At 30.6% G+C, this 57,671-nt stretch carries 55 protein-coding genes and 1 pseudogene (1 of these 56 running past the window's edge); 33 read left to right on the top strand and 23 right to left on the bottom strand.

Features of this window, described 5'->3' with window-relative positions:
* The 3 genes from Q0998_RS05470 to Q0998_RS05460 form a co-directional block, all read left to right on the top strand.
* A protein-coding gene (locus tag Q0998_RS05470; protein ID WP_299667315.1) for a redoxin domain-containing protein crosses the window boundary here: on the top strand, positions 1–128 show its end. The gene continues 382 nt to the left of window position 1, outside the view; only the last 128 of its 510 coding nucleotides appear in the window; its start codon lies off the left edge, out of view; its stop codon occupies positions 126–128.
* Between the two features lie 139 nt (positions 129–267).
* On the top strand, positions 268–1,149 hold the full coding sequence (locus Q0998_RS05465) for a YihY/virulence factor BrkB family protein (RefSeq protein WP_299667312.1): 882 nt from the start codon (positions 268–270) through the stop codon (positions 1,147–1,149).
* A 181-nt stretch (positions 1,150–1,330) separates the two neighbouring features.
* Entirely contained in the window at positions 1,331–1,522 is a 192-nt protein-coding gene (locus Q0998_RS05460; protein WP_046490224.1) for a cold shock domain-containing protein, read from the top strand.
* 86 nt (positions 1,523–1,608) lie between these two features.
* Here the strand turns inward: Q0998_RS05460 and Q0998_RS05455 are convergent, their stop codons facing one another.
* Positions 1,609–2,976 carry an NAD-dependent succinate-semialdehyde dehydrogenase gene (locus Q0998_RS05455; RefSeq protein WP_299667306.1) on the bottom strand — a complete coding sequence of 456 codons (1,368 nt, stop codon included), beginning with the start codon at positions 2,974–2,976 and terminating at the stop codon, positions 1,609–1,611.
* Positions 2,977–2,982: 6 nt separating this feature from the next.
* Entirely contained in the window at positions 2,983–4,632 is a 1,650-nt protein-coding gene (locus Q0998_RS05450; protein WP_299667304.1) for an acetolactate synthase large subunit, read from the bottom strand.
* 215 nt (positions 4,633–4,847) lie between these two features.
* Here Q0998_RS05450 and Q0998_RS05445 point away from each other — a divergent pair, with 215 nt between their 5' ends.
* The 6 genes from Q0998_RS05445 (at position 4,848) to Q0998_RS05420 (ending at position 12,067) form a co-directional block, all read left to right on the top strand.
* Positions 4,848–5,903 (top strand): NAD(P)-dependent alcohol dehydrogenase, encoded by a 1,056-nt coding sequence (locus Q0998_RS05445; protein ID WP_299667302.1) that lies wholly within the window; start codon positions 4,848–4,850, stop codon positions 5,901–5,903.
* Between the two features lie 395 nt (positions 5,904–6,298).
* Positions 6,299–7,642: a DEAD/DEAH box helicase gene (locus Q0998_RS05440; RefSeq protein WP_299667299.1), complete on the top strand. Its 1,344-nt coding sequence runs from the start codon at positions 6,299–6,301 to the stop codon at positions 7,640–7,642.
* Between the two features lie 262 nt (positions 7,643–7,904).
* The gene (locus tag Q0998_RS05435) at positions 7,905–9,443 is read left to right on the top strand and encodes an SDR family oxidoreductase (protein WP_299667296.1); all 1,539 of its coding nucleotides are present in this window, start codon (positions 7,905–7,907) and stop codon (positions 9,441–9,443) included.
* Positions 9,444–9,535: 92 nt separating this feature from the next.
* A complete protein-coding gene (locus tag Q0998_RS05430; RefSeq protein ID WP_299667293.1) occupies positions 9,536–10,849 on the top strand; it encodes a DEAD/DEAH box helicase in 1,314 nt (437 codons plus the stop codon).
* Positions 10,850–11,063: 214 nt separating this feature from the next.
* A complete protein-coding gene (locus Q0998_RS05425) occupies positions 11,064–11,606 on the top strand; it encodes an antitoxin Xre-like helix-turn-helix domain-containing protein (protein WP_299667290.1) in 543 nt (180 codons plus the stop codon).
* Positions 11,606–12,067: an RES family NAD+ phosphorylase gene (locus Q0998_RS05420; protein ID WP_299667288.1), complete on the top strand. Its 462-nt coding sequence runs from the start codon at positions 11,606–11,608 to the stop codon at positions 12,065–12,067. Before Q0998_RS05425 ends, Q0998_RS05420 begins: the two co-directional genes overlap by 1 nt.
* A 295-nt stretch (positions 12,068–12,362) precedes the next feature.
* On the opposite strand, the gene Q0998_RS05415 is transcribed toward Q0998_RS05420, so the two are convergent.
* The 14 genes and pseudogenes from Q0998_RS05415 to Q0998_RS05350 all read right to left on the bottom strand — a co-directional run bounded on the left by Q0998_RS05415 (position 12,363) and on the right by Q0998_RS05350 (position 24,032).
* Entirely contained in the window at positions 12,363–13,043 is a 681-nt protein-coding gene (locus Q0998_RS05415; RefSeq protein ID WP_299667285.1) for a type 1 glutamine amidotransferase domain-containing protein, read from the bottom strand.
* A gap of 33 nt (positions 13,044–13,076) precedes the next feature.
* On the bottom strand, positions 13,077–13,709 hold the full coding sequence (locus tag Q0998_RS05410) for a nitroreductase family protein (RefSeq protein ID WP_299667282.1): 633 nt from the start codon (positions 13,707–13,709) through the stop codon (positions 13,077–13,079).
* Between the two features lie 24 nt (positions 13,710–13,733).
* On the bottom strand, positions 13,734–14,312 hold the full coding sequence (locus Q0998_RS05405) for a TetR/AcrR family transcriptional regulator (protein WP_299667279.1): 579 nt from the start codon (positions 14,310–14,312) through the stop codon (positions 13,734–13,736).
* 196 nt (positions 14,313–14,508) lie between these two features.
* Complete coding sequence (locus Q0998_RS05400) at positions 14,509–15,252, bottom strand: acyl-CoA desaturase (protein ID WP_299667276.1); 744 nt, start codon at positions 15,250–15,252, stop codon at positions 14,509–14,511.
* 73 nt (positions 15,253–15,325) lie between these two features.
* Positions 15,326–15,898: a Crp/Fnr family transcriptional regulator gene (locus Q0998_RS05395; protein ID WP_299667629.1), complete on the bottom strand. Its 573-nt coding sequence runs from the start codon at positions 15,896–15,898 to the stop codon at positions 15,326–15,328.
* Between the two features lie 176 nt (positions 15,899–16,074).
* A pseudogene (locus Q0998_RS05390) lies at positions 16,075–16,975 on the bottom strand (EamA family transporter).
* A 359-nt stretch (positions 16,976–17,334) separates the two neighbouring features.
* Positions 17,335–18,156 (bottom strand): SDR family oxidoreductase, encoded by an 822-nt coding sequence (locus tag Q0998_RS05385; RefSeq protein WP_299667273.1) that lies wholly within the window; start codon positions 18,154–18,156, stop codon positions 17,335–17,337.
* 423 nt (positions 18,157–18,579) lie between these two features.
* Positions 18,580–19,218 (bottom strand): thiamine phosphate synthase, encoded by a 639-nt coding sequence (locus Q0998_RS05380; protein ID WP_299667270.1) that lies wholly within the window; start codon positions 19,216–19,218, stop codon positions 18,580–18,582.
* A 64-nt stretch (positions 19,219–19,282) separates the two neighbouring features.
* A complete protein-coding gene (locus Q0998_RS05375; RefSeq protein WP_299667267.1) occupies positions 19,283–19,894 on the bottom strand; it encodes a DEAD/DEAH box helicase in 612 nt (203 codons plus the stop codon).
* A gap of 220 nt (positions 19,895–20,114) precedes the next feature.
* Positions 20,115–20,618 carry a hypothetical protein gene (locus Q0998_RS05370; protein WP_299667265.1) on the bottom strand — a complete coding sequence of 168 codons (504 nt, stop codon included), beginning with the start codon at positions 20,616–20,618 and terminating at the stop codon, positions 20,115–20,117.
* 218 nt (positions 20,619–20,836) lie between these two features.
* Complete coding sequence (locus Q0998_RS05365) at positions 20,837–20,989, bottom strand: lmo0937 family membrane protein (protein ID WP_299667262.1); 153 nt, start codon at positions 20,987–20,989, stop codon at positions 20,837–20,839.
* A 227-nt stretch (positions 20,990–21,216) separates the two neighbouring features.
* On the bottom strand, positions 21,217–23,004 hold the full coding sequence (locus tag Q0998_RS05360; RefSeq protein ID WP_299667259.1) for a CHASE3 domain-containing protein: 1,788 nt from the start codon (positions 23,002–23,004) through the stop codon (positions 21,217–21,219).
* A complete protein-coding gene (locus Q0998_RS05355; RefSeq protein ID WP_299667256.1) occupies positions 23,005–23,451 on the bottom strand; it encodes a response regulator in 447 nt (148 codons plus the stop codon).
* 14 nt (positions 23,452–23,465) lie between these two features.
* A complete protein-coding gene (locus Q0998_RS05350) occupies positions 23,466–24,032 on the bottom strand; it encodes an AraC family transcriptional regulator (protein ID WP_299667253.1) in 567 nt (188 codons plus the stop codon).
* Between the two features lie 578 nt (positions 24,033–24,610).
* On the opposite strand from Q0998_RS05350, the gene Q0998_RS05345 reads away from it, so the two are divergent.
* Entirely contained in the window at positions 24,611–26,359 is a 1,749-nt protein-coding gene (locus Q0998_RS05345; protein ID WP_299667250.1) for an ice-binding family protein, read from the top strand.
* A 68-nt stretch (positions 26,360–26,427) separates the two neighbouring features.
* A complete protein-coding gene (locus Q0998_RS05340; protein WP_299667247.1) occupies positions 26,428–28,467 on the top strand; it encodes an OmpA family protein in 2,040 nt (679 codons plus the stop codon).
* Between the two features lie 135 nt (positions 28,468–28,602).
* Here Q0998_RS05340 and Q0998_RS05335 read toward each other — a convergent pair whose 3' ends face one another.
* Entirely contained in the window at positions 28,603–29,457 is an 855-nt protein-coding gene (locus tag Q0998_RS05335) for a DUF5694 domain-containing protein (RefSeq protein WP_299667245.1), read from the bottom strand.
* A gap of 207 nt (positions 29,458–29,664) precedes the next feature.
* Between Q0998_RS05335 and Q0998_RS05330 the strand changes: the two genes are divergently transcribed.
* The 5 genes from Q0998_RS05330 (at position 29,665) to Q0998_RS05310 (ending at position 33,282) form a co-directional block, all read left to right on the top strand.
* Positions 29,665–30,690 (top strand): sensor histidine kinase, encoded by a 1,026-nt coding sequence (locus tag Q0998_RS05330; RefSeq protein WP_299667242.1) that lies wholly within the window; start codon positions 29,665–29,667, stop codon positions 30,688–30,690.
* Positions 30,675–31,388, top strand: coding sequence for a LytTR family DNA-binding domain-containing protein (locus Q0998_RS05325; RefSeq protein WP_299667240.1), 714 nt, complete (start codon positions 30,675–30,677; stop codon positions 31,386–31,388). The genes Q0998_RS05330 and Q0998_RS05325 overlap by 16 nt, the downstream gene beginning before the upstream one ends.
* A gap of 212 nt (positions 31,389–31,600) precedes the next feature.
* Positions 31,601–31,774 carry a hypothetical protein gene (locus Q0998_RS05320; protein ID WP_299667238.1) on the top strand — a complete coding sequence of 58 codons (174 nt, stop codon included), beginning with the start codon at positions 31,601–31,603 and terminating at the stop codon, positions 31,772–31,774.
* 102 nt (positions 31,775–31,876) lie between these two features.
* Positions 31,877–32,065 (top strand): hypothetical protein, encoded by a 189-nt coding sequence (locus Q0998_RS05315; RefSeq protein ID WP_299667236.1) that lies wholly within the window; start codon positions 31,877–31,879, stop codon positions 32,063–32,065.
* 617 nt (positions 32,066–32,682) lie between these two features.
* Positions 32,683–33,282, top strand: coding sequence for a DUF6642 family protein (locus tag Q0998_RS05310; protein ID WP_299667234.1), 600 nt, complete (start codon positions 32,683–32,685; stop codon positions 33,280–33,282).
* Between the two features lie 713 nt (positions 33,283–33,995).
* On the opposite strand, the gene Q0998_RS05305 is transcribed toward Q0998_RS05310, so the two are convergent.
* Both Q0998_RS05305 and Q0998_RS05300 read right to left on the bottom strand, forming a co-directional pair.
* Positions 33,996–34,697: a LytTR family DNA-binding domain-containing protein gene (locus tag Q0998_RS05305; protein WP_299667232.1), complete on the bottom strand. Its 702-nt coding sequence runs from the start codon at positions 34,695–34,697 to the stop codon at positions 33,996–33,998.
* Entirely contained in the window at positions 34,694–35,425 is a 732-nt protein-coding gene (locus Q0998_RS05300; protein ID WP_299667229.1) for a sensor histidine kinase, read from the bottom strand. The genes Q0998_RS05305 and Q0998_RS05300 overlap by 4 nt, the downstream gene beginning before the upstream one ends.
* Before the next feature lie 618 nt (positions 35,426–36,043).
* Here Q0998_RS05300 and Q0998_RS05295 point away from each other — a divergent pair.
* Genes Q0998_RS05295 through Q0998_RS05285 form a run of 3 tightly spaced genes read left to right on the top strand, consistent with a single transcriptional unit; the run spans position 36,044 to position 38,325 of the window.
* The gene (locus tag Q0998_RS05295; protein WP_299667227.1) at positions 36,044–36,721 is read left to right on the top strand and encodes a CPBP family intramembrane glutamic endopeptidase; all 678 of its coding nucleotides are present in this window, start codon (positions 36,044–36,046) and stop codon (positions 36,719–36,721) included.
* A 54-nt stretch (positions 36,722–36,775) separates the two neighbouring features.
* Positions 36,776–37,240, top strand: a complete 465-nt coding sequence (locus Q0998_RS05290; protein WP_299667224.1) for a hypothetical protein — start codon at positions 36,776–36,778, stop codon at positions 37,238–37,240.
* Between the two features lie 23 nt (positions 37,241–37,263).
* On the top strand, positions 37,264–38,325 hold the full coding sequence (locus Q0998_RS05285; RefSeq protein ID WP_299667221.1) for a serine hydrolase: 1,062 nt from the start codon (positions 37,264–37,266) through the stop codon (positions 38,323–38,325).
* A 434-nt stretch (positions 38,326–38,759) separates the two neighbouring features.
* On the opposite strand, the gene Q0998_RS05280 is transcribed toward Q0998_RS05285, so the two are convergent.
* Complete coding sequence (locus Q0998_RS05280; protein ID WP_299667218.1) at positions 38,760–39,719, bottom strand: mechanosensitive ion channel domain-containing protein; 960 nt, start codon at positions 39,717–39,719, stop codon at positions 38,760–38,762.
* Between the two features lie 941 nt (positions 39,720–40,660).
* Between Q0998_RS05280 and Q0998_RS05275 the strand changes: the two genes are divergently transcribed.
* The 7 genes from Q0998_RS05275 (at position 40,661) to Q0998_RS05245 (ending at position 48,372) form a co-directional block, all read left to right on the top strand.
* The gene (locus Q0998_RS05275; RefSeq protein WP_299667215.1) at positions 40,661–42,139 is read left to right on the top strand and encodes a Fic family protein; all 1,479 of its coding nucleotides are present in this window, start codon (positions 40,661–40,663) and stop codon (positions 42,137–42,139) included.
* A gap of 553 nt (positions 42,140–42,692) precedes the next feature.
* The gene (locus Q0998_RS05270) at positions 42,693–43,613 is read left to right on the top strand and encodes a hypothetical protein (protein ID WP_299667212.1); all 921 of its coding nucleotides are present in this window, start codon (positions 42,693–42,695) and stop codon (positions 43,611–43,613) included.
* 1 nt (position 43,614) lies between these two features.
* Positions 43,615–44,064 (top strand): hypothetical protein, encoded by a 450-nt coding sequence (locus tag Q0998_RS05265; RefSeq protein ID WP_299667210.1) that lies wholly within the window; start codon positions 43,615–43,617, stop codon positions 44,062–44,064.
* Entirely contained in the window at positions 44,061–46,154 is a 2,094-nt protein-coding gene (locus Q0998_RS05260; protein WP_299667208.1) for a hypothetical protein, read from the top strand. The genes Q0998_RS05265 and Q0998_RS05260 overlap by 4 nt, the downstream gene beginning before the upstream one ends.
* Positions 46,155–46,156: 2 nt before the next feature.
* Positions 46,157–46,534 carry a hypothetical protein gene (locus Q0998_RS05255; RefSeq protein ID WP_299667206.1) on the top strand — a complete coding sequence of 126 codons (378 nt, stop codon included), beginning with the start codon at positions 46,157–46,159 and terminating at the stop codon, positions 46,532–46,534.
* 53 nt (positions 46,535–46,587) lie between these two features.
* Positions 46,588–47,757 carry a HEPN-associated N-terminal domain-containing protein gene (locus Q0998_RS05250; RefSeq protein ID WP_299667203.1) on the top strand — a complete coding sequence of 390 codons (1,170 nt, stop codon included), beginning with the start codon at positions 46,588–46,590 and terminating at the stop codon, positions 47,755–47,757.
* Positions 47,758–48,054: 297 nt separating this feature from the next.
* The gene (locus Q0998_RS05245) at positions 48,055–48,372 is read left to right on the top strand and encodes a hypothetical protein (RefSeq protein ID WP_299667201.1); all 318 of its coding nucleotides are present in this window, start codon (positions 48,055–48,057) and stop codon (positions 48,370–48,372) included.
* On the opposite strand, the gene Q0998_RS05240 is transcribed toward Q0998_RS05245, so the two are convergent.
* A complete protein-coding gene (locus Q0998_RS05240; protein ID WP_299667199.1) occupies positions 48,363–48,641 on the bottom strand; it encodes a type II toxin-antitoxin system RelE/ParE family toxin in 279 nt (92 codons plus the stop codon). The two genes, Q0998_RS05245 and Q0998_RS05240, sit on opposite strands and share 10 nt — an antisense overlap.
* Positions 48,642–48,791: 150 nt before the next feature.
* The gene (locus tag Q0998_RS05235) at positions 48,792–49,604 is read right to left on the bottom strand and encodes an RDD family protein (protein ID WP_299667197.1); all 813 of its coding nucleotides are present in this window, start codon (positions 49,602–49,604) and stop codon (positions 48,792–48,794) included.
* Positions 49,605–49,626: 22 nt separating this feature from the next.
* Here Q0998_RS05235 and Q0998_RS05230 point away from each other — a divergent pair, with 22 nt between their 5' ends.
* The 6 genes from Q0998_RS05230 (at position 49,627) to Q0998_RS05205 (ending at position 55,824) form a co-directional block, all read left to right on the top strand.
* Positions 49,627–50,592 (top strand): stage II sporulation protein M, encoded by a 966-nt coding sequence (locus tag Q0998_RS05230; RefSeq protein WP_299667195.1) that lies wholly within the window; start codon positions 49,627–49,629, stop codon positions 50,590–50,592.
* Positions 50,592–51,308: a hypothetical protein gene (locus Q0998_RS05225; RefSeq protein WP_299667193.1), complete on the top strand. Its 717-nt coding sequence runs from the start codon at positions 50,592–50,594 to the stop codon at positions 51,306–51,308. Before Q0998_RS05230 ends, Q0998_RS05225 begins: the two co-directional genes overlap by 1 nt.
* Positions 51,305–52,516 carry a DUF4350 domain-containing protein gene (locus Q0998_RS05220; RefSeq protein ID WP_299667191.1) on the top strand — a complete coding sequence of 404 codons (1,212 nt, stop codon included), beginning with the start codon at positions 51,305–51,307 and terminating at the stop codon, positions 52,514–52,516. The genes Q0998_RS05225 and Q0998_RS05220 overlap by 4 nt, the downstream gene beginning before the upstream one ends.
* A gap of 2 nt (positions 52,517–52,518) precedes the next feature.
* Positions 52,519–53,538: a MoxR family ATPase gene (locus Q0998_RS05215; RefSeq protein WP_299667189.1), complete on the top strand. Its 1,020-nt coding sequence runs from the start codon at positions 52,519–52,521 to the stop codon at positions 53,536–53,538.
* 75 nt (positions 53,539–53,613) lie between these two features.
* The gene (locus Q0998_RS05210) at positions 53,614–54,948 is read left to right on the top strand and encodes a DUF58 domain-containing protein (protein ID WP_299667187.1); all 1,335 of its coding nucleotides are present in this window, start codon (positions 53,614–53,616) and stop codon (positions 54,946–54,948) included.
* 441 nt (positions 54,949–55,389) lie between these two features.
* Positions 55,390–55,824 carry a DUF805 domain-containing protein gene (locus Q0998_RS05205; RefSeq protein ID WP_299667185.1) on the top strand — a complete coding sequence of 145 codons (435 nt, stop codon included), beginning with the start codon at positions 55,390–55,392 and terminating at the stop codon, positions 55,822–55,824.
* A 1-nt stretch (position 55,825) separates the two neighbouring features.
* Here the strand turns inward: Q0998_RS05205 and Q0998_RS05200 are convergent, their stop codons facing one another.
* On the bottom strand, positions 55,826–56,371 hold the full coding sequence (locus tag Q0998_RS05200) for a DUF4251 domain-containing protein (RefSeq protein WP_299667182.1): 546 nt from the start codon (positions 56,369–56,371) through the stop codon (positions 55,826–55,828).
* A gap of 106 nt (positions 56,372–56,477) precedes the next feature.
* On the opposite strand from Q0998_RS05200, the gene Q0998_RS05195 reads away from it, so the two are divergent.
* Positions 56,478–57,182 (top strand): pseudouridine synthase, encoded by a 705-nt coding sequence (locus Q0998_RS05195; RefSeq protein ID WP_299667179.1) that lies wholly within the window; start codon positions 56,478–56,480, stop codon positions 57,180–57,182.
* Positions 57,183–57,671 lie beyond the last annotated feature (489 nt).

The following is a 57,671-nucleotide window of genomic DNA, read 5'->3' as shown; positions in this document are numbered from 1 at the left end:
ATAAAGAACATAAAGTGTATTGGGAATCAATTCAATCGATGCCCTTTGGAAGACCTAACTTTAAAGATGTTCTAAACGGAATAGATTATATACTAAAAGAAGGCTATCCTGCAAGGGGAGAAGCATAGAGTAGTATTTTACTTCCAATTTCAAACGTATGAAATTGGAAGTTTTTTTTTAAATAATCATTTTTGAAGTTTGTAACTGTATTCAAATACATTATTTTTGATTGATAGAAAAAGATTCCATACTTAAGAAACTATAACTTTGCATATTAAAACATTCTTTAAAGATATTCCTAAATTACTTCAAAAAACTGCTAACAATTGGTTGGCAAGTGAACCTTTTGAGCTGAGTGCTATTGTTGCCTATTATGCAATTTTATCATTGCCTGCATTAATGGTTATCATCTTAAATCTTGTTGGAAATATTTGGGGAAGAGAAATTGTACAGGGAGAATTATTAGATGAAATTACAAAAGCGGTAGGTGTGCAAACCGCAGAATCTATTCGAGTAATGATGCTAGATAGAGGAGATGAATCTGTCTCAATATTCACAACTATTATTGGTGTAAGTACCTTATTATATGGTGCTACAGGAGTCTTTTATCAATTGCAAGCTGCTTTTGATAAAATATGGAAAGTAAAAACTGATCTAAAGAAAAATGGTTTTCTACAGATGATTTTTAGTCGACTAAAAAGTTTTGGTTTCATATTAATCATTGGTTTCTTACTACTAATTAGTTTTGTATTAACTGCCTTAATTAGTACATTTAGTAAGCGAATAGAGAAATTAGTTCCAGACAATTTATTTGAATATGTATATATCGTAGATTTTTTAATGTCTGTACTTTTTATCTATTTCTTGTTTTCAGCAATGTTTAAATATTTGCCTAGTAAAACTGTTCGTTGGAGAGCCGTAAAAGTAGGCGCGGCGTTAACTGCCGTCTTATTTGTAATTGGTAAATACTTATTAGCTTGGTATTTTAACGAAATGGATCCTGGATCTACTTATGGTGCAGCAGGTTCAGTAATACTAATAATGCTGTGGGTATCATACTCTAGTCTCATTTTATTTTTTGGCGCGCATTTTACCAAAGTATATGCAGATACTTATTTAATAGAAGAACAGCTATCAGACGCTGATTAAACACTTGTAAAATCACTCTTTTATTTTATAGAGTTATCATTGATGATTCCCTGATAAAAAAAAGCAATTGTTATAAAATGTCGGATGCTCATTAGCAGAAAAAGAGATAAAAGTATTGAATGTCAGAAAAATATAAGCATCTTTGTACTTTAATAAGTAGTATAAATTTAATAACAATACCATGAGTAAAGGAACCGTAAAATTTTTCAATGAATCTAAAGGATTTGGATTTATCACTGAAGAAGGAGTTGAAAAAGATCATTTTGTACACATTTCAGGTTTGATCGATGAAATTAATGAAGGCGACAACGTTGAATTTGATTTACAAGAAGGAAACAAAGGACTAAATGCAGTTAACGTAAAAGTTATCTAATCATATATTTCAAGTTTTTAAAAAGTCCATCAATTATTTGATGGACTTTTTTTATGTTTATAATTTTGAGAGTATTTATTTTGGAACTAGTGAATCCAAATGGATTTTGTGTTTACAAATTCTCGAATTCCGTATGTAGAAAGTTCTCTACCATAACCACTGTTTTTAATTCCTCCAAAAGGCATTCTCGGGTCGGAAACTACTAATTTATTTACAAAACTATTACCAGCTTCTAATTGTAATGCAACTTTTTCACCCCTTTTGATATTTTTAGTAAATACTCCAGAACCCAAACCAAAACTAGAGTTATTGGCCAACTCAATGGCTTCATTTTCATCTTTTGCTTTGATTACAGAAGCTACTGGTCCAAAAAGTTCTTCGTCAAAGCCAGTCATACCAGGTTTTAGATCAGCTATTATGGTTGCAGGATAATAGGCGCCTTTTCTTTTAGGAATTTCACCTCCTAAAACTAATTTTCCGCCTTCTTTAACTGTTTTTTCTACTTGCTCATGCAGTTCATCACGCAAATCTACGCGCGCCATTGGCCCATAATAAACGTCTTCATCTGTAGGCACTCCCATTTTAGCATCTTTCATTTTCTGTGTGAATAGTTTTAGAAAATCATCATAAATTTCTTCTAAAACTATAAAACGCTTTGCAGCAATACAAGTTTGTCCGTTATTTTGCATACGTCCATAGGTGGATAAATCAGTTGCTTTTTCTAAATCTGCATCTTCTAAAATGATATAGGCATCACTTCCTCCTAACTCTAAAACCGTTTTCTTTAAATTTTCACCTGCAATTTTTGCAACAGAACGTCCTGCGGGTTCGCTACCTGTTAAAGTAACTGCGATAATATTTTTATCTTCAATAATAGCTTTAATCTCGTCAGATGCTACATTTAGATTTGTAAAAACCCCTTCAGGAAACCCAGCTTTGGTAAATGCATCTTCTAAGGCAAAAGCACAACCCTGTACATTAGAAGCATGTTTTAATACTCCTGTATTACCCGTCATTACCGCAGGAGCAGCAAAACGAATTACTTGGTAAAAAGGAAAATTCCAAGGCATTACAGCCAAGGTAACTCCTAAAGGTTGAAAAGTAACATAACTTTTTTTAGCTTCTGTTATTATAACTTCATCCGCTAATAATTCTTGGATGTTATCTGCATAATACTTACAAATTTTAGCACATTTTTCTATTTCTGAACGAGATTGCTCAATAATTTTACCCATTTCTTGGGTGGCTAATTGTGCGTAGGCTTCTTTATTTTCTTCAAAAATCGTAGCAAGCTTGTTCATGAGCTTAGAACGCTCTTCAAAACTCGTTTTTTTCCAAGATTTGTAGGCTTTATTTGCATTCGCAACTTTTTCTTTTGCTTCTTTGGAAGAAATTCTAGTATAGCTAGCAACTTCTTCTTCTGTAGCAGGATTTATGGTAATTGCTTTATTCATAATTTTTTATTTTTTAGCATTTTCTTTTAATAATATATTTAAAATTTCATGATTTAGAGAATAATCTACCGCCAAATCAATTACATGAATACCTGATTCATCTAAAGCTTCTGTTAGTATTTTTTCAAAGTCAGTAACAGATGTTGGTCTATACCCAAAAGCACCAAAACTTTCGGCATATTTTACAAAATCTGGATTGTTATATTCCAATCCATACTTAGGGAAACCTTCTCCTTCTTGTTTCCATTCTATCATTCCATAGGCATTATCATTTAAAATAATAATTACCAAATCTAGTTTCATTCTCATAGCAGTTTCTAATTCTTGCGAATTCATCATAAAACCACCATCGCCATTTACAGAAATTACTTTTTTATTTGGATACAGCTCTTTTGCCATCATTGCTGAAGGAAACCCAGCACCCATTGTTGCCAACGCATTGTCTAAAATTAGGGTATTTTGAGCATATGCAGGAAAGTTTCGAGCAAACCAAATTTTGTAAATTCCATTATCTAAAGTTACAATACCGTCTTCCGGTAGAATATTTCGAGTAATTTTCACCAAACGTTGTGGTAAGATAGGAAAACGATTGTCTTCTTCATATTTTGCCAAATGAGAAGATACGTTCTCTTTCACTTTTAAAAAGAAATCGATATTCCATTTTTTTGCCTGATTTTCTAATTGACGAGTTAACAAATCAATGCTTGTTGCAATGTCTCCAATAACATTTAATTGAGGATAATAGACCTCAGTAATTTCAGCTGCAAAAAAGTTGACATGAATTACTTTTCGTTTATCAGCAACATTCATAATGAATGGTGGTTTTTCGATTGAATCATGACCAACATTAATAATTAAATCAGCGTGTTGAATGGCCTCATGCAAAAAATCATTTGAGGAAAGCGCAGCAGTTCCTAAATAAAGAGGATTTCTTTCGTCTACAATTCCTTTGCCCATTTGTGTATTAAAAAAAGGAATTCCTAAATTGTTCACAAAATTGGTAAGCGCATGACTAGCCCTTTTTCTATTTGCACTTGCACCAATTAATAACAAAGGTTTTTTTGCAGAAGAAATCATTTTAGAAGCTTCTAAAATGGAGTCTTTATTAGCAGAAGGAATTTTTATATTTTCCACGTTAAAGAAATGCGGGTTTTCTACCTTTTCTTGCGCAACATCTTCTGGAATTTCAATATGAACAGCACCAGGTCTTTCCTCTTGAGAAAGTCTAAAGGCTTCTCTAATAAGAGCAGTAGCATTTTTTCCGTAGGTAATTTGTTTGGTAAACTTGGTGAGCGGTTGCATCATTTCTACAATATCCAAAATTTGAAATTTACCCTGTTTACTCTCTTTAATTGGTTTTTGACCGGTTAAGATCACCATGGGCATTGCACCTAGTTGTGCATATGCGGTGGGTGTCATTAAATTTGTTGCTCCAGGTCCTAAGGTAGACATACAAACTCCTGGTTTTCCTGTAAGTCTGCCATAAGTTGCTGCCATAAAACCCGCACCTTGCTCATGTCTTGTAAGAATAAGTTGAATTTTATCTGACTTTCTAATAGCTTCTAAAACATCTAAATTTTCTTCTCCTGGCAAACCAAAAATATATTCAACACCTTCATTTTCTAAAGATTGAATAATAATATCTGAAGTTTTCATTTTTATAGCTTTTTATAACAAAAGGAATTTTGTTATTATTCTCAAATTTAAGGATTCTATCAGTTTATAATAGATTGATTCATTTAAAAGATTGTTAATTCTAAAGATTTTATAGGGTTGGATTTTTAATTCTTGAATGAGTCCAAAATGATCTCAAAGGAGCAATCAAAATCTTGTGTAAACCTTTATTTTTGTAGAAATAAAAATACAGAAAAATGACAGAGACCATAAAAGCATACGGAACAAAAGCTGCTGATGCAGATTTAAAACAAATAGAAATAGAAAGAAGAGACCTTTTAAAGAATGATGTAAAAATTGATATTTTATATTGTGGTGTTTGTCATAGTGACATTCATGCGGCAAAAAACGATTGGGGAAACGCAAAATATCCTTTAGTACCTGGACATGAAATTGTTGGAAAAGTATTAGAAGTTGGTGATGCTGTAAAAAATTACAAAAAAGGTGATTTAGTTGGAGTAGGCTGTATGGTAGATTCTTGTAAAGAATGTAGTGCTTGTGAAGACGATCTAGAACAATTCTGTGAAAAAGGAATGACTGCCACCTATAATAGCAAAGACAAACATTTAAATACTACCACATTTGGAGGGTATTCAACAAGTATCGTAGTACGAGAAGATTTTGTATTGAAAGTTCCAGAAAACTTAGATACAAAAGCAGTTGCACCTTTATTATGCGCAGGAATTACCACATTTTCTCCACTAAATCATTGGAAAATTAAAAAAGGAGATAAAGTAGGAATTATTGGTTTAGGAGGTCTTGGTCACATGGGAATCAAAATAGCGAGTGCCATGGGCGCAGAAACGTTTATGATTACAACTTCTGAAGGCAAAGCAAGTGATGCTAAAAAATTAGGGGCAGATGCAGTAATTATTTCTAAAAACGATGATGAAATGAACAAGCACGCCGGAAGTTTTGATTTCTTATTAAATACAGTTCCCGTAAAACACGATATAAATCCGTATTTACAACTCTTAAAAAGAGATTCCACTATGGTAATGGTTGGCGCAATTGAGCCATTAGAACCTATGAATGGTGCTAATTTAATTATGGGAAGAAAAAGAGTTGCAGGTTCTTTAATTGGCGGAATTAAAGAAACGCAAGAAATGTTAGATTTTTGTGGAGAACATAATATTGTTTCAGAAATTGAAATGATTGATATGAAAGACATTAACAATGCTTTTGAGAGAGTCACTAAAAATGATGTAAAATATCGATTTGTAATTGATATGAAAAGTTTAAAAGAAGCATAAAAGTTATTTATTGTCCGTTCGAGATTCGAGAAAAAAAATTTTCAAGCGATTGAATGACGCGAGATAAATGCTTGTAAGCATGTCTGTTCGAGCATTGCCAAAATCAAAATGTATTTTGATTGAAGGTAGCTTGCGAAGCAAATCGAGAACTATTAAGTGTTTAATAATCAATAACTTAAAAAAAGCACATCAATGGTAGTACTTTTGAAATTTCAAGTGAGAACTTATTAATTTAAGCGGCAATTTCAATACATTTCTCCAAAGTTTTGGAGGCAATTTCAAACTTTTAATTCTTTTTTTACTAACGCCAAATGGTTTTCTATAATAAATAGAATTATAAACCATTTGGCGTTATTCTTTTAAAAGTGTGGTTATCTTTGCCCAAAATAATTTTCATGTTAAAAAGTTTTTCCGATTTAGGAATTCACCAACAATTGCAACAAAGTTTAACGGAGCTTCAAATTTCTGTACCTACAGCTATTCAAGAAAAAGTAATTCCGGTTATTTTAAATCAGAAAGAAGATGTAGTTGCTTTGGCAAAAACAGGAACAGGGAAAACAGCTGCTTTCGGATTGCCTTTACTACAATTAATTGACGCAGAGAAAGACATAATTCAAGCAGTTATTTTAGCACCAACAAGAGAATTAGGGCAACAAATTCATAGTAATTTAGAGTCATTTGCAAAACACAATGCAGAAATATCTATCGCAGTTGTTTGTGGCGGAATTCCTATAAAACCTCAAATAGAACGCTTACAAGAAACCACGCATATTGTGGTAGCAACTCCAGGACGGTTGGCAGATTTGGTAAAACGTGAAGCGATTGCTATTAAAACAATTTCTTACTTTATTTTAGATGAAGCAGATGAAATGGTAAGCGCTTTAAGGGAGGGTTTGGACGCTATTATTACTGAAATTCCGAAGAATAGAAGAACTTTATTGTTTACAGCTACCATGCCAGGTGCTATTAAGCAAATGATCAATAACTACATGTCTAATGCTATTGTTACCATTGAAGCTGATATGAAAACTGTTGGTCATCAAGGAATTGAGCATCAATATGTAGTAGTAGAACCGATTGAAAAATTAGAGGTTTTATTACATTTTTTAAACACTAAAGAAGGTCAAAGAGGAATCATATTTTGTAAAACAAAAGCTGCAGTAAATAAATTAGCAAAAAATTTAGCGATTCATAAATTTTCTTCAGGTGCGATTCATGGAAGTTTAACCCAAGGAATTCGTGATCGAATTATGGGGCAATTTCGTGAAGGGCACATAGACATTTTAGTTGCTACAGATTTAGCCGCAAGAGGAATTGATGTAAAAGAAATCTCTTATGTTGTAAATTACCATTTGCCAGATACCTATGATGCCTATGTGCACAGAAGTGGAAGAACAGCCAGAGCCGGAGCAAAGGGGTTTTCGTTAACCATTTTACAACAAGAAGAAGTGGTAGATATCGCAAATTTCGAAAAAGAGTTGGGGATTTCATTTGCAAGATATAAAAAAGCAGATCGCCAAAGTATCGAAGAGAATAACGGATTGTTATGGGCGAAAAAAATATTTAAAACAAAGCCTAATAAAACAGTTTCTGAAGATTTTAAAAGAAGAATAAGAACGGTTTTTCATCATTTAACTAAAGAAGAATTAATAGAAAAGGTTTTGGCAAATTATTTGGAGCAATCCAATTCTCATATTACAAAAGAAAACAGTTCTAAAAAGAAAAAGAAGAAAAAATAGTTTTAAGTAAAAGGTCTTCGACTGGCTCAGACTGACATTTTGATTTTAAATTGATTTAAGGAAGTTATTATTTTAGTTTTCAAAAATTTAATTAATATTAGAAATTAGATATACACGATAGGTTTTAACTTAAAATTAGAAAAAATAATTTTTTTAATTAATAGAAGAAATTAATAGTAACAATGTCACACTGAACTTGTCGAAGTGATTTCAAGCAAACTATTATTGTTAGAATTTATAAAAAAATAGTTTCATCATTATTATGAGTGAGCATAAAAATAACAATCTAGAAATAGAGGCTTGTATCAAAACAATACAAGATTTATTAGCAGATACAAACCAATTGTTTGAAATTCCTGAAGCGCAAAGAGTCGCGCTTTTTAAGGTTGCTGGCGAATTGTCTAGACCAAACCGTGATGAATTTCAACGCAGAAGAAAAGACGCTAAAAAAGCGGCAAAACGTAAAATGATTGCCAAAGATACGCATGCTAGAAAATCGACCGGAATTCGATCTGCGAGAGAAGCTGCATTATTTGTCGCTCCGAAATTATTAGCTGCAGGTACAATTTCAGAAGATACTCCAGAATTAGAATCCCCAAGAAACTGTTATGTTTGTAAAACGCTTTTTACCAAACTGCACCATTTTTATGATACGATGTGTTCAGATTGTGGCGATTTAAATTATGCGAAACGTTTTCAAACAACAGATTTAAAAGACCAAGTTGCTGTTATTACAGGATCTCGTTTAAAAATTGGCTATCACATCACCTTAATGTTATTGCGATCTGGAGCAACGGTTGTGGCAACAACTAGATTTCCTGCAGATGCTGCCATTCGTTTTTCAAAAGAAGAAGATTATAAAGATTGGAACGATCGTTTACACATTCATGGATTGGATTTAAGACACATACCAAGTGTAGAGATTTTTTGTAATTATATAGAGCAAAAATACGATCGATTGGATATTTTAATAAATAATGCAGCGCAAACAGTAAGAAGGCCTTCCGGTTTTTATACACACATGATTGAGAACGAAAAGCTACCTACTTCAGAGCTTCCGAAGTTGGCGCAAAGATTGTTAGAAAATCATTTAGAATGCTTACAAGAAATTTCAGATTTAAGTATCGGAACTTCTAAAACAAGTAAAAATAATGTGTTGCCAGTCACTTGGCACGGTCCAGAACCAGGAATTGGATTGAGAAATTCAGCAGAATTATCTCAAATACCCTATAGTTTTGATAATTCTTTACAAACTGAAGAAGTTTTTCCAGAAGGAAAATTAGACGTTGATTTGCAACAGGTAGATTTAAGAAAAACCAATAGCTGGCGTTTAAGACTAGGTGAAATTGAAACCACAGAAATGGTAGAAGTTCAATTGGTAAATGCGGTGGCACCTTTTGTGTTGTGTAATCGTTTGTCTAATTTAATGATGAAAGAAAACACGGGTAAAAAACACATCATTAACGTTTCTGCGATGGAAGGAAAATTTCACCGATTTAAAAAAGTAGACAGACATCCGCATACAAATATGGCAAAAGCAGCTTTAAATATGTTAACGCATACATCTTCTGCAACTTTTGCGAAAAAAGGAATTTATATGAATGCAGTAGATACAGGTTGGGTTACAGATGAAGATCCTGCAGAATTGTCTAAAAAGAAAGTGGAAGTGCACGATTTTCAGCCACCGCTAGACATTGTAGATGGTGCAGCACGCGTAATGGATCCTTTAATTGACGGAATTAATACGGGAAAACATTGGTCTGGGAAGTTTTTAAAAGATTATTTTCCAATTGATTGGTAATTCCAGTTGGCAGTACGCAGTCGCAGTTTACAGTTTGATAAGAGAAAAAGATAAAAGAATAGAGAACATAAGAGTAGCGTAAAAATAAAATTATGGCAAATAATAAAAAAGATCAGCAAGATATTTTAGATAAATTGAATATCAAACAGTTAAATCCTATGCAAATAGAAGCTACAGCTGTCATTGAAAAAACAAATAACACTATTTTGCTTTCTCCAACTGGAACTGGAAAAACATTGGCTTTTTTATTGCCAATTATCAATAATTTAGATTCTGAAAATCCAGACATACAAGTGCTTATTTTAGTGCCTTCAAGAGAATTAGCGATTCAAATTGAACAAGTGGTTCGTGGAATGGGTTCTGGATACAAGGTAAATGCCGTTTATGGTGGAAGACCCATGTCTAAAGATAAAATAGAATTGAAACATGTTCCGGCTATTTTAATAGGAACTCCCGGGAGAATTTCGGACCATTTTAGCAACGAACGTTTTTCAAGAGAAAGTATTAAAACTTTAGTTTTAGACGAATTTGACAAGTCTTTAGAAGTTGGTTTTGAGTATGAAATGAGACAAATCATAAGGCAATTACCAGCTTTAAGTAAGCGTATTTTAACTTCTGCAACACAAGGTGTTAGCATTCCTGATTTTGTTGGTTTGGAAGAACCAAGAGTAATTAATTACTTAAAAGGTAAAAAGGTTTCTAAATTAGAAATTAAAACGGTTATTTCTCCAGCAAAAAATAAATTAAATACCTTGTTACACTTGTTGAATCATTTAGGAAATCAACAAGGAATTATCTTTTGTAATTTAAAAGATAGCATTCATAATGTGAGTACTTTTTTAGAAAACAAAAATATTAGACACGGTTGTTTTAGTGGCGGAATGGAGCAAAAAGACAGAGAACGTTCTTTGATAAAGTTCAGTAATGGAACCAATCAAATTTTAATTGCGACAGATTTGGCTGCAAGAGGAATTGATGTGCCTGAAATGAATTTTATCATTCATTATGAATTGCCACAAGCATTAGAGGAATTTACGCATAGAAATGGACGTACAGCGAGGGTTTCAGCAGAAGGAACAGCCTATGTTTTAAAATGGAAAGACCAATTGTTGCCAGAATTTATAAAAAATGCTGAAATTGTAGATATTTCGAAACAAGCAGAAAGAAAAGAACCTTATTGGGAAACTGTCTTTATTTCTGGTGGAAGAAAAGATAAAATTTCTAAAGGAGATATCGCTGGTTTATTTATCAAACAAGGGAAGTTAAATAAAGATCAATTAGGAGCGATTGATTTAAAGCAAGATTGTGCTTTTGTTGCTGTTCCTTTGACTTTAGCAGAAGGCTTAGTCGAAAAATTGAACAATTCTCGCTTAAAGAAAAAGAAAGTTAGAATTTATACGGTGTAGTTTTTTTTCTTAATCGTAAAGTTTATAATACTTCTAAATTTATTTATAAGTTAAATAGCTCAAAGTATTATTTTTAAATTAGTGAATATTTTAGCTTTCATTATTTACAATTGAGAAGTATTTTATAAATTAATGTTAAACAAAATGTCTTTTGTCGTTTTTTTTAAGACATATTTCGTATATTTATTTTGAGAAAGATAAATTTCTAGCAATCATGGAAGATTATAAAATTTCAAAATCAGATAAAAAACCAATTAATCAAGGTTTAATAATCTCTAAAATTTTATTTCCAGAGCAAGTTTCGAACGTCGAAGAAAGTTCTAAAATTTATGCTTTGGCAAATGATACCTCTAGAGCTTTTCCTAAGATTTTAGATGATGATAAAAATTTCTATCAATTAATTCACGCAACTAGAAAAGGGCTTCCTTACAAGAGTTTATTGAATGCGCAAGTGCTAATGCCATTTTCTATTCAAGAATGGGCAACTATTTTACACATTTCAGTGCGTTCTATTGACAGATTAAAAAAGGAAAGAAAAAAGCTAAATATTTCACAGTCTGAAAAATTAATTGAAATTACATTACTATACGATTATGGTGTTGATGTTTTTGGCGCTGCTGATAAATTTTCTAAATGGTTAGAGAGAGCTAATATTGGCTTGGGAGGTGTTGCTCCAAAATCTTTATTGGATACAAATCAAGGAATGAAAGCAATTAAAAGTCAGTTGTCTAGAATAGAATATGGAGTTCTTGCCTAATGAAAATTTATAGATTATCAAGAGAAAAATATGCTAGTGATTTGCTAGGAACAGGAGCAAGGTTGAATGGAGGCAGATGGAACTCTAGAGGTAAAAATGCATTGTATTGTGCAGAAAACATTTCTTTAGCCAAGCTAGAAGTCGCTGTTCATTTAGACTTCGATTTAATTCCTAATGATTATTGTTTAGTTGAAATTGAAATACCAAAAAAAGCGACACTTTTAACCTTAAAAAAATCTGAGTTATCACAAGATTGGGATTCTATTCCACATTCTGAAAGTACTCAATTATTAGGAGATTATTTTTTAGATGAAAATAAATATTTGATTTTAAAAGTACCATCAGCGGTTGTAAACAAAGAACATAATTTCATTATCAATCCTAATCATCCTACATTTTCAAAGATAAAAATCACAAATATTGAACTGTTCACCTTTGACAATAGATTATTTAGAATGTAATTTTATCGTTAATAAATAATTTTTAAAACCAAATATCCTCGAGTTAGCCCCATAGAGGTATTTCGCTGGTTTCATACCCAGTCAAGCTGGGCACATGCTTTGACCTGAAAAAAGGTCAAAAACCAAAATTCTATATTTAGATTCCCGTTACCCAATCAAGTTGAGCACATGCTTCACGGGAATGACAGTTTCAGCGGAAACCCCGAGGCAGAGCCTCGAGGAATTCTTTTCGATTAAATTATATAAAAAAAGCCTGTAAGGAATTACAGGCTTTTAAATAAAACAAAATTTTAAATTATTTATTTAGAACATTCAATAACGTTTCAGCTACTAACTTTGAAGAAGCAGGATTTTGTCCCGTAATTAACCGTCCATCTGTAACTACATATTCAGACCAATCTTCTCCTTTAGAATAATTTCCTCCATTTGCTTTTAACATGTCTTCTACTAGAAAAGGAACCACATCTGCCAAATCAACACCTTCTTCTTCAGTATTGGTAAATCCTGTAACTCTTTTCCCTTTTACAATAGGTTCACCATCTTTTCCTCTTACCGCTCTCAAAGCAGCAGGTGCATGACAAACAAAAGAAATAGGTTTGTCTAATTCATTGAATGTTTCAATTAAAGCAATCGAATGCTCATCATTTGCTAAATCCCATAAAGGACCATGACCACCAGGATAAAAAACAGCATCAAAATCTTTAGGATTCATATTTGCAATTTTATGTGTGTTGTTTATTAATTCTTGTGCTTTTGCATCACTTTTAAAACGCTTTGTGTCTTCTGTACTTGTATCTTCAGTATCACTACTAGGATCTATCGGAGCTTTTCCTCCTTTTGGAGTTGCTAAAGTAATTGTTACCCCTTTGTCTAATAATTTGTAATAAGGAGCTGCAAATTCTTCAATCCAAAATCCTGTTTTTTTTCCAGTATCTCCTAATTTATCATGTGATGTTAATACGAATAATATGTTCATTTTTTTTGTTTTTAATTTTTATTTAATTCTCAATTAGCTTATTACGGTTACTAGGTCTGATGTTGGTTTTCTTACTTTTTCTAAATCTACCAACCAATCATCAGAAGCATCTCTATATCCAACAGGTAATAGCACAGCGCTTCTTAACCCTTTTTCTTTTAAATTTAAAATTCCGTCTACCTTCTCAGCATCAAAACCTTCCATAGGTGTTGTATCTACTTTCTCAAAGGCCGCAGCAGTTAAGGCAGTAGCAAAGGCAATGTATGCTTGTTTAGATGCATGTTGAAAGTTTTCTTCAGCATCTTTTTGAGGATAAGAATTTAATAATTGCTGTCTGTAATTTTCCCAACCTTCATTTTTAAAACCTCGAATTTCATTGGTCAAGTCAAACATATAGTTAATTCTTTCTGCTGTATAGGTATCCCAAGCTGCAAAGATAAAAAGGTGCGAACACTCAGTAACTACAGATTGATTCCAGGCTACTTTTTGTATTTCTTTTTTGATTTCGTTATTGGTAACAACAATAATTTCGAAAGGTTGTAAACCACTAGAAGTAGGTGCAAGTCTTGCTGCTTCTAATATTCTATCAATTTTATCTTCTGATACTTTTTTACCATTCATGGCTTTGGTTGCATATCGCCATTTTAATTTTTCTAATAATTCCATAGGTATTTTTGTTTTATTAATATTCTATTTTTTAATACTATTCCAAGCAGCTTCATAAGCTTCTAAGACATTTTTTTCATCTAATTGAAACACTCCACGCTTTTGATTCACCACTAAAAATGATAATGGATTGATAGCATAAGCATATAATAAATAGTCAGAAATTGGTTTGATAATTCCTTCTTTTTTACCACGTTCCCAAAGATCTAATAAGGGTTGTAAATGCTTTATACCTTCTTGTTTGCTATGTTCATCAATCATAGGTGTATTGTCACATTGTGCTAAAAACATAGCATTTTCACCTTCTTTCAATTTAAAATCTGCAATTCGTTTCCAAATAATTTCAAAACCTTCTTCAACAGACATTTCTTCATGATAAGTAGCAAAAGCGTGTTTTGTATATGCTGCTTTTACATCTAAATAGGTCTTATTTACCAGGTCTTGTTTATTATCAAAATATAAATAGATTGTTGCAGGAGAAACGTTCGCCATTTTAGCAATCTTACTCATGGGTGTTGCATGAAAACCACTGTTGTTTACGAGCTCAATAGTCGCTTTTATCAACGCGTTTCTTTTTTCTATGCTTTTTTGAAGTTTCACCATAATTTGAATACGAATACAAAGATATATAAAAATGAACGTTCATTCTTTTTTAATAAATCATTGTATTTATCGACCTATAATAAAAATTGATGCTAAAGAATAGAGGATATTAGTTTAATCTATAAAGAGGATTCATAAAAAATGAAAAATCTGATAGAATTACTTCTATCAGATTTAAAATACTATTTAATAATCATTATGAGTTACTATCTAAATTTGTTTTTAAATGAATAATACCAAAGGCATTCAGTACTTTTATGATAACATACGTCATGTCAATTTCATGCCATTTTACTCCAAAATTGGCTCTGCTAGCATGTTTGTGGTGGTTGTTATGATAGCCTTCACCCATCATTAAAAAATCGAAATGAAAAAGATTTTTACTGGTGTTTTTCATTTGATAATTTACATATCCATAAATATGACCAAACCAGTTGATAATTACCCCATGAATCGGTGCCATTAGAAAAGTAATGGGTAATAAAATCCATTGCCACCAAGAGGTTGCAAAGAATACGAAGAATAAAATATAGAAACTAATCCATAAAATTCTTGAAAATTTAGATCCTGCAAAAGTGTCAAAAGCTTTCCACTGAGGTACGTTTTTAGTAAAGCGCGGATCGATAGCTACCTTCTGATCATTAATATCTTGATAAATGGTTTTTGTTTTCCACATCATTGCAAATAAATTATCATCATAAGACGGAGAATGTGGGTCTTTTTCTGTATCTGTATATGCGTGATGCATGCGATGCATAATACCATAACCGTAAGCACTTAAATAACTTGCGCCTTGAAAAAACCAAGTTAAAACAAAGGTAATGCGCTCCATGGTTTTAGACATGGTGAATACTTGATGCGCGGCATATCTATGTAAAAAGAAAGATTGAAAAAACAAACCTCCATACCAAAGCACTAAAACAAAAATAACGATTGTCATATTTTTTTTTTGCAAAGATACTTTGTTGTTCTAATTGAAACAATGAACCTAAATCAATAAAATATTTAGATACTTATAGCAAACGTTTTCTAATTCTGCTCAAAGCTTGTGCAGTAACACCAATATAGGAGCTAATAAATTTTAATGGAATTACCTTTATAAGTTCTGGACGCTCTTTAAACACTTTTAAATAGCGTTCTTCAGCAGACAGGTTTAACAAGTATTGTTCTCGCTTAGATTTTAACAAAAAGAGGCGTTCTGCTGTTAACCTGCCAATCAAATTTCCTATTTGAGTTGTTTTATACACTGCTTGCAGATCAGCATACGTAATGCTTAAAAGCGTAGTTTCCGTTAATGCTTGAAGTTCGTAGACAGAAGGTTGCTGTGTTAAGAAAGAATCATAAGCACTAATAAATTGATCTTTAAAACTAAAACCAAAAGTAGTTTCTTTTTCAGGATTTTCTTTAGGAATGTATAAACGAACAACACCAGATTCTACAAAAGAAATATGATTTTCTATCTCATTTAGCTTTAAAAAAATAGTTTTCTTTGGAATAACACGACGCTGTAATTTTGAAGTGAAGAACTCCCAATCTGAATTGGAAATGGTGGCTATTTGTTCTAAGTATGCTTTTATCTGTTGCAAATCTTTCAATAGTAGTTATTTGAATACAAAGATAAGAATTCCTACAAGGTTGCCATTTTAAATAAGGTGAAACTATTTAAATGATAAAAGATTAAAATCTGTTTCCTTCTACAGTAAAATTAAAGGACGTTTATTCTTACGAAATGAGGAACAATTGAAAAATCTCAACAAGTCGCTTATGAATATAAAATCAAAAACACACCCAACATAATACCTACTAATGGAATCAATTTTTTGCGTTTATTTTTTTCTTTAAAAATAAGACCTCCAGCAACAACAGCAATCAATATCTGACTACGTTTTATAGCAGAAAGCAACATAATTAACGCCTCAGTATCTTGTAGGGCTTTAAAATAAAAATAATCTGCAGTTTGTAATAAAATTCCAACGGCAATAATGGTCCAACGAAATTTAAAAGCTTTTCTTTTTTCTTTAAACGGAAACCAAGTAACAGATAAAATAACCAATAAAATGAGGATTGTATAAAAACAAAACCAAAATTGTAATGTCTGCGGATTCAAGACCAAACTCTGAATTAAAAACTTATCATACAAACCACTTGTAGCTCCTAAAAAAGTGGCGCCAATAATGGCGAAAACCCATTTGTTACGCTTAAAATTGATGCCTTCTTTTTTTCCTATTTTAGAATACAATAAAACTGAAAAAATAATTAAGAAAAACCCAACCCATTGGTAAGAATTAGGTTGCTCATTATAAATTAAAATAGCTCCAATAAAAGTAAAAAACGGGCCTGCAGAGCGTATTGGAGTCACAATGGTTAAGGGCAGATGCTTTTAAAGATTGGTATGCCAAAATCCAAGAAGCCGTCATAATTAACGATTTTATAAAAATAAAACCATGTGTTTCCCAAGGAATACTAGCAATATAAAAGCCAATTTCTTTTGTAAATTCTGGATCATAAATAGAACTCATAAATAACGGAATAAATAGCAAAAAACCTGAAAGAAGTGTACCTAAAAGTACAGGGAAAACCTCATTTCCTTGCACTGCATGTTTCTTGCATAAATTATGTAATCCTAGAAAAAGTGCTGCCAATAAACCCAAATACATCCACATGGCGCGAATATAGTTTTTTAGCGTGTTTTTGAATCATTTTTTTAATTTAATCGAAAAGAATTTCTCGAGGCTCTGCCTCCTTTCAAAAAATCTTTATTACGTGAATTTTTTCTCCTAAAAAATAAAATTATTGTAAAGATAGATACTACTAAATTTAATTCTCAAAATCAATTAAATTGTCTGGTTGAGCGCAGTCGAAACCTCTGTTTAGAAGACGAATAGTGCTCTTCTAAAATTTCGGAATTCTCGAATGAACAATTAACATTCTTGTAAAAAATAGAATTAAAAGTTCTCAATTTTATTACATAAAAAAACTCCCAAAAATAATTTTGAGAGTTCCTGTACATATTTAAAAATTGTTATTTTTTTGAAGGTGCTACAGCGTCAGATTGAATGCTATATTGTTTTTCTTGATAATCTTTGCACATCTCCACAAAATTGGTTGGTAGAATTGTTCTAAAATCATGAGAATCTTGAGGAATCACTTCAATCATTTTTTCAATCATTTCTTTTGGATCAAATTGATTTTCAGCCATTACTTGGGCTGCTTCCTCAATTTTTTCTTTTGGTGTAAAATGCATGTCTTTGTCAAACCATTGTGCATAATTATCATACATTCTATCATTAAAACCAGTTTCATAAGGTCCAGGATTAATGGTAGCAACTGTAAGTCCCATTGGAGTTAATTCATCTCGTAATGATTGAACTATCGCTTCCAACGCGTGTTTAGATGCATTATAAGCACCTAAATAGGGTGATGTAGAAAGTCCAGCTACAGAAGAAACAAAGACTAATTTTCCACTGCCTTTATCCACCATCTTCTTAATAAATGGTTGGGCAAATTCAAGGTTTGAAAAGACATTTGTTTCCATTACTTCACGAATTAAACCTACTGGCATTTCAGAAACAGGTCCAGAATGTCCGATACCAGCATTATTTACCAAAATATCAACATCATATTCCCAGGCTTTTTGGCAATCCATTAGGTCTAAAATATTTAATTTGATGATTTCAAGGTTCTCTTCAACACCTGCTTTTTTAGCGTCTTCGATTAATCTCGATTTTTGTTCCCATTTGTGAACTCCTGCAATCACTTTATGACCTTTTGTAGCAAGCCCTAAAGCCGTTCCTTTTCCTAAACCTGATCCTGCACCTGTAATTAAAATTGTCTTTTTATTCATTTTTATTATTTTAAAAAAAAGATACTCATCAAAAAGTATCTTTAATTCGATTTAAATTTTATTTCTTACTGCAAAGCTAAGCTCATATAATAGATTCTTTTAACCTTATTAGATGAATCATTAGCGTATTTGAAAAAATAAGTACAAAATTAATTCTACCTTTATCTAATAGGATAATTCTATTTAAAATATAAAATCAAACCTGTTGTGCATTTTGATAAATCCTGTCAATCCGAGTGAATTTCACGATTGAAATAAGTGAAATTTGTATCGAGAACCTGCCTACCGTCAGTCAGTTAGGTAATAATTTTCGTTTCTAAACTAGTTCTCGATACGATTTTTTTTATCAAAAATCACTCGAACTGACATTTTGGAATACATTTAACTCAAAATGCACAACGGGTAAAATCAATATTATTGCTACTAAAAAGTATGGCGCTGTTCTTCTGTTGAAGACGCGTTTAATAATTGATTGAATGTTTTTATTCTATCGAAATTTTGAGTGACTGCTTCAGAAACGGCAATTCCAGAAACACCTGTTTCCAAAATATCTTTTACATCTGCTATTGTAATTTCTCCAGAACCTATGATTGGAGTTTCCGTTTTTAAGGCTTCTGTAATTAAAGTAAAACCGTTCAATCCTAAATCTGGATATTTTTTGTTTTGAGTTATGGAAGATTTGAAAGGACTTAAAGTAATATAATCAACTTGTTTCTCAAGCAATGTTTTACAATGTTTTAGCGTATTTGCGGTGCCACCAATAATTTGCCAAGTGTATATATGTATTCTTGCTATAGTAGGGCAGATGCCATTTTTTTCTAAATGAACACCATCTGCTTTTACTTCTTTTGCTATTTTATAATGCTCGTGTATAATCAATCTTGTTTGAAAATAAGAAGTAATTTCTCTCGCTTCTTTGGCTACCTCTAAAAATTTTTTATCTGAAACATTTTTTAAATGCAATTGTACTAGTTCCGCGCCTGAAGAACACGCTTTTTGTATATTTTCTAAAACCTCTTTGGGCGAATTTCCTTGAGAGATATAATGCAGTTTCGGTATCATTAATTTTTAATGTTGTTTAGTGATTACATCTAAAGAAATTATAGATGATTAATCTCTTTGATGTCTAAATAGCAATGGTTTTAGCATGTTGCATAAAATAAGACTCAAAACGTTTTAAATTCGGGTGCATTTTCTCAGCATATATTACAAACTGGCATTTATGAACGCTTTGTGTAATAGACATTAAATCTGTAGTTGAAGATTTTTGAGTTAAAAATTCTGCATCATCGATACTGAAAATCTTTAGTTGCGTAGTATTTACACCTTCTAGCAAAAGCAACTTATTTATTGTTTTGGGTGTGGAAATTAGAATATCTACACCTTCAAAAATCTCTGATTTTAGCAATTCTATATGCTGCTTTTCATCAGCTACATAAAGACGCAATAGTGTTGGTTTTGTATATTTTAAAAAAGTATCATACAATTGCAACGCACTTTCGTTATTAGCCACCAAAACGATTGCTCTTGGTGCAATTCCAACTTCCTCACATTTTAATTTTTGTAAGGTAGTTAGTATTAAAGTGGTTGTTTTTCCGCTGTTTTTTGGAGCTGTGCAGTATATGTTAGCACCACTTTTTATAACAGGAATGCTCGCTTTTTGAAAAGGAGTAGGAGTTGTTATTTCTTTACGCTCTATAATTTCTTTGATAACGGGATGTAATTTTTTAAAAGGCATAGAAAATAAAAAAACGGATTATTTAATATAATAATGTGGGCAAAGATACAATTAAATTGATGTAATTATAACTACAAAAAATTGCATAGCATCCGTTTTTAAAAATACTTTTCTACAATAAGGTTCATAAAACTTATTAAGCAGTATGGTATACTGTTTTAATCAATAAAAATCCTCGAGGGGCTAACTCGAGGATAATTAATTTCAAAGAATTATTTGTTTAAAACTGATATCTTATACCTAATGCAATATCTAAATCTAAATCATTGTTATTATAACGTTTATCACCAAAAGCCATTTCTGGTCTAAAGTCTAGGGAAATTAAGATTGGGATATCAAAATTATATTCAATACCTATATCACCTGCGGCAAATACAAAAGTATCATTAAAATCATCTCCATTATTAAAGTTATTATCATCACTAAAACTATACGATCCAACGCCACCACCAAGTCCAGCATACCAATTAAAACCGCCCTCAATATTCCAAACCCATTGGTACAAACCGGTTATTTTAAATCCATCATAATTTTTACTATTTCTCCAGCCTAAACCCAATTCTAACCTATTGTTATCACTTAAACGTGCTTGATACGATACTTCTGCACCAAAACCATCACTGTCACCTAATCGTAATCCTAAAGCATTTTTCGAAATTTCTTGAGCATTTATAGTTGCACTAGAAATTAATACTATGATCGCTGTTATTAAAAGCTTTTTCATTTTTTTATTTTTAGTTTGTATTTATTTTTTATTAGATTTTGTAGTTATGTTATTAAATGTTTTCAATAAGCTAAAGTTTAATAGATCAATTTTTCTCAATAGAATTTGACCTACCTACAATCGTTTTTTTGAAAAGAAACACCAATCACATTCATTGATGATTTCAAAATATTAGTTTTTAGTATTGTTGTTTCTTTATGATCAAGATGGTATTGTATTTACCTGTCTTTTCCACCTATAAGCTTTAATAATATCGCAATTACTGCAATGACCAATAAAATATGAATCAATCCTCCTGCATTATAAACAAATAGCCCTAGAGCCCATCCTATAATAAGTACCACTGCTACTATATATAATAAACTTTTCATACTATTTGATTTTAAATTAATAGGATTAATTTCAAATACAAAGAAAGAACCCTATTGGTTCTTTTATGTTACAACATTTTAATTGATTGTTATAGAATTGCTATTTAAAGCTCTTTGAAAAACATTGTAATTCAGGAATTAGCCAAGTGTTTTAAATAAAAACGCCACGAATACTAGTATTTGAGACTTTTATTCATTACTTAGTAAATAAAAAGAAGGTGTAGAAATTAAATAACTGGAAGATATACCGTAAAAACAGCACCAACATTAATTTCTCCTTTGGAAAAAATAAAACCATTGTGATTTTCAACAATCTTCTTACAAATAGAAAGCCCAATTCCGCTTCCAGAATAATCTTGTTTATTGTGTAGTCTATTGAATAAATCAAATATTTTTTCGGCATATTTCTGATCAAAACCAATGCCATTATCAGTAAAAGTAATTTTATGATAATTACCTTCAGCTGCTTTTAATAGGTGAGGAGTTTCTTTTGCCTTTACATTTGAATAGTTCACTTTTATAATTGGAAACGTCTCTTCTTTGCTGTATTTTAAAGAATTCACTAATAAATTTAAAAACAATTGCTGGATTTGAAATGCGACTACTTTTGCTTTTGGTAAGGTATCACTTGTAATTTTTGCTTTTTTTTCTAATATAATTACTGTCGCATCTTGCATTGCATTTTCAAAAAGCGCATTTAAATCGGCTTCAACAAATTCTTTATCTGGCTTATTGGTTCTTGAAAACTGAAGTAAATCATCTATTAGTATGCGCATCTTTCCAGCAGCAAATTTAATACGCTCTAGATATTGATGCCCAGCGTCAGAAAACGTAGCAGCTTCCTTTTCTTCTAACCTAGAAACAAATGTTTGTATTTTTCGTAAAGGTTCTTGTAAATCATGGCTTGCCGCATAATTAAAGGCAGAAAGTTCTTTGTTATTTCGTTCTAGTTCTAAGTTCCGTTCTTCAAGTGCTATGATACTTTCAATTTCCTCTGTAATATCACTGGTATTACCTAATAATCTTTTTTGCCCATTAAGACTATAAAAAGATTTTGCGTAAGCTTTTAAATATTTTATTGAACCATTTTTTTGTATGATTCTATAATTTATAAAAGGCAACTCTTCAACATGAGTCATTTTATTTAAATCTTCTGTTAATTTATCGACATCTTCAGGATGAACAAATTTTAAGAAATTAACAAGGGTGGCTTCAAAAGATTGAGGTTCTTCGCCTAAAAGACGGTATAAATTATCTGAATAGGTAAATATATCAGATTCGATATGCCAGACCCAATTACCATGTTTTCCAATAATTTCTGATTGATTTGTAGACTCCTTAAAAATCAGTAACTGGTCGTTTTTTACTTTTATATTTTTTAAGTCATTCGTAATTTTACTGTAGGCTAAAATTATTATTATAAGTGTAATTAGTAAAACTAAATAAAAAAATAATGGGGTAAATTGTAAATCACTTTCATATTTTTCTTGCCGATTATTGAACAATTTATTCTCCAAAAAAAACATTTCATTCGTCTTACGCCTAATACTATCTATGATTGCGTTTTCTTTAAAATAAAGCAAATTCAATGCTTTGGTATTTGTCTCGTTATTTTCTACAAAAATATTCGTTTTAGAAAAGTTAAAGAAAAGGCTATCTGTTAATTTATTTAAAACCGTTAGGTTTTCATGTTGCTTAGAATTTTCATTTATTAGCTCATTTAGTTTGAGAAAAGAATTATTTACTTTTTCTTTTGCATCTAAATATGGATTTAAATAAGAGACATCTTTTTCTACGATGTATTTTCTATAATCACTTTCAGCTTCCCTTAAATAGGAAATAATACGTTCTAATTCTACATTTACTTTATAGGTTTTAACAACTATTTTTGTGGAATTTGTTAAATTAGAAATATGCATATAAGTAATGCCACCCATTACAAGAATGACAAAAAGACTCGATAAAAGAACGACTTTTAAGAATAATGTCGATTTAAAGAAATAATTCTTTTTCATTTATAGTCGCAATAAAAAGTTATCTTTATTTAAATTGTTGGTATGATATTGCCAATTAATAGACACTACTTCCGAAAGTGCTTTTTTTAATTTTTCAAAACTATCTGGTTTTTTAATATAAATATTCGCACCTAGTACAAAGGTTTGTTCTATATCTTCCTCTGAGGCTGACGTAGAGTAAATGGCAATGGCTATTTCAGACATTTTATGAATGCCCTTAATTTCGGTCAGGCACTCTATTCCTGATTTTTTTGGCATGTTTAAATCTAAGAAAAGAACATTAGGCATAATAGTTTCTACTTTATTTAAGTAATTCATGAGATCTTCACCATCATTAAAAGTATTAACTTTTGTATTAATTTTTAATTCTTCAAAGACATCGGTAAAAAAAAGTCGATCATCTTCATCATCATCTGCTAAAATTATATGTATGTAATTGGGTTGCATAAGCTGTTAAATATCTAGTTGATTTTTTGTTGAGAAATTTCCCTTCTTTTAAAAATAATTCGCTGAAAAGCAGTAGGCGTAATACCCGTTGTGTTTTTAAATTGAGTACTTAAATGTGCGACACTTGAATAATTAAGCTTGAATGCAATTTCGGTTAAATTTAATTCTGTATTTAAAATAAGCTGTTTTGCATATTCTATTTTTTGAATAATGATAAAGTTTTTTATGGACGAATAGGTAACTTCAGTAAATAAGCTGGAAAGATAACTATAACTGTGGCCTAGTTTTTCAGATAAATACACCGAGCTTTTTACGTTTACGTTGGTCTTCTCATTAAAAACCATATCTTTAATATAATCTTTTATTTTTTGAACCAAAATACCTTTCTGGCTTTCTATTATTCCAATACCATAATCGTTTAAAGAAGCGTTTAACGCGAGGTATTTTTTTGGCGTTAATTTTTTTTTCAGTTCAATCTCACCAAAACCTAAGAGTTCGTAATCTAAGTTTAGGGCATTCAACTTATCCTCTAATACTTTTTTACAGACGATATGAAAGTCAAATTTAAAGAAAAGGTTCATGTATTTATATATTAATTTTCACGAATAGACTAAGAGAGTCTAGCTAGTAAAGGGGGTTATACAAATATGTATTTGTTTTTTTAAGTAGTTCCAAGGTACACAAAAAAATAAAAATAGCTGTATTTTCTAACCTTTTTTAGTTTTTTAAGATTTTTTTTTCGTATTGTAAGTATATAAGAAAGTAAAAGATCCTTTTAGAGTAGCAAATAACATGCATTAGTGAGCTTGCTTTACTTTAGGGAAAGTATCGAGGAATTATTATATTTAATAAGAAGTAACGCGGAAAATACTGGCATTACTTCAAATGGAAAATTTTGTAAGTAAATACAAAGTTTTGAGTTCCTTTATACGAACACCATTCTGTAACCATACAACGGAATGATTTTTTTTCTTAAAATTCGCTAAGTTTCGGTTTGCTAAAAAATCATTTGATCTTCTCTTATAGGTTTTAATCTGTAATTATATAATTTTTTGTCAAAATCATGTAATGCTTTCATCTTTAATTACACCCATCTTTGTTGTACTGTGAATTTTTTTCACCACAAAAACAAAAAATATGAACTTTAAAGCCTCAAATTATGATCACTAAAAAATTATTGGCAACATTTGCATTTGCAATTGTTCTTTTATTTTCAGGTTGTGCAGATGATGATTTCGAACAAATCGATGGTGTTTGCCCTCTTGTGAATTCAACAATTCCTGAGAATCTCGCTACTAATGTGCCTCTTGACCAAATTATTACAGCAACTTTTAACGAGAAAATGAATCCTTTAACAATTTCAGAGGCTTCATTTACTGTTGCATCGGGTGCATTGATAAATGGAACGGTTAGTTATACCGATTCTACAGCGGTTTTTACGCCTTCATCACTTCTTGATGAAAATACAGAATATACTGCTACAATTAAAACATTAGCGAAAGATTTAAGAGGAAATGCTTTACAAGAAGATTACGTTTGGACATTTGTAACCGTTCTTCCTTTACCAGAATATACTGTAGTAGTATCATCGAATCCAGTTATTGGCGGTGTAACTACCGGAGGAGGTGTATTTGACGAAGGTACTGAAGTAACGGTAACAGCAGCAGCAAATGCTGGATATGAATTTGTAAACTGGACTGCAGCAGGAGTGGAAGTCTCTACAAATGAAAATTATACATTTACATTGAATGCAAATACTACTCTGGTTGCAAATTATAGTCGAATTCAATTTGCTGTAAACTTATCATCAAGCCCATCTATTGGCGGTACAACCGCTGGAGACGGTGTATTTGATGAAGGTACTGATGTAACAGTAATGGCAACTGCAAATACAGGATATACTTTTGTAAACTGGACAGCAGCAGGAGTGGAAGTATCCACCAATACAACTTATACATTTACATTAAATGAAGCTACTGCTTTGGTTGCAAACTTTGACATTAACACTTTTACATTAGTTGTAAATGCTTTAAACGGTATGGTAGAAATTGTTCCAAATCAAGCAACTTATGACTTTGGAGATATGGTCGTATTGAATCCTATCCCAGATTCGGGATATGAATTTACTTCTTGGAGCTTAGATGCTACTGGAAATGACGATCCATTAAATGTATTGATGGATGCAGATAAAGAAATCACGGCAAACTTTAGTGTAATTCCACCGCCTACTTGTACCCCAGCGGTAGATTTGGGAACTGCTGGTAATTACGTCATATTGGCTGAATCAGCAATATCTACTACAGGTACAACTTCTATTACAGGTGATATGGGAATAAGCCCAGCGGCAGCAACCTTTATTACTGGATTTGCTTTAAATTATGTAGCAGGAAGCACTTTTGCTACTTCAAATTTAGTAACCGGAAAAGTTTATGCTCCAGGTTATGCAAACCCAACACCGGCTAATTTAGTTACTGCTGTAGATAATATGCGAACTGCATTTACCACAGGAAACGGGTTGGCTCCAGACACCACTGAACTGTTGGTTGGAAACCTTAATGGTCAAACGTTGGCTGCAGGTGTTTACAAATGGAGCACAGGGCTATCTATAACAAACGGTATCACTTTAGATGGTGGCGGTGACCCTTGCGCAATGTTTGTATTTCAAATTGACCAAGACCTTACAGTAGCAGACAATGCCATTATTACTTTGGCAAACGGTGCAAAAGCAGAAAATATTTACTGGTTAGTAGCAGGTTCAGGTGCCATACTTGGAACAACTGTTCAGTTTCAAGGAAATATTTTGTCTAAAACCTTAATATCTTTAAATACAGGAGCAACCGTTAATGGTAGATTATTAGCACAAACAGCGGTTACATTAAACGCAAACAGTGTTGTTAAACCTGAATAAAACTTAGATGTTCTCCCTTCGGGGGGAATATTTTAAAAAATATTTGATAAACTTAAATTCATGAAATAATGAAAAATAAAACAACTATAAAAAACACGTTGCCCTTTGTGAGTTCCCTTAAACAAACTCTAAAAACCTTGATTATTGGTGCTTTGATTTTAACGGGAATAGCATCACCACTTCAAGCACAAGAAATTCAATATTCAAAACCCTCTTGGTACTTTGGTATTGCTGGAGGTACAAACCTTAATTTCTATGATGGTTCAACACAACAGTTGAATGCTAATTTTACGCCTCCCGTAACTTTTCATAAAGGTTTTGGTACAGGGGTATTTCTTGCGCCAAGTATAGAATTTTACAAACCAAATACTAGATTTGGATTTATTTTACAAGCAGGGTTAGACAGCCGTAAAGGTGATTTTGATCAACAGTTGACCGATTGTAATTGTCCCGCTGATCTGTCAACCGACTTGAGTTATTTTACAGTAGAACCTAGTTTGCGTTTTGCGCCATTTAAGTCTAATTTTTATTTGTATGGTGGACCACGATTTGCTTTCAATCTAAATAAAGCATTTTCATATCAACAAGGAACAAATCCAGATTTTCCAAATCAAGTTGCCCCAGCAGATGTCACAGACGATTTTAGTGATGTAGAAAAAACGATTGTCTCTTTACAAGTTGGTGCAGGGTATGATGTTTCTTTGTCTAAAACAACTAGTAAAACACAATGGGTACTTTCACCTTTTGTCGCTTTTCAACCTTATTTTGGTCAATATCCACGTTCCATAGAAACTTGGAACATTACTACAGTAAGAGCTGGTGTTGTGCTTAAATTGGGCGTTGGACGAAAAATTCTAGAGGTTGAAGAAGAAGATGTAGAAGAATTAATCATCATAGCTCCCGAAGCCAAATTTACGGTTATCTCACCTCTAAACGTTCCTGGAGAACTTCGTGTAACAGAAACATTCCCTTTGCGCAACTATATTTATTTCGAAAAAGAGTCTACAGAGATTTCAAATCGTTATGTGCTATTGAATAAAAATCAGGTAAAAGACTTTAAGGAAGATCAAGTTGAAGTATTTGCGCCAAATACCAAATTGGCAGGTCGTTCAAAACGTGCCATGACGGTGTATTATAATATTTTAAATATTCTTGGGGATCGTATGGATAAAAATCCAACCTCAACAATTACTTTGGTTGGATCTTCAGAAAATGGTTCAACAGCAGGAAGACTCATGGCAGAATCCGTTCAAAAATATCTAGTAGATGTATTTGCTATTAATGCTTCAAGAATTGCAATTGAAGGAAGAAACAAACCAAAAATAGCCGCATTAGAAGCAGGTGTTACAAAAGAATTGGCATTGCTTCAAGCAGGTGACCGTAGAGTTTCTATTGAAAGTAATTCTTCTGCTTTATTAATGGAATTTCATAGTGGTCCTGCTGCACCATTAAGACCCGTAGTACTTGTAGGAGTTCAGGAAGCGCCAATTAACAGTTATGTAACTTTTAAAGCTGCAACAGAAGAGGAAGCCTTTGCTTCTTGGAAAATGGAGATTACAGATAAAGATGGTAGGATACAAAATTTTGGTCCTTATACACAAGAAGAAATAAGTCTTCCTGGAAAAGCTATTTTAGGAACAAATCCTGAAGGAGACTACACCATGAAAATGATTGGAACCACCAAAAACGGCGATGTTATAACAAAAGAATCTTCTGCACACATTGTGCTTTGGACACCTTCTAAAATTGAAGAAGGAATGAGATTTAGCATTCTTAATGAATTTGATGACGAGAGTACAATTGCAATGGATGATAAATATTTAACAGAGATTATAGCTCCAAAAATTGCAAATAATGCAAAAGTTATCATCCACGGTTATACAGACAGCATTGGGGAAGAAGCTTATAACTTGGCATTGTCTCTACGAAGAGCTAATAATGTTAAAACCATTTTACAAAGCGCTGTGTCTAAATTAGGCAGGACTGGTGTAAGGTTTGAAACTACAGGATTGGGCGAGAATTTAAACGCAGCCCCTTTTGGTAATAAACTTCCAGAAGGAAGATCTTACAACCGTACTGTTATTATTGATGTAATACCACAAAAATAAATTAAATTTCTTTGTTATAGAAGAGGTTGTTTCATGAAAAAAGGTCGTCTAATTTTTTTTTAGACGACCTTTTAATTTATTTGAATGGTCGTAGGATACTAATAAATCAATACTATTTTACAATTAAAACACCATTTACTCCATGATTTCTTTCAATCCAATGGCTTTCCATGCTGGATGTATCGCTATAAAATTTTCTAAAACTGCAATATGACTTGCACCCATTAAAACCATAATGCGTTCATCTTTCGATTCGGTATACTTTTGAATCAATCCGTAGCTATAGATGTTTCTTTTAATCCATTCAGACGCTAAAAAAGAACCCACGGTACTCTCTAAATCACCTCCTTTATTGGCACCATTTAAATACCAAGCCAAACCCAATTTACGTTGTTCAGCATCATTTAAAAAATAGAAAATATCTTTAAGAGATTTTTTTTCAGAAATAAGTGTATTATAGTTTTGTTCGAATTGCTTTATATCCTCATGAAAAGAAGAAATTAGTGCTGTTTGATGTGCCTTTTCCATCGAATTTATTAAACTGTCATAAGGGAATTGAGTATTTCTAAAATCAACTCCATATACTTTTAGATGTTTTAATTCCTTGGCTACTTTAAAACCAAGTTGGTAAATTTCATTTCTTCGCCCTTTACCCCAATTAGTAGTAGTGTAGAGGTGATAAAGAGAATCTAGTTTTGGCTGATACTTGAGTGTTCTTTCAACAAAAATCTTATCAGGATTAAATACTTTTATTTTTTCTACGATTTCGTTTAAATCACTTTGATATTTACTAGAAAGGATGTCAATCTCATTTGTTTGCGCAACGTCAAGACCTTCACTATTGTAATTGTTCCAATGGGATGAGCCTACAAGCAATACTTCGAGTTTTTTGTTTTTTGAAGTGTTTTTATCTGTATTTAATTTTTTAGCAACTGGCTGATTGTTACAAGACACAAGAACCAAACTTATTAGTAGAAGTAATTTTTTCATGTTATGAGTTTAAATTGTTTGCTTCAAAAGTAATTCGAAAAAGTTTTTAAGTTTGTGACTTTTTGACGAATATAGCAGACGACTCCATGAAATATAAATTACACACAACCTCTATTTTTGTTGTATGATTTTAGGGTTTTATCCTGTAAAATGTCGAGTATGTATTTAAGCGGAAAAATTTTAATTATTTAAAGATATATTTGTCACATGAACATCAAAAAAGAATGGAAATACCATATAGTTCTTGGGGCATTTTTAATTGTAATGGAGCTTTTTCAAGATTTAGTTCTTGGAGGTAAAAAACAACTATTAGAAAACTTTGTGCCCGAAGTTTTCTTGTTTAAAGCCACTTTTTTTATAACTGCTATCAGCATTTATTTTATTAATTTTAAAATTGTTTGTCCTAGATATATTAAAAAAGAAAAGAGTATTCAGTTTTTAATCGCAGTAACATTTATGCTTTTGCTATTTGCAGGTATTCGATATGTATTAGAAGAAATTATCTTGTTTCATAGTATCGGAATCCATAATTATTATGAACCTTCAAGAAGATTATATTTTTATGTTTTTGACAACTCTTATTATGCAATAAAACCTATTTTATATAGCACATTAGTGTATTTGGCAATAAAACTTCTAGAGACTAGAGATTACAATAAAGCCGAATTAGATTTTCTAAAATCTCAAATAAGTCCTCATTTTTTATTCAACACACTCAATGCTTTTTACGTAGAATTAATAGATGACAAACCAGAGACCGCTAAAGACATTCACAAGCTGTCCGAACTGTTACGTTATGTAACTTACGATTCTCAAAAAGATGTGGTGTTTTTAGCGAATGAAATTAAATTTTTAAAAGAGTATATTCATTTTTTTCAAAAACGATTTGAAGATGATTTTTCGGTGGATTTTCAAACTACAGGGGAAGTAAAAAATCAACAGATACCCGCACTTATTTTAGTGCATTTTATAGAAAACTTATTCAAACACGGGGTTGTGAATGACAAAAACAATCCAGCTAGTATAAAGCTTCAAATAGACGAACAGTATATCACTTTAACCACCAAAAATAAAACCCTAAGTTCAGAAAAATTTATGGAATCTGGCATAGGCACTCAGAATATAAAACGCAGATTATTAACTCTTTTTAATACAAACTACCAATTAGTATATTGTGATAAAACACCTTATTTTAGTACCTACCTTAAAATGCCAGTATGGAAAAAGTCATAAAATGCATCATTGTAGACGACGAACCGCCAGCAATACGCTTGTTAGAAAAATATATCCAAAAAGTGTTGTTTTTAGAATTGGTTGCCACCACAACAAATGCATTAGAAGCATTACAAATTATTGAAACAAACCCGATAGAATTAGTGTTTTTAGACATTCAAATGCCTAATTTAACTGGCATTCAGTTATCTAAAATTGTAGATGATAACATCAAAATTATATTTACAACAGCATATCCACAATTTGCTTTAGAAAGTTATGATTTGAATGCGGTAGATTACCTTTTGAAGCCTTTCGATTTTGAGCGTTTTTACAAAGCAGTATCTAAAGTAAAGATTTTAAATACAGCACCCAAAGATAAGCCGAATGATGAAACATTATTATTTATAAAGACAAATGGAAAAAATAACTTCGAAAAGATATACATTTCAGAGATTTTGTATTTGGAAGGCTTAAAAAATTATGTAGCCATCCATTTAGTGAGTAAACAGCAGATAATAACTTACAGTACCTTAAAATACATGAATGACCGTTTGCCAAAACAGATGTTTACGCAAATCCATAAATCTTATATTGTGGCAATGCAGCATATAGAAAAAACAAGTTCTACAGGAGTGCAAATCAACGAAAAAGAATTGCCGCTTGGAAATAGTTATAAAAACATCTTTTTTGAGAGTATTGAGAAAAATAAGTTGTAAAATTAATATGCTTTTAAAAAAATATAAGCACATAATAGGTGAAAAAATTCTTTCTATTTATAATACAGTTTTCTTCAGGTTAAAACAGAAACTAGCGCATTTCTATCATTTTTTTGCTCGATTGATATCACAAAAAACAGATATAAATAATAATTTTGAAGCGATCATTTTCAAAGGAATTCAAAGGATATATCTAACGAAGTGTTCAAAGTATGTCCTCAACTCTATTGGGGAAGCTTGCGAATAAATACATCAAAGGTCGCACTAAATGCTTTGCAGTTGGTTACGAATATAGTGATTTAGGCTTACAATCTTACAAGAACACTATTCTAAAACTAGGTTTTAATAATTGGCAAGGTAGAATTATTGAGAAGAATATTTCTTAAATTATTGTAGTATTTTAATAGCAAAAGTAGATAACCATAATTAATATTTCAAGTTTAAACAATTAGTTTTGCAATTTTATGAAACAATTCATTTCTTAAAATATGGACAATTTAATTAGTAAAGAACAATTAGCGTTTGCAGCTAAAATTTTTGTGATGGAAAACAAACATTTAAAAGCAATTAAAGAAGTTCTTAGTAATAAATATCACAATAACCCGTTGTGCATTTTGATAAATTCTGTCAATTCGAGACCCGAGAAAAATTTTTATCAAGCGGTTGGAATGACATGAATTAATCTATAAAATATGTCTGTTCGAGCATTGCCAAAATCAAAATGTATTTTGATTGAAGGTAGCTTGCGAAGCAAATCGAGAACTATTAAGTGTTTAAGAATCAATAAATTAAATAAACACGTCAATGGTAGCGTTCCGCTTCGGAAGAGAACTAGTAAGCGTTTAATAATTAATAATTAAACAAATACGTCAATGGTAGCGGTTGGAATGACATGAATTAATCTATAAAATATGTCTGTTCGAGCATTGCCAAAATCAAAATGTATTTTGATTGAAGGTAGCTTGCGAAGCAAATCGAGAACTATTAAGTGTTTGAGAATCAATAAATTAAATAAACACGTCAATGGTAGCGTTCCGCTTCGGAAGAGAACTAGTAAGCGTTTAATAATTAATAATTAAACAAATACGTCAATGGTAGTGAATTTCACGATTGAAATGAGTGAAATTTGTATCGAGAATAAGAATTTTCGTTTCTAAACTAGTTCTCGATACGATTTTTTTTATTAAAAGATCACTTGAACTGATATTTTGGAATATATTTAACTCAAAATGCACAACGGGTAAAAGAGTTATATTATTTTTGTAGTGTATATCCTATCCATAAATATTGAAATTTGTTAAAAAAAAGACCACAATTACCACAAGAACAATATATAGATACAGATCATTTCATTTACTGTTTAGAAGCGGTAAATGATATAGAAACGGATCATATTACTGAAACACAAAAAGAATTAGAAGAATTGGCCATGCAATATGGTGTAGCTAGTATTTATAAAACATGTGATACCATTGAGGGTTTAGAATCTAGCTTAAATGCATTGGTTTTAGATGATCATAATTTTAAAGATTATGAAATAATTTACCTAGTGATAAAAGGGAAAGCAAATAATATTTGTTTAAACAATTATTACTATAGCTTACAAGAAATTGCAGAAATATTTGAAGGAAGGTTAGAAGGAAAGATTTTACATTTTTCGAATGCAAAAGTGCTGGATTTAGACGAAGAGGAAGCGCAGTATTTTTTAGATATTACTGGTGCAAAAGCTGTTTCTGGATACGGAAATGAATTCAATGGAATAAGTAGCGCTATTCTTGATATAGCATTCTTTAACTTATTTAAAGAAGATGAGCATATGCTAGATGTTGTAGAAGAATTGCATCAAAAATATTACAAAGCTTGTAAACTACTAGATTTTAGATTGTATTATTAAATTAAGAACTTCTAAATTAGATATTTGTATGTAATGTTTTACATGACCTTTTTCTGCGAGATTAGAACAAGTGCATGAAATTTTATTTTTTTTTTAAAATTTATGCTCTTATAAATATTTCAATAAGTTTAATACAGACGCAATTATGAATTATAGCTGCAAATTTTATAGTTCGTACAATTCTTATAATAATGTATTTGAAAAAATAGCTTTAAGATTTCTGAATATGAGATTCAGAAAAAAAAATAATTAATACTTGTTGGTGAATTTTAAAACACCCCCATAACAATGTTATTTTGCTTACAAGACTCTTTGGGATGTGTTACATGTTTTTAAAATAAGAAGATTTTGTGGATATTTTTATTTCAAAACAAATTATAACTACACAGCAATATATATAGATTGTTCTAAATAGTTTTTAATTAGGAATCATCCACTGGATAACCTCTATTAAAAATGTACTATATTGTTCTATGTGGCGCCTGTGCTGAGCTCGTTTTAGTAGTATTTTGCTTTGGTAAAAAGCAAGATTATTACTTCAACTTTTTTTGTTTTTTTCTTCTCAAATCTTTATTTAAAAATATAATGAATACGTTTTTTACGAAACGGAGTTTATCTCTAGCATTACTGAAATTAAAATATATTTTGATTTAAAGTAGCAAACGAAGTTTACAAAGAGATAGGAGAGTAGTGAAATGTGTATGAAAATGTAATTAACTATTGTATAGCTTATTTACATTGCTCTTATATGTTTGGCCAATTGGAATTTTATGCTCGTTTATAAAAATACGATTACCTTCTATTACTTTTATTTTATCTATGGCAACCATAAAAGATTTATGAATTCTTAAAAATCCTTTGTTTTCTAAAAAGGTTTCATAATAAGATATTTTTTCATGACTTACAATCATTTCGTCTCTAAGAAAAAGTTTTGTGTAATTGCCATAAGCTTCAATATATAAGATAGTAGACAGATCAATTTGATGCTGCTTTTTATCCCCTTTTAGAAAGAATTTATGCGTGTCTGTATTTCTAGAAATAACCGCTGTTTTTGATGGAATATTCTCGTTTTTAGTTACTTTATTTACAGCTTTTACAAACCGATCAAAAGGAAAAGGTTTTAACAAGTAATCTTTTACATTCAATTCAAATCCTTCTAATGCAAACTCCTTATAAGCTGTTGTAACAATAACTTTTGGGGCATTCGTTAATGTTTTTAAAAAATCTAGCCCTTTAAGTTTTGGCATATTAATATCTAAAAACATAAAGTCAACATTATTTTCACTAAGAAATTGTATTGCTTCCATGGCATTGTAACAATTGCTTTTTAATGTTACATGTGGTAACATACTGCAATATTCTTCGATAATTTCATGAGCTAATGGCTCATCATCTATGATTATATAATTGTTCATATAGAAATTTTTAGGGTTGCTTTATAGCGATTATTTTTTTGCGTAAATTTTAACTCATGTTTATTAGGATATAATAACGATAATCTTCGCTTTAAGTTTATCAATCCAATTCCTGTAGATGTAGTTTCTAAGGTTTTATCAAAGCTATTCTCTATAGAAAAATAAATAAAATTGGCATCATTATTTAAATCTATTTTTATAAACGGATTTTTTAAAACCATATCAATTCCGTGTTTGAAAGCATTCTCTAACAAGTTTATAAATAGGAGAGGAGCAACTGTCAAATTTTGATGTACAGTATTGTTAAATTCTATTTTCACATCTTTTTTATATCGTATTTTATGAAGTTCTATATAATTTTCTAGATACATAATTTCTTCTTTTAACGATACACTATTTTTTTCTCCTTCGTAAATAGTATAACGCATCATGTCAGATAATTTTAAAATAACTTCTGGTGCTTGTTTAGAATTTTTAATTGTTAATGCATACAAGTTATTTAAAGTATTAAAGAAAAAATGTGGATTCAACTGACTTCTAAGCAGTATTAATTCTGCTTTAGTTTGTTCGTTTTTTAGCTGAATGGTATGATTAAGATGGCTAATTAAAACATCTACTAAAAAAACTATGAGAACTATAAAATAATAAGGGTCTAATACATTTCCTAAACTTTGGATTTCTAAAACTATTGATGCTATTAAAACAACTGTAATTCCGATAAAAAACATTCGGAAACAAAATCGAACAACGCCCCATTTTTTTATAACACGAAAGCTCTTGTCGATATTATTTCTGTTTCTAAATTTAAAATAAAGATATACCTGTAGAAACACAAAAAATTCTGCAAATACAATAGTTAACCATGTATTTTTTTCCGACGCTAACATTGCTGTTATAAATATCAAACTGTAAAAAACATATAAAATAGTGAAATTTAGTGCAATCCATTTTTTAAAATGCTGTTTTTTATAAAACCTCAAAAAAATAACATAGGTTGCTTGGTATATAGATACTGCTAATAGTAATTTTCCCGTGTTTTCATAAGCAGTATGCAACATACATATGCCGAGTACCAAAGAAAGAAAAATTACTGTAAGATTAAAAATAGTAGAATTGATAAAACATTGCTTCATTTCAATCAATAATACGTAAATATTATGAGATAAAAATATGAAATGACATACATCTCTTTTTTTGATACAAACGATATCGTTTTAATGTTCAACTACATCTTGTGTAATTTATTTGTGTTTACAAATTGAAAAAAGCACAGTTAGTCATATTTTTTTTCACTTTTATAATATTGATGATAGTTTTGATTTAAATATAAATTAACGCCATCCATTATGGAAGAAAGAATTAAAATAAATAAGCCAATACACTTTGCATTCGATTTAATTATATACATAGCCATTATGTTTTTGATTAGAGAAACCTCAATACCGAACACGCATTATCTGGTTACAGGTTTTTTGTATTCAGTGACTACTTTAGTTGTAGCAACTTTACAAATGAAAAGAAGAGGAATTACTTGGAAATCTATCGGATTGCGAAAGCCCAAAAACATACCAAAAACATTTTTAAAATCAGGAGTCATATTTATAACTATAATTATTACCATTCTTACATTTAACCTTATTGCAGATTCTTTTTCTTTTTTTAATAATACAACTCCAAATGAAAATACAGGTTTACATGCTTCAGTTAAAGATGTAAGTTATCTCAATTTTAGTATCGTTTTATTTTTTGTATGGATACAGTCTGCTTTAGAAGAATTGTTAGAACGTGCATTTCTTATAACTTGGTTAGAAGGTTTAATGGGAAACTTACGATTTAAAACAGCTATTGCAATTGTTATTCAGGCATGTATTTGGGGCTTTAGACATTCGTATGATTTTTCTGAACGTTCTTTAACTGTAGCATTAATTGGCATTATTATGGGAATTGCCTATGTGAAGTTTGGCAAGAATTTATGGCCTGTAATTATTGCTCATATTGTGCTTAACTCTATGTCTATGTTTTAATTATGATAAATTAAAATCAATAACCTGCATTTCTCATTAAAAAACTGACAACAAATGAAAATTAAATATTTAAATAAAAGACCCGATTTAGCTCAAAAAAGATTATTGAATAAGAAATATTTTCAATTTCAAGAACTCATATCTGAATTAAGAGAAATGGAATTGCATGAAGATTTTAAACATTCTTTAAATATTGCTATCGATTCAATGAATTCATTATCGGACTTTGATAAAACCTTAGGAAAACAATTAAAAAGTGAGCAATCAAAAACTCTTAAGCTTCTCAAAAAAGAACATACACTAGTTCCAACAAATTATTACAGAAATAGATGGATGCCAATTGGAATTGGTGCTTTTGGGGTTCCAATAGGAATAATGATCGGACTTATAACAAATAATATGGCTTTTGTTGGAATAGGATTGCCAATAGGATTTGGGGTTGCATTTGCTTTTGGAACCGGGTTAGATTTAAAAGTAAAGGAAAAAGGAAAACAATTAAATTTTGAAATAACATATTAACAATTCTACTAAATAAAATTAAGATGATGAAAATAAAATTTACACTACTTGCTTTACTTGTTTCATTGCTAGCAAGCGCACAAAAATTTGATACTGAAGCGAATCGATTAATGACTGATGTTTTTAAAGAAAATGAATCAGGAGGAATTGCCCTCGTAGTTAAAGGAGGTGAAGTATTGTACAGAAAAGCATTTGGAATGGCTGATATGGAATTAGACGTTAAAATGACTCCAGAAAACATTTTAAGAATTGGCTCAATTACGAAGCAATTCACAGCTACTGCAATTCTGAAATTAATGGAAGAAGGAAAAATTGATTTACAAGACGATATTACCAAATACATTAAAGACTACCCAACACAAGGGCATCGCATAACTATTGAACATTTACTAACACATACCTCTGGTATAAAAGACATCACACGTATGAAAACTTGGACAGCTGAATTGAGAAGGAAGCATTTTACTCCAATAGAGAAGATTAATTTCTTTAAGAATGAGCCTATGGATTTTATTCCTGGAGAGCAGTTTAAATATAACAATTCAGGATATATTATTTTGGGTTATATCATTGAAATTGTGTCTGGAAAGAAATATTCGGAATATATTGACGAAAATTTTTTCAAACCTCTAGAAATGAATAATTCATTTTATGAATCAACTTCTGACATAGTAAAAAACCGAGCAAAAGGATACCAAAAACAGGAAGGAAAATACAAAAACGCTAATTTTTTAGATATGTCTAATCCATATGCCGCAGGATCATTAATTTCAACCGTAGATGATTTGTATAAATGGAACAACGCAGTATTTAATTACAAAATTGTATCTAAATCAACTTTAGATAAGGCACACAGCTCCTATAAATTAAAGAATGGGGAGTTAACGGGATATGGATATGGCTGGGACTTAAACAGTATAAAGAATAACAAAGTAATATTACATGGTGGTGCTGTTTCAGGCTATCTTGCGTTTTCACTATATATTCCTCAAAAAGATATTTTTGTTGCTGTACTATCGAATTGCACCTGCAATCGTCCAAGAAAAACAGCACTTAAATTAGCAATATTGGCACTTAATCAGTAAAAAAATTGAACATTAGAAAAGCTTCAAATCATAAAGGAGTATTAAGGTTTACTGACTCTTTAAGTCGAATTGGTAGATAAAATATTTTCAAAGTGGAATTAATAATCACAATTTATTCTAAATATAGCGATTAAACCGTAATTGTTTCCAAAATTGTATGTGAGCCTTAATAGCCAGTCAAGCTGGACACAAGCTTTTTTGTTTCTTTTGGAGTTTATCTTGAGCATTACTTTCAATCAGAATATATTTTGATTGAAAGTAACAAACGAAGTTTACGAAAGGTCAAGAAAAAAATACAATAATAAATCGTTAATAGTCAGGTTTCAAAACATTATTTATTTGAAAAAACTTTAAAGGAGTGCTGCTGCGTGGCGCCTGTGCTGAACTCGTTTTAGTAGTATTTTGCTTTGGCAAATGCGAGAGTAATACCTCATTTATTTTTCTTTTTCAACTAAATCTAAATCTCTGTCTCTAGGATCTTTTCTTAATTTTAAAGGCAAATCTTCTTGACCACCATACAATTTAATTTCGGTAATATTTCCTGGTAAAATAAATTCAGCTTCAATAAGCGCTTCAATCACTTTTTTAATGACTTGTCCTCTCATAATTCTAGAAGCAACTCTATAATCTATTGTATTTACCCAAAAAAATACTTTTAAATTAATGGTACTTGGGGTCAATTCATTTTCAATTACAAAATTCTGATGATCTTCATCTGTGACAATGCCATCATGATTATTTAGAATGTCAAGAATTATTGCTTTCACTTTTTCAATATTATCTTCATAACCAATACCAACTATAAAATCGTTTCTAAAAAAACCATCTGCGGTATAATTTTCTACAGGTTTTGTTAAAACATCACTATTTGGAATGTAAATATCTCTGCCATCGCTAGTTTTAATATGCGTATATCTAAAATTTAAGGCACGTACTTTTCCAAAATGAGCATCGATCATTATGGTATCATTTACATCAAAAGGGCGACTGAATGCTAAAATAATTCCTGCTAAAAAATTTTTACCAATATCTTGAAAAGCAAAACCTAATACAATTGCACCACCACCAACTGCCGTTAACAAACCTGTTGCAATGCCATCTAAACCAGCTACTTGTAAACCAAGCATAATAGCAATAGCTATTAAAATAATTTTAATAGCTTGTGCCAAAAAACGAGCCATTAATGGATCTTCAGCTTCTTTTAAAATACGTCTTTTATAAATATTTGTAATTAATCTAGCAATTAAAACCCCTGCAACAATTACAAATATGGCGAGTGCTATTCTTGGCAAAGACACTAACAATTTATCATAATACATTTCTATAGAATTTACTATAGTTTCGCTAGGCTCTTTAGTTTGAATTATGGCTAATTTAATGAAAGATAAAATCATTTACATATTTATTTTAGGATGTATTTTTTGATAAAAACCAAAAATAATGTTTAAATAGCTAATGTCTTTAGTTTTTAATCATCAATGTAAAGAAACTTTTTTTAGCCACCCAGCAACTTATACGAAGATTGTTCTAAATAGCTTTTAATTAGGAATCATCCACCCCATAATCCCTAATTTATCGAATACGCGATTTTTAAACAAATCTAAAAGGTTAGCTTTTTTTGGCGCTTGTAATGCGGTTGGAAATTGTGTTTAGAAATAAACGCCAGATGCGTTTAATTTATAAAAAACAATCGAGCGCATAGGCAGCGGCTATTTTACATAACGGCTAATTATAGATACATAATGTTTTAAAAACGCTGCGAAGCAAACCGCTTATTAGTTTAATGACCCAAGTTCTACTTATTCTTATGAAAACGAATGCTTCTGGGATATTTTACAAATACTACATTATAGCTTACATATTTCTTTTATAAATGAATACCAACAGTAAGCATCATAATTTCTCCAACGCATCATCTGTGTTATAAATAGCTTCATCCACAGGATAAACCCATTTATAAAATGTACTATAATGTTCTGCGTTATGTAACTTGAGCTTTGAATAAAAGCGAAAGTAGTTACTATAGTTTCTTGAAAAAATTTATTCTAAAAGTTTCTTCTGCGATGTTAATGGAACACTTTTATGCGACGACGTAGGAGGAAGCATAATGTGTGTGGAATGGGAAACGATCTATATATTTCTTCATTATCTGATATAATGGAAAATATTCTCTTTAATTTTATCTATAATGGAAAATAATTGTGTATACTCGCTCTATAATGATTATAATGGAAAATATTCATTTTTAAATATTATTGTTATAATGGAAAACATTCTCTATATAATCATTTATAATGGAAAATTATACATATATTTGAATAATAAAGCAGTTTAAATGGAAAATATTCTACCTATTCATCTTCAAGAAGTCATTTTTTCTTCAAGTGACAAAAATTTAAGTAAACAAATATCTAAATTAGAAAAAGCTGGAGAAATCAGAAAAATTGCTCCAAGAATATACACATCAAACTTAATTGATGAGCCAGAAGTAATAATTACTAGAAACATTTTTACAATACTTGGTAACTTATATCCGAATTCCGTATTAAGCCATAGATCAGCTTTAGAATTCAAACCAACAAGTGAAGGTCATATTTTCGTTACATATACTTATACAAAAAAAATTAAACTACCTGGAATTACAATCCGTTTTATGAAAGGAAATGGTCCAATTGAAGGTGATAATCTTTTCTCTGGAGAACTATTTGTATCACAACAAGAAAGAGCATTTCTTGAAAATTTACAAGTTTCTAGGCAACCAGGACATGAATCCAAAATACTAACATTGCCTGAAATTGAAGCTAAATTAGAGCAAATAGTACGCGTAAATGGTGAGGATGGAATAAATAAAGTTAGAGATAATGCAAGAGTAATTGCCGAAAAACTGGGAATGCAAAGCGAATTCGCTAAATTAAATAGATTAATTAGTGCTTTATTAACCACAAAACCCTCAAAAATATTAAGTTCACCAATAGCTATGGCAAGGGCTTTTGGAAATCCTTATGACCCAGCTAGAATATCATTGTTTGAAACATTGTTCCAGCATCTTAAACAAAATGAATTTGGGAATTTTCCGGAAATAAATACAGCCAAAACAGCATTCAAAAATTTTGCATTTTTTGAAGCTTATTTTTCAAATTATATTGAAGGAACAATTTTCGAATTAGAAGAAGCGAAAAGTATTATTAAAACAGAAACTCCAATTGCTAATAGAGATGAAGATTCCCATGATGTTTTAGGGACATATAGAATCGTTAGTAATTTAAAAGAGATGAATAAAACTCCTGCAACACATGATGAACTTTTAAATATACTTCAATATAGACATCACATTCTTTTAGAAGCTAGAAAATCAAAGAAACCAGGTCAATTTAAAGATAAAAATAATAGGGCAGGCGATACGCATTTTGTTGATTTTAATTTGGTAAGAGGCACTCTTATCAAGGGATTTGATTATTATAGGGCATTAAATAACCCATTTGCGAAAGCTGCATATATAATGTTTATGATTAGTGAGATTCATCCATTTCTAGATGGGAATGGAAGAATAGCAAGAGTAATGATGAATGCGGAACTTGTAAAAGAAAAGCAAACCAAAATAATTATCCCAACTGTATATCGTGATGATTATTTAGGTGCATTAAGGCGTTTAACAAGACAGAAAGATCCCGTTGTATACGTAAAGATGTTACAAAGAGCTCAAGAATTCAGTTCTACTATAAAAGCAAATGATATGAACGAAGCAGAATTACAATTAGAGGCATGCAATGCTTTTAAAGAGCATGATAAAGCAATTCTAAAAATTGTTAAATAAGATTGAAATTGTTTGAAGGTGTTATTAAATTATCTAATAAGTTAATACGTTTTTTCCATTAATAGCACTTCTCTTTCTATAATATTCTAGAAATTCAAAACAAACACGTATATGAAGTTTGTTCTAAATAGCTTTTAATTATGAATCATCCACTGGATAATCCCTAATTAAAAATGTACTATAATGTGCTGTGTGGCGCCTGTGCTGAACTCGTTTCAGTATTACTTTGCTTGGGTAAAAGCGAAGTTATTACCTCAAATTTTCCTTAATTTTTTTCTTTCCCAAAAATTTCTTTAAAAATGTAATGGAATACTCTTTGCCCGAAGCGACGATAGGAGCGAAGTGGGAATGTGTATGGAATGGGAATATTTTCTCTAATTTTCAATTATTTACGGAATTCCGTAGAAAGTTACTTATTAAAATTCTGTATATTTATAGTCTCCCTACATTGCACAATTAATACACTAATGAATAATCTTTATTTATTGGAGTAAATTGTTAATTGATTGTGTTTCTCGAATAACTTTAAATTGAAAAATATTATTAAAACTATATGTTTAAAACAAATTATGGTGAGTTTAATCCAGATTCTTGGGAAGAAACTTGTCAACTAGCTTTTAAAGCTGCTTATAAAGCCGAGAATTATCAAAAAATGCCTGATGCAAATGGTGATTTAGGAATTGAAGGGTTTACCCTTAATTCTGGAAAAGCGTTTCAATGTTATTGTCCTGAAAATGATATCAAAGGACAAGATTTGTATGAAGCTTTAAGAGGCAAGATAACAAAAGACATTTTAAAATTAGATAAGAATTGTTCCGAACTAAAAAAAGTATTGGGTGATACAAAAATAAAGGAATGGTATCTAGTTACTCCTAAAAATGCTGATAAGAATATTTTCTCTCATTGTAGAAAAAAAGAAAAGGAAACTCTAAAGAAAAATCTAGAGGTTATTGATGATGATTTTAAAATAATCATACACGAGGTAGAAGATTATGTCCAATATTTTAAATTTACTGATGATGGTATTCGTTTTGACCCTTCTGTAAATGTCAAAGAGAAAAAAGAGCTGATTACTACTGAAAACACATATATAGAAAACGCTAAACGAAAATATACAAAAGTTTATAATAACGACTTTCCTGATTTAACAGAATTAGAGAAAAGTGTTTTAGCTGCTACGGATATGTCAATAGACAGATATCTGAAAGGAAAGAAAACTTTAGACTTTCTTAGAGTCAATCATCCAAGAGATTATGAACGCTTTAAAAGAATTATTTCTCAATTAGAAGACGAGGTAACATTTGACTCACTTGGTAGTATAGCAGATAAAAAACTCTTTATAAAAGAACAAACAAATATGGTTGAACAAAAACTAGTTTCTCAACTAGATGGCTTTGATGCAATTATGCTTCGTGCTCTAGCGAATCAAGTTGTTTCGCGTTGGTTATTAGAATGCTCCTTAAATTTTATATAAAATGAAAGAAGAAGTCTTTTTTAAAAGAAGGCCTATAGCTCAAACAGTTGATTATCGTCCAATATGGAAGATAGGTCAATTGTTGTTAATCATTAGAGATGGAGCTTCAACAGCAGGATGCTCATTACTGAAATTACATCTTTTTTCTTGGGTTTTTCAAGGTTATAAAAACAAAGAAAAATTATTAAAATGGATAGCTAGTGATTTTGAATCTGAAATGAGTATTTGGACCTTGTCTCCACACGTTAATAGAGCTATTGCATTTGCGATAGGTGAAAAATTATTAAAAGAGGAAAAGGGAAAATATACCCTTACTTTAAAAGGAAACCAATACTTAACAAAAATTGACTCTATTGAGGAAGCATATTCGAATGAAAAAAAGGTTTTAAATAGATATGGTAAAATAGTATCAGACTCAAAGATTGACAAATTAGCAAAAGACTGGAAATGATCAAAATTAATGGATTAAGAATAAATATTATAAATAAAAAAGGTCTTTTTGGAAACGAATTTACTTTTGAAAAAGGATTAAATATTATTAGAGGAAATAATTCTTCAGGAAAGAGTACTGTTTTTCAAAGCTTACTTTATGGATTAGGTATGGAAGAGCTAATTGGAGGTAAAAATACAGCAGCTTTACAATACGTCCTTAAAGAAAAAATTATTGTAGATGATGAGACTATCCCAATTATAGAATCAAATGTGCTTCTTGAAATAGAAAACACAAAAGGTGAAATTATTACGATACAAAGATATATTGTAAATGAAAAATTTGATTCAAGATATGTTAAGGTCTATAAAGGTAGTCTTATAACTAATATCATAAAGTCCGATATTGATTATTTGGAAATGTATTTACACGATAAGAACGCAGCTCAAAATCAGGAGTTTGGTTTTCACGCATATTTAGAGAAGTTTTTAGATATATCATTACCTAAAGTCAATTATACCGATGGGTCAGAAAGAAAGCTTTATTTACAAACACTTTTTCCATCATTTACTATTGAACAAAAAAATGGTTGGTCAGACTTTTTATCAACTATTCCGTACTACAAAATAAGAGACCCAAAATCAAAAGTTATTGAATATATTTTGAATTTAGATGTTTTAGAAAACCAAAAAAAGAAAACTAAACTAAATTTTAATAAGAAGATTATAGAGCATCAATGGGAACAAAAATTTATTGATTTTAAAGATTTAATAAGCAGTGAATCTTTTCAAATACAAGGTGTTGATTCCGATGCATTTATCATTAAACCAGAAGATAGTATTTATATTAGAAGGTTAGTCGAAGATGGTGAGTATAAAAATATAGATGAATATTTAGGCATAGTAAAAAATGAGTTAGATGAATCCAACAAAAAAAGTGTGCCAACTACAGGTGAGAATACAGAAAAATTAACTCTTCGTTCTAAGAAAATAAGTGAAAAAATATCATTTGCAAATGTTGAAAAACAAAATGCTAATAATGATATCGTTTTATTATCAAGAGAGTTAAAGGAATATAAAAGAGATTATTCAAATACCATAAAAGATTTAGATAATTATACTGCTTTAAAAAAAGTGAACGATTTTGCAAGTCAAGAGAATTTGACCTTGCCTACCGATAATTGTCCTACTTGTAGCCAAAGTATAAAAGACACTTTATTACCACAGGAAATCGACCAAGATTATATGAGATTGGATGAGAATATAGAACATCTCAAAGCTCAAAAAGAAATGTATACAACATTCATTTCTGGACAAGAAGATAGTTTGATAAATTTGAAAACAAAATTAGAACGACTAGAAGATTATGTCAAAAAGAATCGTTCTATTTTAAAATCTATTAATAGAGAGTTAGTTTCAGATGATAGAATTCCGTCACAATTTGAAATAGAAAGAAGAATTAGATTAGAAAATCAATTAAGACATTATACCAAACTAAGAATTAAAACAGATTCTATAATAAAGGATTTTAGATCCCTCTCCAAGCAGTATGCTAAAATATTAGGAGAAATTAAGGATTTACCAAGTAGTTTTTATTCTCCTTTGGATTTTCAAAAAATGAAATATCTTAATACAGAATTCAAGCAATTATTGACAAAATTTAATTACAGAAGTTATGAAGTAAATGAAATTTCTATTCCATACGATGGATATTTTCCAACTGTCCAAGGTTTGAATTTAGTTAAAAATTTTGATGACAAAAAAGAGGAAAAAAAAATCGAAGGAAAGCTAAAGCATAATTCTTCAGCAAGTGATTTTGTTAGGGCTATATGGGCATATACATCTGCTTTATATAAAACTTCTGTGAAATTCAATTCGAATCATCCAAAATTATTGGTGTTCGACGAGCCTTCTCAACACGATATGGCTAATAGAGATATGAATAATTTTTTAGCGGAATTATCAAGCTATAGTAATGGTCAATCTATTGTGTTTGCATCATTTGGAGAAAGAGATGAAAATTTTAAAGAAGAAACAAAAGGAATAGAGAATTTTCATTTAATTGACTTAAGTAAACTAACAAAGATTTTTAAATTTCAAAGTGAATTATAATTATGATAGAAAGAGGAGATATATTAGAAGCTAAAAATCGACATAAAGATGCTGGTCTACATTACATTATTTTTTATTCAGGAAAAGATACAAGACATTTTCTAGGAGGAATGTTAACAACATCTTCTGAATATGAGGAAAATATTCCAATGCATAAAGATCATTTTGAAACAAAAGACCTAGACCAACATAATTATAAAATCCAATACAATAACTCACATCTAGTTCCTGCTAAATTAATTAAACTAGAATCTTGGAGACCTTTCAAAATCGTTGGTAAATTAACTAAACAAGGTGTAGAGTTTGTTGAAAATCATATAGATGATTTAGCCGAGATGTTATGGGAAGAGTATCTCGTGTTAAGGGTCGTTAATGATTAATATGCGAAAAACAAAAACTAATAGGAGGGAAGGGGCTCCTTTAATTTAGATTTATGACGTGGACAAAAAGATACCATTATCCAGGTGATGTTGAGGAAGGATATTATTTTGATATAGGCACATATGTCTGTAAAAATCATTTTAATGATGATTTTTTAAATAATTATATTGGAAATAATGGAATTAGAGGTATTTGTTCTTACTGCGATAAAAGACTTGTAGTAATCGAATTAGAAGCAGTTTTAACTTTAATAGCAGTTGGTTTAAGTTATATCTATGAGGATCCTTTAGATAGCAGATATTATAATAAAGATACTAAATATGGATTTGATGGAAATATACAGCCCTTTGAAGAACTATGGTGGGATGATCCCTTTGATTTAAGAATTGAAGATGGAAAATTACTAGAAGATGTAAGTAATCAACTTTATACAGATCAATTATATTGTGAAAAAAATGAATTTGGTTCCCATCAAGACTATTTAGATGAATTATGGAGTCATTTTAAAGAAGTATTGAAACATAAGGCTAGATTCGCTTTTCACTTTTCAAATACATTTAGAAAGTGGAATTTATCAGATCCTTCAGATATTTTACATCAAGTAGCAGCTACTATTCTCCATCATAATATGATTAGCACTCTTAAAGAAAATACAATTTTGTATAGGGCTAGACAGCATACTACTGAAAACGAAGTTACAGGTGCTGCCAAAATAGCTTCGCTGCCAAATTTTCTAAATAAAACAGCTGGTAGAATGAATGCGGCAGGAATATCATTATTTTATTGTAGTAAAAATAAAAATGTTACAATTAAAGAAGTCGTGAGTAAAAAGAGAACAACAATGCCTTATTACTCTACAGCAATTTTTAGAAATGCAGAAGCGATAAGGCTTGTTGATTTAACAAAGCTTCCCGACACGCCATCCGTATTTGATGAGAGTAATAATCAATCAATAGATATAATTTACTTTATGCATTCATTTGTTGAAGAAGTAAGCCTTCCGGTTCTTCAAAAAGATTCAATCCTTGAATATTTGCAAACACAAGTAATAACCGAATATATTAGATATAATCCAGATTTAAATGTTGATGGGATGATATATCATTCTGCTAAAGACTCAAAGTCAAAGAATATAGTGCTTTTCTACAATCACGAGGATTCATTGGATAAATTAAAATTTTCTAAATCGAGTATTAAAACATCTTTGGTTAAAGATTTATAATATTATGTAAAATAGAAACAATAAGAGTCCTACCCAGATGGTAGCGTTGACAAAACGGCCTCAGAAAACTTTGGTAAAACAATAGGTGAATGAGCGTACATATTTTAGAGAGTTAGCAATACGTTATAAATTACAATATTTAGCTAAAAATGTACACTGTACATTTTCTTAACGCTAAATAATCTAAAATATAGCGATTGAGCCGTATACTAGACAACGTAGTATTAAAATATTTAAACAATATTATCGCAAAATTCACTATATTTGTTATTATAAATAACTAAAATTTATCATAAAATGATACAGATAGTAGAAGAATATACAAAATATGTTCATAAAATACCAGAGTTGATTAGTAAAACTGATTATAAAGCAAGTTATTTTATAAAATTATTAAATTTAAAAGCACCTACATATTATAGAAAATTAAGAGAAAATGCTTTTACTATTGATGAAATTAATATACTTACAAAGGCATTATATCCAAAAGAATCTTACAAGAATGAATTATTGAAAAGTATTGAAAATGGAAGAAATGATTTTAAGAATGGAAATATTTTAACATCAGAAGAAATGAAAACTCAAATGAGAGAAAAGATACTATCTCATAAATAAGGTTTTTGATAATTATTCCAAATACTAACCACTTGAATAGTTTCATCAGAGATATCATAAAGCATATAAATTTGAGGAACTACCAATATTTTATAAATTAATAATTCTTTATCAAAAATTCCAAGTTTAGGATTAGCCAAAAGTAATTTCTCGGTTCGCATTATTTTTTCTTCATAATTTAAACATACTTTTAAACTCCATTTGTCTAAAAGATATTCAATATTATCTAAGTTTTCTAAATTAGCATTAACTGACCAAACAATTTTCATACGTCAAACATAGTATAATTTAATATAAAAATATAATAATAACAGCGTAAATTATTCATATATAATTATTTAAAAAGCTAATATACAATAAATTATATAAATGTACTATAATTTACATTATGTTAAATAGAATATTTAACAATCCATCCACTACATCCGTTGTGTATAATAATTATAATCTTTAAGCACGGTATCTATAAATTCAGAATCGCTTTTATGCTTTGAAGTGATTTGCGTGACTTCAATAATCTTAGAACGCAGTTTTATCAACGTTTTATAATCGTTAAACTTTCTAGCAGATGCAAATGTATCTTTAATAATGCGAACATCATTATCAGACAATTGAATCACATTCGGATATGTTGGCAAATAAGTATCTGTAAGATGCATTAAAATGGTATCAGAAAATTTGGCTTCGTCTTTTAAAGAAATCACAATGGTATTGGCAATAATATCACCAAAGCGCTGGTTTTTATTTGTAAAGATAATCAGTAGCAATCCTACCAATTTACCAACAATAAAACAGACTCCCATAATAAGATCTTCATGCTCTAAGCCTAAAGAATACATATAAACAGCCAATAAAATAAACAAGTTAAAATCTACAATCCGCAAAAGCCAACGCATGATAAAATCTGTGATAGACGGTTTAAAACCATCCTCATTAATGACCTTAATCTTTAGGAGTTTCTTGCCCACCGTTTGCCCGTCTAACAATATTTCAGAATACAGCGAATAAAAAGTAACAGGAATCAAAACTAAGATACCAACAGCCTGTGCAGTCCAATGATCTCCAGAGAAAACTCTTTCTACTACCTGAAAATCAAATACATAATACACAAAGTACAAATACGCAAACTTTAGCACATTGTCTACAACAAAGGCCAACAAACGCATGCCAACATTGGCTAGGGTAAAGTTAATATTTACATTTTGTGCGGTTTTTATTTGGAGTCTTTTCATGCAATGATTAAATTCGCTCTTCATGAGAGAGGTCGCTTTTATAAAGCAAAATAAAGAAAAATGGCTCGAATTTGAACAAGTAATTTCAAATAAAAAGAAAATAAGTTCAGACGACATCGCCAACCTGCATATTAAGATCATGAACGATCTGGTATATGCACAAACCTATTATCCTAAAAGTAAGGTTACTACCTACTTAAATAAACTGGCAAAAAGTAGTTTCGACAAGGTATACCATGCCAAAAGAAGAGACCAAAACATTCTATTGTATTTCTTTTTTGATCAAGTGCCACTCCTCGCCTATCAATATAGAAAATACATCTATTTGTCATTTGCGTTTTTCTTTATCTGCTTTTTTATAGGATTGCTATCTACCTTTAATGACGAAACTTTTGCACGCCAAATTCTGGGGAATGAATACATAGACCAAACCTTAGATAATATAGAAAGTGGCGATGCAATGGCCATCTATAAAAGCGGTAGCAACTGGGGCACCTTTATAGGCATTTACAATAACAACCAAAGAGTAGGTTTAAATATGTTTCTTTCGGGCTTATTTCTGGGGATTGGAACTGGTTTTTATGTAGTTGTAAACGGGATTATGGTCGCTGTTTTTCAAGCCTTTTTTTACCAACAAAACAGCCTTTTCGATAGCATCAAAGGCATTTGGATTCATGGAACTTATGAAATTTTCGGAATTATCATTCAGGCAGCAACAGGCTATATGATTGGTGCGAGTATTTTATTTCCAGGAACTTTAAAACGATTTGAATCCTTTAAAAAAGGTGTTAGAAATGCATTTTTTATATTTATCAGCACCATTCCATTTACCATCGCAGCAGCATTTTTAGAAGGCTATATCACAAGGTATTCGAATACCATGCCTACAATTATTTGTTTCGCAATTATTCTATGTAGCCTTGCTACTATTGGGTATTACTATTTAATCTTGCCTTTTAAAGTGGCTAGAAAACACCAATTACGTTGATGAAAAAGCTCTTTATACTTATCATTTGCACACAATTTGCTTTCGTACTAAACGGTCAAGAAAAAGGTTTAGACAGTATTGCTACTGTAAAAGACACCACAAAATATCTTAAAACCATTAATTATACGTCTCAACGAACCTTCAAAGGAGATTTAAAGGAAAAGTATACCGAAAAAGATTTTATTTATGTGGAAGTACCTGAGAATGAAAAAGAGAATAGCACTGCTCCTAACCTAGGTTTTTTAAAAGCATTCGTCTTTTTTATGAAAAGTATTTTTCCGTTTCTTTTAGGCGGATTTATTGTTTTTGTGATATTAAAAATTATGTTGGGTTCAGAAACGAGTTTTTGGAATTTCAAAAAAGGAAAAAAGAAAGTTGCAGAAAAATTGGTATATGAAGACGAAGACATTCATGAAGTAGATTTAGAAGCCTTGCTACAACAAGCCATTGCAGCACAAAACTACAGATTGGCGATTCGGTATTATTATTTATCCGTTTTAAAGTTATTAGCCAATAAAAAATTGATTGATTATCATAAAGACAAAACCAATGCAGCATACAAATTTGAACTAGAAAAAGGAAGTATGAGAGACGAATTTTCGTATCTTTCTTATGTCTATACCTATGTTTGGTATGGAGAATTCTCAATTAACACAACCGATTTTAGTAAGATTCAAGAGAAGTACAAATCATTTAAAAAGAACACACATAAATGATACAACTTCAATACATAAAAAAATTAATACTTCTTTTATTCATCATCATTTTTACGAGTTGTAAAAAGACAGATTGGGTAGAAAATTATAGAGAGAAAGAGAAAAGTCCGTTTGGGAATTATATCATTTCGAAAGAAATAGACACGCTGTTTCAGGAGCAAAACACAACATTTTTAAAAGAGAATTTCTATGATTATTTACTGTTTAATGATGATAAAGATTCCACAAAAAACAAGACGTATCTCTTAATTAAGAATGCAGCCAGTAAGCAAACAGCAGCAGGAACCATAGAATTATTAAACTTTGTAAAACAAGGAAACACCGCTTTTATCGCGTTAAATTATTTTAAAGAATCGTTTAAAGAAAAATTAGAATTCACCACCAATAACTTAGATAAGAAAGTTTCTTCTATTGCAGCTTTAAAAAGGTTAAAAGGCGAATTTTACTTAAAACATACAGATTTTGTAGATGCACCTTATGTGTTTGAAAGAAACATCCGTAGAAATTATTTTTTAGAATACAATGAGAACAAAACCATTGTTTTAGGAACCACAAAAATTGATAGTGAAGAAGTACCAAATTTTGTAAAGATTTATCATGGCAAAGGTGCTTTCTACTTGCATACAAATCCTGTAGTTTTTACAAATTACTTCTTATTGAACGGAAAAGAAAATTATGTAGAGAACCTCTTATCCTATCTGCCAAAAAAATCTATTTTATGGGATGTGCATATAAAATCTAGCAAGTATTCTGATACTAAAGAACAAAAACCTTCTATTTTTAAGTTCTTTTTTCAGCATGAAACCTTAACTTGGTTTTTATTTGTCTCAGTAGCCGGTTTGTTATTGTTTATGTTGTTTAACGCACGAAGAAAACAAAGAGCAATTCCTGTTCTAGCACCTTTAGAAAATACCACGGTAGCATTTACGCAAACCATTTCTAATTTGTATTTAAGTGAAGCAGATCATAAGGTCTTAGTAGATAAGAAGATTGTTTTTTTCTTAGAGAAAGTACGTTCTAAATACTTGATACATACCTTAAATTTAAATGCCGATTTTATAAAAAAATTAGCCGCCAAATCAGGCAACGAATTACAAAAAACAAAATATTTGATACATACCATAATTGCTCTAAATAAAAAACCTGAATGTTCTGAAGAAGAACTCATTGGGTTGCATAAAATGATTGAAAACTTCTTTAAAAAATAACGATGGATACACCAAACATAGAACAGGTAAACAACGAACAAACTCCTGAAAGAATTGAGTTTGAAAACAGAATAGATGTTGCTGAATTGCAAGAAAATGTATACAAAATAAAGCAACAGTTACAGAAAGTAATTGTGGGTCAAAAAGACATGCTCGATTTGTTAATTGTTGCGCTACTTTCCGACGGACATGTTTTAATTGAAGGTGTTCCGGGCGTCGCAAAAACCATTACGGCAAAACTATTGTCTAAAACCATCGCTGCAGATTTTAGTAGAATTCAGTTTACGCCAGATTTAATGCCATCAGATATTTTAGGAACTTCTGTGTATAACTTACAGACCTCGGAATTTGAGTTTAAAAAAGGCCCTATTTTTTCTAGCATGATTTTAATTGATGAAATCAACAGAGCACCAGCAAAAACACAGGCTGCTTTGTTTGAAGTGATGGAAGAAAAGCAAGTAACTATAGATGGCAAAACCTATAAAATGGAAGAGCCTTTTATTGTGTTAGCAACACAAAACCCAATCGAGCAAGAAGGAACCTACAGATTGCCAGAAGCACAATTAGACCGTTTTTTATTCAAAATTAATGTTGAATACCCAAATGCAGATGAAGAGTTTGACATTATTCTAAAAGAACAAGCTTTAAAAAACACCACAAAAGAGAGTAAAATTGAAACCGTAATTACTGCCTCAAAAATTATTGAGTTTCGAAATTTGGTAAATCAAATTGCTATCGAAGAAAATCTTTTAAAATACATCGCGAATATTGTAGTGAATACAAGATCTAATTCGTTTTTATATTTGGGCGCTTCACCAAGAGCAAGCATTGCCATTTTAAACGCTTCTAAAGCTTTTGCAGCAATAGATGGAAGAGATTTTGTTACGCCAGAAGATATTAAAAAAGCAACAATTCCGGTATTGCAACACAGGGTTATTGTAACACCAGAAAGAGAAATGGAAGGTTTAACCAGCAAACAAATTATAGAACAGATTATTGAGGCTGTGGAGATTCCTAGGTAGGTTTTAGTACGCAGTAAACAGTTGGCAGTTTGCAGTCGTACATCATAAGTCAAATAGTCATAAGTCATTAAAATATTGAAACACTTTTACAACACATTATTTTTAAACAATCGTTTTTTCTATTTCTTAGGAACGGTGGCTGTATGTTTCGTGATAGGTTTTTTTGCACCTATATTCTATGAAGTTTCTAAAGTGTTGCTTTGTGTCATCACCATTTTAGTGTTTGTAGACATCTTTTTGTTGTACCATCTTAAAAAAGGAGTTTCATTGAAGCGTTCTTTACCTGAAAGATTGTCTAATGGCGATTTGAATAAAGTCACTCTAAAAATAAAAAACCAATATACTTTTACAAGTCATTTATCTATTATTGAAGAACTCCCCTATCAATTCCAAAAGAGAGATTTTATTTTTCCTTTAGTGATTCCTTCCAAAGAAGAAAAAACAATATATTACGATTTAAAACCATCAGAAAGAGGTGTCTATAATTTTGGAAAAAGTAATGTGTATGCAAGTTCTCCTTTGCAATTGGCCACCAAAAAATATATTTTAGGAGAAGAAACCGTCTTAAAATGCTATCCTTCTTTTTTAAAATTAAGAGCGTTCGATTTTAAAGCGTTTAGTAATAATGCGATTTCCTACGGAACAAAAAAAGTAAGAAGAATTGGACATTCTTTAGAGTTCGAACAAATTAAAGAATATGTTTCTGGTGATGATATAAGAACCTTAAACTGGAAAGCAACTGCGAAGCGGAATCAATTAATGGTGAATCAATATGTAGAAGAAAAATCGCAACCTGTCTATTCAATCATAGACAAAGGACGCGCTATGCAAATGCAATTTAACGAACTGAGTTTGTTAGACTATGCAATCAATGCAACTTTAGCAATTAGCAATATTATTTTAAGAAAGCAAGACAAAGCAGGCATGTTGTCTTTCTCTAAAAACTTAGAAGATTGGATTGTTGCTGAAAAAAGAAACTCGCAAATGAGTTTAATTTCTGAAGCGTTACACAATCTAAAAACAGACTTTTCTGAATCTGATTTTAGTACATTATACGCGGTTATCAAAAGAAAAATAACACATAGAAGTTTGTTAATTATATATACAAATTTCGAAACAATGGACGGTTTAAACAGACAACTTACCTATTTACGTGCGTTGGCCAAAAACCATTTAGTGTTAGTTGTTTTCTTTAAAAATACAGAACTACAAACTTTAATCAATTCAAAAGCAGCTACAATTCAAGATGTATATGACAGTATTATTGCTGAAAAGTTTATGTATGAAAAAGTACGAATTGTAAATGAATTAAAGAAATACGGAATTCAATCGGTTTTAACATCTCCAGAAAATCTAACGGGAGATACCATCAACAAATATTTAGAATTAAAATCGAGAGGATTGTTTTAGTTTTTATATTTACGATAAATAACTATGGATTTCAAATCCATAGTTTAACTAAAAGAGTGCACTTTTTTTTAGAAAATGATAAGACAGAATCCTTGTAATCATGTCTGTTAGAGACCCGAGAAAAATTTTTATCAAGCGGTTGGAATGACGTAATGTCTCCTCGAGCATTACTGAAATGAAAATACATTTTCATTGAAAGTAGCTAGCGAAGCTATCGAGAGGTTTTAATGAGGTCTCGACTGCGCTCGACCAGACATATATTAATAATTTGTAAAACAGTAACTTGCTACGTCAATGGTAGACCCAAGAAAAAAAATATTAAGCGGTTATGTCTGTAAATATGTCTATTCGAGCGTTCCGAATCTCTTAAAAGAGTATAAAAACTAAAGTAACTGCAATAAAATTGCAAATTTTCGACTTTTAACAAGAAAATGAATAAAAATGGATTGGTATCTACATGTTTTAAAAAATTACTTTAAGTTTTCTGGAAGAGTAAGAAGAAAAGAATACTGGATGTTTTGTCTATTTCATATTTTATTTTCGGGACTTTTATTGATTCTCTATTTTTATACAAATGATACTTCAAATTTATTTGAAGAAAATTTTGAAGAAGACCATACAAACTATCTTTTTTTACAAATTTTAGGATTGTATACTTTAGCAACTGTTATTCCATCTTTAGCTTTAAGTTCAAGAAGAATGCACGATTTAGGAAAAAGTGGTGCTTGGTTTTTAATAAATTTCATCCCTTATATTGGCTCGTTTTGGTTTCTAATATTAACTTGTATGGATGGAGAAGCTAAAACGAATAAATGGGGAGAAAATCCCAAAGGAATTGGAAATAACAGAGAGATCGATTTTATTGGTCAAGAATAATTTAGTTCTTTTTTTCTTTATATTCTTCCCAGCTACCATCATAACTAATGTTTGTTCTATGGCTACTATTTACATTTAAACTGCTCTTATTATTGGCGAAAAGGGTAAGTACTACGCTATAGTTTTCATTTTTTGCATTTAACCAATACTCTAAAACATAGGCTTCTTTTTCTTTATCGTAAAGTTGTTTTTCTTTTTTTATTGCACCTTCAAATTTTACGCCACTATCTGAATTATAACCTCCGCCCAATTGTTGTTGCCCATAATAAGGCAAATCCATATGAATGCTATCATTTTTTATACGGAAGAAATTAGGATTTCCGATAAGATTTATACTATTCGCAGTACTTCCTGGAGGTAATAAGTTTTCTATACCTGTTACATTATTCATAAGCCCCAAAGGTCTGGCCCAATCAAAAGAAGCTGTTATGTTTTTAGTAGCTACTATTTGCTTTAAATTTATAATTTCCGCTTGTGTTGCAGCACTTTTTGAGCTTCCACAACTCATAAAAACTAGGAAAAGACTTAAAATTGCTATTTTCATCATATGATAATTAATTGATTAATAACGTACTAAATTTACAAAATTCACTCCAAATATTATTTAAAGATATCACAAATTAAAGAGTATTTTTGGAAACTAAAAAATAGCAATGAGTATAGAAGTCATTTTTGAAGACGAATACATCTTATGCGTGATTAAACCAAACAATATGTTGGTGCATCATGCTTTTCATTCTAGAAATGTTGGAGATGAAACCTCTCTTTTACAATTCATTGAAGCTGAAAAAGGAATAAAAGTATATCCTATCCATCGATTGGATAGAAAAACTTCGGGAATTATATTACTCTCCAAAGAGAAAAGCTATGTTTCTAAATTTCAAGAATTATTTACAAACAAAGAAATTGAAAAAACGTATTTCGGCGTAATTAGAGGTTTTTCACCCGAAACAAAAATAATTGATTCTCCTGTTAAAGGACGCGATGCCAATGTACATAAAGAGGCTTTAACGCATTTAAAAACGCTAGCACAGGTTTTGTTAGATGTTCCTGTAAAACCTTATGATTCTTCACGTTACAGTTTGGTTGAAATGAAACCAAAAACGGGTAGAATGCATCAATTAAGAGTGCATACAAACAAAATTAGCCATCCTTTAATTGGTGATGCAAAATATGGTGATAAAAATCATGATCTGATGTATGCAGAAAAGTTTGGGTGGAAGAATTTATTTTTACATGCAGGAAAACTAGAATTTATACATCCTTTTTCATTAGAAAAATTAGTATTAACAGCAAGATTTCCAAAAGATTGGATAGAGTTGTTTGAAGCGTTTTCTTGGAAGAATCCGCTTGCATAAAGCTGTCATTCCTGCAAAGGCAGGAATCTTATAATTAAACTTCCTCTTAATAAGTGGATTCCTGCCTACGCAGGAATGACAGGAGAAAAAACACAGAGCTACACAGATTTTTCTTAACCTGATATGATACGTGAACATATTCCCTTTCAATAAAACTTTGCAAATCTCTGCGGAAACACTCTGTGAATCTCCACCATGTGACAGGTTTAATATTCAATAGATTGTGTATCAAATGAACATCCTTTTTTCATCAGAAAAACTAGTATTAATAGCAAGTTTCCCAAAAGATTGGATAGAGTTGTTTAAAGCGTTTTCTTGGAAAAATCCGCTTGCATAAAGCTGTCATTCCTGCGAAGGCAGGAATCTTATAATTAAACTTCCTCTTAATAAGTGGATTCCTGCCTACGCAGGAATGAACTGTGCTTAAAAACAAATATTTGGTTGATAATTTTCTATATATTTTTGTTTTGATGTAGCTACTGCAAAAGC

This window comes from uncultured Polaribacter sp. (genome assembly GCF_947501385.1).
Taxonomy (GTDB): Bacteria; Bacteroidota; Bacteroidia; order Flavobacteriales; family Flavobacteriaceae; genus Polaribacter.
This window is presented reverse-complemented; position numbering and strand designations above follow the sequence as displayed.

What these genes read in the sequence shown, in the direction of transcription:
- Q0998_RS05460 (WP_046490224.1), top strand. Translation starts at nt 1,331, where the DNA reads ATGAGTAAAGGAACCGTAAAATTTTTCAATGAATCTAAAGGATTTGGA.
- Q0998_RS05455 (WP_299667306.1), bottom strand. Translation starts at nt 2,976, where the DNA reads ATGAATAAAGCAATTACCATAAATCCTGCTACAGAAGAAGAAGTTGCT.
- Q0998_RS05450 (WP_299667304.1), bottom strand. Translation starts at nt 4,632, where the DNA reads ATGAAAACTTCAGATATTATTATTCAATCTTTAGAAAATGAAGGTGTT.
- Q0998_RS05445 (WP_299667302.1), top strand. Translation starts at nt 4,848, where the DNA reads ATGACAGAGACCATAAAAGCATACGGAACAAAAGCTGCTGATGCAGAT.
- Q0998_RS05440 (WP_299667299.1), top strand. Translation starts at nt 6,299, where the DNA reads ATGTTAAAAAGTTTTTCCGATTTAGGAATTCACCAACAATTGCAACAA.
- Q0998_RS05435 (WP_299667296.1), top strand. Translation starts at nt 7,905, where the DNA reads ATGAGTGAGCATAAAAATAACAATCTAGAAATAGAGGCTTGTATCAAA.
- Q0998_RS05430 (WP_299667293.1), top strand. Translation starts at nt 9,536, where the DNA reads ATGGCAAATAATAAAAAAGATCAGCAAGATATTTTAGATAAATTGAAT.
- Q0998_RS05425 (WP_299667290.1), top strand. Translation starts at nt 11,064, where the DNA reads ATGGAAGATTATAAAATTTCAAAATCAGATAAAAAACCAATTAATCAA.
- Q0998_RS05420 (WP_299667288.1), top strand. Translation starts at nt 11,606, where the DNA reads ATGAAAATTTATAGATTATCAAGAGAAAAATATGCTAGTGATTTGCTA.
- Q0998_RS05415 (WP_299667285.1), bottom strand. Translation starts at nt 13,043, where the DNA reads ATGAACATATTATTCGTATTAACATCACATGATAAATTAGGAGATACT.
- Q0998_RS05410 (WP_299667282.1), bottom strand. Translation starts at nt 13,709, where the DNA reads ATGGAATTATTAGAAAAATTAAAATGGCGATATGCAACCAAAGCCATG.
- Q0998_RS05405 (WP_299667279.1), bottom strand. Translation starts at nt 14,312, where the DNA reads ATGGTGAAACTTCAAAAAAGCATAGAAAAAAGAAACGCGTTGATAAAA.
- Q0998_RS05400 (WP_299667276.1), bottom strand. Translation starts at nt 15,252, where the DNA reads ATGACAATCGTTATTTTTGTTTTAGTGCTTTGGTATGGAGGTTTGTTT.
- Q0998_RS05385 (WP_299667273.1), bottom strand. Translation starts at nt 18,156, where the DNA reads ATGAATAAAAAGACAATTTTAATTACAGGTGCAGGATCAGGTTTAGGA.
- Q0998_RS05380 (WP_299667270.1), bottom strand. Translation starts at nt 19,218, where the DNA reads ATGATACCGAAACTGCATTATATCTCTCAAGGAAATTCGCCCAAAGAG.
- Q0998_RS05375 (WP_299667267.1), bottom strand. Translation starts at nt 19,894, where the DNA reads ATGCCTTTTAAAAAATTACATCCCGTTATCAAAGAAATTATAGAGCGT.
- Q0998_RS05370 (WP_299667265.1), bottom strand. Translation starts at nt 20,618, where the DNA reads ATGAAAAAGCTTTTAATAACAGCGATCATAGTATTAATTTCTAGTGCA.
- Q0998_RS05365 (WP_299667262.1), bottom strand. Translation starts at nt 20,989, where the DNA reads ATGAAAAGTTTATTATATATAGTAGCAGTGGTACTTATTATAGGATGG.
- Q0998_RS05360 (WP_299667259.1), bottom strand. Translation starts at nt 23,004, where the DNA reads ATGAAAAAGAATTATTTCTTTAAATCGACATTATTCTTAAAAGTCGTT.
- Q0998_RS05355 (WP_299667256.1), bottom strand. Translation starts at nt 23,451, where the DNA reads ATGCAACCCAATTACATACATATAATTTTAGCAGATGATGATGAAGAT.
- Q0998_RS05350 (WP_299667253.1), bottom strand. Translation starts at nt 24,032, where the DNA reads ATGAACCTTTTCTTTAAATTTGACTTTCATATCGTCTGTAAAAAAGTA.
- Q0998_RS05345 (WP_299667250.1), top strand. Translation starts at nt 24,611, where the DNA reads ATGATCACTAAAAAATTATTGGCAACATTTGCATTTGCAATTGTTCTT.
- Q0998_RS05340 (WP_299667247.1), top strand. Translation starts at nt 26,428, where the DNA reads ATGAAAAATAAAACAACTATAAAAAACACGTTGCCCTTTGTGAGTTCC.
- Q0998_RS05335 (WP_299667245.1), bottom strand. Translation starts at nt 29,457, where the DNA reads ATGAAAAAATTACTTCTACTAATAAGTTTGGTTCTTGTGTCTTGTAAC.
- Q0998_RS05330 (WP_299667242.1), top strand. Translation starts at nt 29,665, where the DNA reads ATGAACATCAAAAAAGAATGGAAATACCATATAGTTCTTGGGGCATTT.
- Q0998_RS05325 (WP_299667240.1), top strand. Translation starts at nt 30,675, where the DNA reads ATGGAAAAAGTCATAAAATGCATCATTGTAGACGACGAACCGCCAGCA.
- Q0998_RS05320 (WP_299667238.1), top strand. Translation starts at nt 31,601, where the DNA reads ATGTCCTCAACTCTATTGGGGAAGCTTGCGAATAAATACATCAAAGGT.
- Q0998_RS05315 (WP_299667236.1), top strand. Translation starts at nt 31,877, where the DNA reads ATGGACAATTTAATTAGTAAAGAACAATTAGCGTTTGCAGCTAAAATT.
- Q0998_RS05305 (WP_299667232.1), bottom strand. Translation starts at nt 34,697, where the DNA reads ATGAACAATTATATAATCATAGATGATGAGCCATTAGCTCATGAAATT.
- Q0998_RS05300 (WP_299667229.1), bottom strand. Translation starts at nt 35,425, where the DNA reads ATGTTTTTTATCGGAATTACAGTTGTTTTAATAGCATCAATAGTTTTA.
- Q0998_RS05295 (WP_299667227.1), top strand. Translation starts at nt 36,044, where the DNA reads ATGGAAGAAAGAATTAAAATAAATAAGCCAATACACTTTGCATTCGAT.
- Q0998_RS05290 (WP_299667224.1), top strand. Translation starts at nt 36,776, where the DNA reads ATGAAAATTAAATATTTAAATAAAAGACCCGATTTAGCTCAAAAAAGA.
- Q0998_RS05285 (WP_299667221.1), top strand. Translation starts at nt 37,264, where the DNA reads ATGATGAAAATAAAATTTACACTACTTGCTTTACTTGTTTCATTGCTA.
- Q0998_RS05280 (WP_299667218.1), bottom strand. Translation starts at nt 39,719, where the DNA reads ATGATTTTATCTTTCATTAAATTAGCCATAATTCAAACTAAAGAGCCT.
- Q0998_RS05275 (WP_299667215.1), top strand. Translation starts at nt 40,661, where the DNA reads ATGGAAAATATTCTACCTATTCATCTTCAAGAAGTCATTTTTTCTTCA.
- Q0998_RS05270 (WP_299667212.1), top strand. Translation starts at nt 42,693, where the DNA reads ATGTTTAAAACAAATTATGGTGAGTTTAATCCAGATTCTTGGGAAGAA.
- Q0998_RS05265 (WP_299667210.1), top strand. Translation starts at nt 43,615, where the DNA reads ATGAAAGAAGAAGTCTTTTTTAAAAGAAGGCCTATAGCTCAAACAGTT.
- Q0998_RS05260 (WP_299667208.1), top strand. Translation starts at nt 44,061, where the DNA reads ATGATCAAAATTAATGGATTAAGAATAAATATTATAAATAAAAAAGGT.
- Q0998_RS05255 (WP_299667206.1), top strand. Translation starts at nt 46,157, where the DNA reads ATGATAGAAAGAGGAGATATATTAGAAGCTAAAAATCGACATAAAGAT.
- Q0998_RS05250 (WP_299667203.1), top strand. Translation starts at nt 46,588, where the DNA reads ATGACGTGGACAAAAAGATACCATTATCCAGGTGATGTTGAGGAAGGA.
- Q0998_RS05245 (WP_299667201.1), top strand. Translation starts at nt 48,055, where the DNA reads ATGATACAGATAGTAGAAGAATATACAAAATATGTTCATAAAATACCA.
- Q0998_RS05240 (WP_299667199.1), bottom strand. Translation starts at nt 48,641, where the DNA reads ATGAAAATTGTTTGGTCAGTTAATGCTAATTTAGAAAACTTAGATAAT.
- Q0998_RS05235 (WP_299667197.1), bottom strand. Translation starts at nt 49,604, where the DNA reads ATGAAAAGACTCCAAATAAAAACCGCACAAAATGTAAATATTAACTTT.
- Q0998_RS05230 (WP_299667195.1), top strand. Translation starts at nt 49,627, where the DNA reads ATGAGAGAGGTCGCTTTTATAAAGCAAAATAAAGAAAAATGGCTCGAA.
- Q0998_RS05225 (WP_299667193.1), top strand. Translation starts at nt 50,592, where the DNA reads ATGAAAAAGCTCTTTATACTTATCATTTGCACACAATTTGCTTTCGTA.
- Q0998_RS05220 (WP_299667191.1), top strand. Translation starts at nt 51,305, where the DNA reads ATGATACAACTTCAATACATAAAAAAATTAATACTTCTTTTATTCATC.
- Q0998_RS05215 (WP_299667189.1), top strand. Translation starts at nt 52,519, where the DNA reads ATGGATACACCAAACATAGAACAGGTAAACAACGAACAAACTCCTGAA.
- Q0998_RS05205 (WP_299667185.1), top strand. Translation starts at nt 55,390, where the DNA reads ATGGATTGGTATCTACATGTTTTAAAAAATTACTTTAAGTTTTCTGGA.
- Q0998_RS05200 (WP_299667182.1), bottom strand. Translation starts at nt 56,371, where the DNA reads ATGATGAAAATAGCAATTTTAAGTCTTTTCCTAGTTTTTATGAGTTGT.
- Q0998_RS05195 (WP_299667179.1), top strand. Translation starts at nt 56,478, where the DNA reads ATGAGTATAGAAGTCATTTTTGAAGACGAATACATCTTATGCGTGATT.